We start from the raw sequence: 50432 nt of genomic DNA, 5'->3' as shown, positions 1-50432 counted from the left end.
CTTTTGTCTTCTCAAACGCCGGAACTCCCACCACTACTCGCGGATCTAGGTCAGAGTAGCGAAGTTTCAGCAGTGAATCATCGATTGGTGTATCGTTGTATGTGTCTATCCGCCACGAGAATCGTAGTCCTTCGGGGGTAGTCCGGGATAGCTCCGCACTTCTTCGGATTAACTGCTGGACGTCGATTACTCGGTTGCGTTTTCCTGGTTTGCCAGTTCGTAGACCGGATTCGAGTTCTTTGAAACTTATCGGTGTCATCGATCGATGTCGACGCTCAGTCGTGTACTGCGTTTGCATATCGGCAACCGCTACCTTGCCACGCCCCGAGCTCGGAGAGCGATTGGTGAATGTTAAGAGATATAAGGTTATCTGAGTGTTTGGTGCGAGGGCGGCTGGGAGCCGGGTCACAGATTCAAGTAGCCCCGCTTCCACGATTCGTTCCCGGATGGCGGCACCGTCGACGCTGCTAAGTGCCGCTGGAGCAACGAGAGCGGCTACACGGCCACCTCCCTGTTCCGCGGGTCGCAACTTTTCAAGTGCAAGGGAGATGAATAGCCAGGTTCCGTCCGAGACTCGCGGTAGCCCGAAGTGGAACGCACCAGACTCACGCCGAGTTTCTATTGCATCCGCTGAAGTCTCCCAACTCAGGCCAAACGGTGCATCCACGATGACAAGGTCCGCCTCGAAATCGGGGAACGTGTCGTGTGCCAGAGTGTCGCCGAGGTTCACCTTGGCGTCCGATACCTCTGCGAAACGGCGCTGACATGCCGACACCGCTTGTTCGTTGATGTCCTGGCCGCGGTACTTCACTTGGACTCCCACAGATTGAAGGGCGTCAGCGATCAGGAAGCCCGCGTAGCCGATACCTGCGGCAGGATCCCAGATATCAACCGAGGTTCGGTCGGGATCCAAGCGACTGAGACAGCCGATGGTGAGCAACCGAGCAAGCGAATCACTGGTAGTGGATTCGCGACCGGCGATCTCATAGTCCAGGTCAGAATAGGAGACCTCCGTCGTGTCATTGAGAATCGTCCGTAGCGCAGGATGTGGGCCCCTATCCTTCACGACTGCTGTGCCTCCTCATGTGTGACGACCTGGTAGAACCACTTGGCGATGTCGGAGATCAGGTGAGTACGTCCGGGTGCGTCGCTGAAGAAGTAGTTGCTCATCTTTTCGTGGGCGCCGTGGTTGTCGGCGACGGCGCCGGTGACGGCGAATTCGAAGTCGGGGGATTCGGTGAACTGTTTGGGGGTGTTGACCTTGGCCTGCTGGACGAGGTCGCGGTCGGCGAGCAGGGTTTGCAGCAGGGATTCGATGAACGAGGTCTTCTGGGAGGTGGAGAAGTCTTCGGAGCCGAACAGTTCGTTGAGGCGGTCGAGGACTTGCTGGAAGGCGACCATGGTGGGGTCGCGTTTCTCTCCGGATCCTGCGGCGGTGATCCCGGTCAGGCCGACCTTGGTGCCGAGGCTGATGTCGGTCTTGCCCTTGTCCTTGTGGGCGACTTCTTTGAGGATGATGTCGGACAGGTCGATCTCGGCGGTGTAGTTGTCGGGTCTGATGACGCGTTCGAGGTAGCGCAGGTAGATCTGCTTCTTCTCGAGGTCGGGGTCGCCGTAGTCGATGATCTGGGACATGAAGTCGTAGAGCCGCACAAAGGATCCGACGTCATGACGGAACATGTCGAGTTCGGCGAGTTCGGGTTTGTCGCCTTCGCCGCCGTTGGCGGTGAGGGCGGCGGTGTAGCGGTCGGCGAATCGCTTCTTGCCGTGGTCGACGGCCGCGGAGAGAGCGTTGTGTTTGCCCTGCACGTATGCCTGTGCGCACCGGTCGATTTCGTCGGGGGTGTAGATGGCGGCGGTGTCGAGTTTGGTGGACAGGTCGTGTACGAGGTTGGGGTCGGTTTCGGTTTCCAGGAATGCGTCGGTGAAGTACGGTTCGAACGCCTCACGGATGCCGGCGGGGTCGTTGACGAAGTCGACGACCTGCGTCATTGCTGCAGTTTTTGTTGTGCCCGAAGGGGTTCGGTAGGTGCGGTTGAGTCGGGACAGTGTTTGTACCGCGGTGACGCCGGAGAGTTTGCGGTCGACGTACATGGCGCACAGCAGGGGCTGGTCGAAGCCGGTCTGGAACTTGTTGGCCACGATCATCACTGTGAACTGCTCGCCGGTGAACGCGGTCCGCAGGTCACTGATACCCGGGTTCATGCTCGCCTCGGTCAACGAGTCGGGACCGGACTAGGGGTCGATGACGCTGCCGGAGAACGCGACCAGGGTGCGGTAGCCGTAGCCCTTCTTGGTGATGTGGTCGTCGATCGCGAGTTTGTAGCGGACGGCGGCCTTGCGGGAGTCAGCCACCACCATCGCTTTGGCGTGTCCGTCGAGCAGGTGGGCGACGTTCTCGCGGAAGTGTTCGACGATGATCGCCGACTTCTGGGAGATGGTTTGCGGGTTGATCTTGACCCACTTCATCACCGCCTTCGTGGCTTCGGCCTGGTCGACCTCGTGCTCTTCGTCGGCCACCTTCTGACCGATCTGGAAGGCCAGTGTGAAGCTGTGATAGCCGGTGAGGACATCGAGGATGTAGCCCTCTTCGATCGCCTGCTTCATCGTGTACACGTGAAACGGTGCCGGCGGCTCGTCTGGGCTGGGCCGGCGCCCGAACAGTTCGAGGGTCTTGCCTTTCGGTGTGGCAGTGAACGCGAAGTAGGAGATGTTCGACGAGTCGGCGCGGTCGGTAGCCTCGGCGGCCAGGATCGCCTCGACGTCGATCTCCCCGCCGTCCTCGATGTCTTGCAGTTCCTCGGCGGTTAGGACCGCTTTGAGTTTGCCGGCGATCTGTCCGGACTGGGAGGAGTGCGCCTCGTCAGCGATCACCGCGAACTTCTTACCCTTGAGACCCTTGTGCTGCCGGATCGCGGCCATCGCGAAGGGGAAGGTCTGGATGGTGACGACAATGATCAACTTGCCATCGGTCAACGCCTTCGCCAGCAGCGACGACTTGGAACCCCCGGCCTTGGTGGCCTCGGTCTGGTCGATCGCCACAACGATGCCCTGATCGTTGTCGATCTGTTTGATCGCATCCTGCAACTGCGCGTCGAGGACGTTGCGGTCGGTGACGACGATGACCGAGTCGAACACCTTGGTGTTGTCCACCTGTAGCCGCGCCATCCGGTGCGCGGTCCACGCAATCGAATCGGTTTTTCCCGACCCGGCCGAATGCTGAATCAGGTACCGCCGCCCGACACCTTCGGCGGTGACAGCTGCGGTGAGTTCGGTGACCGCTTCCCACTGGTGAAACCGCGGGAACCGCAGCGTCGCCGTCTTGGTCGTCTTGCCGCTGATCGGGTCGGTACTCGACTCGTGCTTGATGTACATGAGCCGGCCCAGAATGTTGAGCCACGCATCACGCTGCAACACCCGTTCCCACAGATACGAGGATCGGGAACCGTTCGGGTTCAATAGGTTTCCTGCGCCGCCGTCCTCGGTGCCCCGGTTGAACGGGAGGAAGTGGGTCTTCTCACCGACGAGGTGGGTGGTCATCCACACTTCATCGTTGGAGACGGCGAAATGCACCAGCGCGCGGGCACCGGATAGGAACAGAGGTTGCACCAGCCCGGTCTTCGGATCTTTGGGCAGGCGGGTGGCGCGGTACTGAGTGATCGCGTCCGCAACCGACTGGGTGAAGTCGGTTTTGAGTTCGGCTGTGGCCACAGGCAGTCCGTTGACGAAGAACACCAGATCCACCGACCGGTTGTCGGCGGTGGAAAAGTGCACCTGCCGCATCACTCGCAGCCGCACCGCCGCATGATCGGTGTTGCGTTTGGCGTTCAGTGTCGACTCGGGCCGGAATACGCACATCGCGAACTTGCCCGACAGATGTGAGAACCCGTTGCGCAGCACGTTCAGGGTGCCGCCGCCGTTGGCCAACGGCAGATCAAGCACCTTCACGAGCCGGTCCAGCAGCTGGAGTTCCTGCTTGGCGACGTCCTTGGACCCCGGTTTGATGACCTTGTCCACCTGTTCGGGCTGGGTATCGCGCAGCCAGCCGAGCACGTCGGCAGGGAACAGGGCGCGTTCCTTGTCGTAGCCGGTGTCGTTCATCGAATACAGCCAGCCGTGCGCCGCGAGGTACTCGGCGAACTCCCGCTCGAACTCGATCTCGTTATGCTGCGCCACGGGAGTGACGCTAGTGCACGGGGCTAGGGTCGGTGCCAGTCGCCGGTAACACCGACACTGAGGCCGTCCACGTCCACGTCATTGACCGCTCCCCACGTGCTAGTATTGTCGTGCAGGCCGCAGTGATGCCGCCCGCATGGCCCTCAGCCCCGCCCCGTGCGGGGCTGTTGTGCATCACGGCCATCCGCCTGGACTATGTAGTTTTCCGGAGTCCTGCAACTTCGACCACAGCCTGTCCATCACTCGCTGCGCACGATGATCTGTCTCGCGGACCGTCTGGTATCGGCGGTAGGTGAACGCCAACATGTCCGCTGCCTGCAGCATCCGTGAGTGATGGCTCGGTGCGAAATGAACAGTGTCGAGGAGCGAAGGAAGGGTGGTGTGCCGGTGGACGCCGGGAGTTCCATCGGTTTGATAGACCGCGAATCGTTCGCGGTGGCGTTCGCGATCACCCCGTTCGTCAGCGATTACGAGCGCGTACGTCCCCTGCCTTGACGCGACATTCTCTACACGTTGCAGAATGTGCTGGAAGCAGACCTGCTCTGGTGGGAACCGGTCCGGGTAGCCACGCCGATCCTGTCGATCCCGCAGACGCTGCTCGCTGACGTGCCGCAGCAGCAGAGTGACATCGGCCCCCACGATAGCGTCGATGACCTTCTCGTGCAGGTTCGCCCGGGCACGTTGACCAACACCCTCCCACGCCTCTTTGCCATGAAACATAGGGTGAGCATGGAACTCGGTGGTCGCGGGTATTCCATAATCCTTGCTCGCCTGGATCATCAGTGCGTTGAGCTGGTCGGTGAGCTGCTTCGTTGCATTCTCATCCGCCAGGATCGCCCCGAAACAACGGAAGTCGCCGTGATCGGACTCATCGACGAATGCCAACAGCATCAGGACGCCTCCCGGACGTCGATCTGGCCGGTTACCGCGGCGGTGATGAGTGCCGATCGACGTTCGCGGGCAAGCTCGATGAACTTCTCCGACTCGGCGATCAGAGCGTCGATCTTCGATGTGCGGTCATCGAGATATATGACGGTATTGGCCTGCTCATCGAGTGGTGGCAGAGCTACTGCGAAATCTGCGAGCACTGGGCGACGAAGCGACTCCATTGTGACTGTATTGCTGCCAGCGAGAGCGACAGGACGTAGAAAAGTCGACAAATAATAGTAGAAGTAACGGCCGAGCACGCCACGGAAATCACTGAATACATACACGCGCTGATGGGCCTCAAACTTCCCGTTGAAGTAGTGGAACACTTTTCCGGTTCCGCCCTGACCATCTCCCGGCGTCATCACAGCCTCACCGTCGAATGAGTAGTTGCCGATCCTGAGAATTTCCCGCCCGCGGACGTAGAATGGATAGTCTCCGTCCTCGGTCGCGTTGCCGGAGTCCTCACCGCCCGTGCCAATGCGGCAAAGATGTCGGGTCGGCACGAGCTTCCAGTGTGCGGGAATGTGCCCGAGTTGTGCATCGCCGGACAGACGTAGCTTTGTGCCCGCAGAGGTGCCCCGAAGGAGAGTGCGGGCGACTAAGGATGCACGACGTTCAGTCAGCAGGTCGATGAGCCGCTTTTGTTCCTCGATGAGCGTGTCGATCCGGGCCGTCTCCCGGTCCAGGAAGTCGGCGATAGCGCGCTGTTCGTCGAGGGGAGGTAACAGGACGGGCATCACGCGGTAGAGGTCGTTGTCGATCTCGGCCTGACCGATACGGACTCCCCTGGACAGTAGTGCGTATCCGTTCGCGTACACGGGACTTCGGAAGAGCCAGTTCAAGAACCGTGGGTCTTCTTTATGTCGCGGCGAGAAGCAGATGTAGTGACCAGAAACGATACCGCGTAGGGTTGATATCCCGACTGAGCCCTGCCACGCCTTCATGCGGTTGGTCACGAGCCATCCGGGGTGAACGAGTTGATAGATGTTGCGGTTCTCGGCGGTCTTGTTGAGGTTGTTCCGTGAGTCCTTGGTGACTACTCCGTAGTCCCGAAATACCGATAGCATCTGCTCGTCAGGATGGCCGACGTCCTTGATCCGATCGAACATTGACCACAGTGGCTTTGTCTTCCAGTAAGCGGGGACCGGGCCGAGCCAGTCGACACCTGAATCTACGAGGGTGTGCATCAGCTTCCCTCGACCTCCCGCAGCAGGCCCATGATCTTGGCTACCTGCTTGTCCAGGTCGGCGTCGATTTCGGTGAGGGGTCTGGGTGGGGTGTATTTGTAGAAGTGACGGGTGAAGGGGATTTCGTAGCCGATTTTGGTCTTCTTGTCGTCGACCCAGGCGTCGGGAACGTGGGGCAGGACCTCGGAGTCGAAGTACTTCTTGATGGTGGCGTCCCGGCCGAGGTCGCCGTCGGTGTTGCCGGCGTAGGTGAAGGGGATGTTCTCGGTGTCGCGCTTCTTGGCGTCGGGTTTGGGGTTGCCCTTGCGGTCTGTCGACACTTTGCCGGTGTCGGTGAGCAGTGGGCGTTCGACGGTGATGGTCCAGTAGCCGAAATCATTGGCGGTGAACACCTTCGAGAACTCGGGGTCGGCGTCGTCGAAGGCGTCGTAGAGGGCGAGGATACGGTCGCGGGCGGTCTCGTCGAGTTCGCGGTTCTTTGAGCCCAGGCTCTTGCGCATCCTCGTCCAGAACGACGTGGCGTCGATCAACTGGATCTTGCCCTGCCGCTCAGGGCGTTTGGTGTTGTCGAGCAGCCAGATGTAGGTGGCGATACCGGTGTTGAAGAACATATTGGTCGGCAACGCGACGATCGCCTCCACCAGATCCGATTCGAGCAGCCACCGCCGGATCTGCGACGGACCGGATTCGGCGGCACCATTGAACAGCGGTGAACCGTTGAGGACGATCCCGGCGCGGCCACCACCCTCATGTGTGGGCCGCATCTTGGACGCCAGGTGGCTCAGAAACAACATCTGACCGTCGCCGATCGCTGGCAGGCCGTGCGAGAAGCGTGAGTTCTGGCGAAGTGCTTCGGTTTTCACCGATTCCTGTGACACCTTCCAATCAACACCGTACGGCGGGTTCGACATACAGAAGTCGAAGGTGCGGTCGAAGAACAGATCGTCGGCGAGGGTGTCGCCGAGACGGATGTTGCCGACATCCTGACCCTTGGCGATCATGTCGGATTTGCAGATGGCGTACGACTGGTCGTTGAGTTCCTGCCCGTACAACCGCAACCGGGCATCGGGGTTACGTTCGAGCAGGCGTTCTTCGGCGACCGACAACATGCCGCCGGTACCGGCGGTCGGGTCGTAGATGGTGCGGATGGTGCCCGGTTCTAGCAGGGCGTCGTTGTCCTCGGCAAACAGCAGATCCACCATCAACCGGATCGCATCGCGTGGGGTGTAGTGCTCGCCGGCCTCCTCGTTGGAGGCCTCGGCGAACTTGTAGATCAGATACTCGAACAGATCACCCATCTCGGCGTTCGGTACCGCATCCGGATGCAGGTCGACCTCGGCGAACTGCGAGGCCACCAGGTACAGTCGCTTCTTCTCATCCAGGGTGGCCAGCTCGTTCTCGAACTTGAACCGCTCGAACACGTCGATGTTCGCCGAGAACCCGGTGATGTAGTCGATCAGGTTGGCCCGCAACCCCTCCGGATCGTCGAGCAGGAGGGAGAAGTCGAACGGGCTGGTGTTGTAGAACGCCAGCCCGGTCTTGCGTCTGACCTGCACGTCCAACGCCCCACCGGAATACTTCTGGGCCAGTTGGCGGACCTCGTCGCGGGCGGGTTCAAGGATGCAGTCCAGGCGCCGCAAGATCGTGAACGGCAAGATCACCCCGCCGTACTGGTGCGGCTTGTACACCCCGCGGAGCTGGTCGGCGATACCCCACACGAAGTTGCCCAGCTTGCTCACAGATCTCCCGCCGTCGTTGTTACCGCCGCCGTATAGGCCACCGGATCTGAGGGTATCGGGTGTGGTCTCTGTGGCTCTAGTGGCTTCAACTCGCCCTGGCACAGAGGGCCGTGGTACTGGCAGCGCGATTCTTGGTGACGGCGATACCCGATGTGTTTGTCTGGTCGGATGTGTCCAGCGGTTCGCACCCAGCGCCTGCCGACGGTAGTCGTGGCGCTTCTCATCATTGTGCTCAGTGTGTTTTCCGCCGGTCTGAGCGCAGCGGCTCCCGGCGGCCGGAGTGCCGCCCCCGGACCGCCGATCGGCGTCGGGCCGGTCGGGACCTCGCTGATACACGGCGACCTGGCGTCGACCGACTCGACTCCGCTGCGTGGGCCCGGGCGGACCGCGCGGGTCGCGGCGTCGTCGATTCCTGGCGGGGCTTGTGCGGCGACCTTCGTCGGGTCCGACGGCCTGGTTGTCTCGTTGTGCACCAAGTTCATCGGTCTCCGGCCACCTCAGTTCGCGGTCGCGACCGTCGTGCTGTTCGATCCGGTGACGGCTGCTCCGCTGGCAAGCAAGCAGCTGACGAAGGGTGGCCTGCTGGGCGGTGTGTACGGCTACCTCGACGACCGGGACCGGGTCGTCGTCGCCGATGGATCCAATTCGATTCTGCGCGTGGCCCATCGACGAACACCTCGGGGATGGCAGCTGTTCATCGATGATCGGGTCGATCTCGGCAGGCATATTCCGGCCGGCGACGCGGTGACCGGTCTCGCACCGGACTGGCAGGGTCGGGTCTGGTTCGCCACCACCAACGGCGTGATCGGAACGGTCGATGCGAAGCGGCGGGTGGCGTCGATGCGGCTGCCGCGGGGCGAGAAGCTCGGCAACGGGCTGTCGGTGCGGCCGTCGGGCGCTTCGGTGCTGTCGACCCATGCGCTCTATGAGATGCGGGCCGGCAAGAACGGCGTCCCGTACCCGGTGTGGCGGCGTGCCTATGACCGTGGGCCCGCCCGCAAACCCGGTCAGCTCACCTGGGGTTCGGGAACGACGCCCACCTATTTCGGTCCCGGCGGCGACGGCTGGGTGGCCATCGCCGACAATGCCATCCGGCCGAACCTCCTCGTCTATGAGAGCGACACCGGCATCACCGTGTGCTCGATGAAGGCATTCGGAACCTCCGGGCAGGGTACGGAGAACTCAATCCTCGCGTGGGGGAACTCGCTGGTCGTACCCAGTACCTACGGCTACCAGTACCCGCCGATGGCCGTCGACGGCCCGAGCTCGCCAGCGAATGCGGCGTTCACCGGCGGGTCGACGCGCATCGATGTGACCGCGGAGGGCTGCCGTCGGGTCTGGGAGAACGACGACCGGATCGCCACGCTCCCACGGCTGTCCCGGGCCGACGGACTGATCCACGCTTTCGGGTATGGGCCGGTGCGGCCCGGTATCCAGCAGCTCGGTCCGGTCTACTACCTCGCCACCGACTTCGAGACCGGACGGCGGGTGGCGACGCTGAAGGTGGGCGACGCCCCCTTCGATGAGCCGCTGGAGCTGACCGGCACCATCGGGCCGGGCAACTCGATGTGGCAGGCAAGCCTTGGGCGGATGATCAAGATCAGCGGGTGAGTCTTCGTTGCCGCAGGGATAGAGCAGATGGACGGCAATGTCGTACCGGCGTGCTGTAGTTCCCACTATGAACAATCAGAATCCTGAGGTTACCCGAGAAGGCATAACTGAACGTCTCGTGTGCAAAGCGGACGACCCGGCGACGGTCGAGGAGATCGTGCATGCCGGGTTCAATGCGGATAGTCACTCCGGTGGTTTGGCTTTCGTGAGTGATAGGCGTTTGTCCATTTTCGCCTACGGCGGTTCTCTTGACTATTCGGTTGATCCCGGCAACCGGGATGACCGGGTAGCCGCGATCGAAGGTTTCTGGCGCAGACAGCAGTACAAGAATCGGCCGTTGGCATTGGCGGATGTCAGCGACTATCACCGTGCCGCGATCGCCGCCCTCGAAGCCGATGCTGCTGGCATCGACGAACTTCCCGCGCAAGACCGGTACGGTGTCACTGACATTGCGCTGGGCAACTACGTCTACGTCCTCCTGCGGAGGCGTGCGGCGGAGCCGACCGCGGATTCGGCGCTACGAGCGCTCGCCGCAGACGATTCGCTCTTGAATCTCGGCGAGAATGATCGGCCACCCTACCCGTGTCATCCATGCCCGGTCTGTGGACGCCTAGCGATCGGTCGTGTCTGGCAATACCTTTCGGTGTGCGAAGACTGCTACGACAAGTCGATTTGTGAGAATGGCCGACCCGTGGCCGGGTACAACGAGAGCTGGCTCGGAACCGGCTTCAAGGCTGTGCATCTGGATGACCGGAGCACTTGTGAGCAAACGACTCGTGAGGGGAGGGTCTGGATCGACGGTATCGAATGTGCCATTGGGGAAGCAAAGTTCGGTGGAGTCTACATCGGTGTCGAAGACACTCCCGCCTCGTCACCGTATGGAGAGTGATCCGAACACAGTAGCCCCGATGTCGTGTCGCCCCGGTGGGGAGTTCAGCGCGGTAGGTAGCTGCCGGCGATGTGCTCGGGGGCCGACAGTGAGCGCGTGAGGATGAGTTCGGCGACCTGGTCGGGCTACAAGCCCATTTCGATGGTGCGGTCGAAGCGGGAGGTGCGGATTGCGTAACGTGCAGTTTGTACACGTAGGCAATCGCTATGCCCGCGACTCGATCTCCTTGGCGACGGCCAGCATCGATGACGGATACTCGGTGCCGAGCTGGTCTGCTTGTCGGCGGATTTGGGATGCGTAGTTCCGCTTCTGTTTCGGTGTTAGTCCGTGATGCCGATCCTTGGCCTTCTTGTATTCCCGATACAACCTTGCCATCGTTTTGCGGCGCTCGTCGCACAGGAAGGATGCGTTCAGCCGCAGAATATCGTTGATGACCTTCTCCGATCCGGCCGGCATTCCCGGGACGGGACGGATACGACCGTCGCGCTCCACGTCGACCAGCTGGACGAGGTGAGTGAGTTTCGGATTGTGGAACACCGCACAGATATCGGATTCGGCCTTGCTTGTGTCACAGGTTGTTTCGGTCTTCCCGTCGGGACGATGTGGAACAGTACCGGGACAGGCGAGGAGCAAGTTGGTCCATGCGGTCTTGGATGCAGAATGACTTCCGGCTGCTGACTCGGTGCAGCATGCGGATCGTGTCCATTGACGTGTGCTCTTACCTGCCCATGCGGCATCGGCGCGTGGATGGAAATGCTCGATCTTCGCGACCGGAACGTACTGGTGCTTCGCCAAAGGGATCGTGCGCTCGCAGTACACGCAGATCCCGGACTGGTCTGTGTGGAGGGCGTCGCGAATGGGGCCGGTGATCGCCGCACCCCAACTGTCGTGCCGGATACTGTTCCGGTTCGCGTCAGTGAGTGCGGTGGGTTCGCCGCCGGTCGCGATCCGCCTCATTCGTCGTCCAGATCATAGAAGGCCATCGTCGCGTCGGCATCGGCGAGTAGCGACACCATTGACGCGCCACCAAGCCTCTCATCGAGGATCTGCCGCATACGCCGGGCATCGTCGGAGAGTCCGCCGCCCTGGGCGACGAGGTCGGCGTAGCGGTACAGAGTTTGGGAGATCTCGATGTTGTCGGGCATCGGTGGTGTTCCCATGACCTTCTGGAGGACAACGTCGCTTTGCAGGCCTTCCGAATAGTTCACGCCGGTCACTCCCTCAGCGCCGAGTACTCGAATGTGCTTGGCCGGGACGGTCGACAGAACCTGGGGGCTGTGCGTTGTCGTGATGAACTGAACATGCGGAAAGGCCCTGCGCATTGAGGGCACAATTTGCTGTTGCCATGTCGGGTGCAGATGTAGATCGATCTCGTCGATCAACACGATCCCCGGAACGCTCTTGAGCAGGTCGTCGCCACCGAGGGCGGGGTTGGCGCGTGCCATACGACTTGCGACATCGATGGTCAGTCCTGTCGCAATCTTCAACCCGCTGGAGAGGAATCTCAGCGGAAGCTCACCGTGATCATCGTGAATCATCGTGAGCTCTTCGACGTTCTGGCGCCAGTATGGACCCCGCCATCCTAGGTGGCCAAATACCCGATCACAGGCTGCACGAATCGCCGCCAGCTGCCGAGCCTCGGGTGTATCGGTGGCACCTCGCTCGGTCGCGGCGAAGTCGTCCAGGGTCAAACCCTGTATGTACGACGATAGGCGCGTGAGATCCGATTTACTGTCGAGGGCAGCCGAATATGCATCCCGCCGAGATCGTCCGAGAGTGCCTTGGGCACGACGGACGCCAACGAGGCGGTCGACTCCATACGATGCGACAACGGGTAGCACAGTCGTTGGTGGCTCCGCGTTCGCGGCGTCCCATATATTGCCTACATGGGCGTCGATGAGGTGCTTGTCACCCCACCCGGTGCGTCCTTTGAGGCTCGTTTTCTGCCGCCACCAGTGGTAGTCCTCGCCGGCGAGAACCGCATGGATTTGCCCACCGATCGGCATGATCGCTTCCATTGACGGAACCGACTGCCCACTCGTGCCCTGAGGGCGCAAGCGGATATCTGATATGTCGAATCCGCGCCGACTGTCGCCAAGCGCGGAGAGGGCTGTTGACAGCATGACAGCGAGCCCGTCGAGGACTGCGGTCTTGCCCGCGCCGTTCTCGCCGATGAGAACGGTCAATTCGGAGTCGAAATCAATCGACAGTTCATCGAAGCACCTGAAGTTCGTCAACTCGAGTCGTCTGACGAACCAGCGCGGCGGTGTGGACATACTGACCACCGTAGAGTACGCCAGGTGCGAATACCGCGACCATGATCGGCGATCCATATCGCGCTCCTGGTCAACTCAGCATGCGCGCAAGCCTGTCCTATCACCGAGTTTCTTGCCACTCACGGAATCCATTGAGTACGAACGAAACCCGTGAGCAGGTAGAGGGGTGATCATCGCCGGGCCGCGGCCCTGAGTCTGGTGTCGGTGGAGAGGATCGCGTAGACGAGGGTGGATGTCCATTCGTCGTTGAACCACCACTCGTCGCGCAGCAAAGCCTCACGTGTCATCCCGACTCGCCGGGCGAGGTGCTCGGAGGCCTCGTTGCGGGCGTCCATCTGGGCTGTCACCCGGTGGATTCCGTAGTGGCCGAACGCGAGGTCGAGGACCGCGTTGACGGCTTCGGTCGCAAAGCCGCGCCGTCCGTATGCGGGATCGATGGTCCAGCTGATCTCGGCGACACGTGGCTGTCTGCTCCCTGACCAGAGCTGTATCTGGCCGATGTTGGTGCCGGCGTGTTCGATGACGACCGTCAGGCCGGTGCATCCGTCACCGATCCCGGTCTTCACCATCTGCTCGCTCACGTTGCGGGCGGCGTCGGTCTCCGACCAGGGTTCACCGAACGAGTACCGGATGACGTCGGGATGATTGGTAAGCCGCAGGCAATCGGCGGTGTCTTCGTGCTCGAAGAGACGCAGGCGAAGACGTTGGGTGTCCTTGGGCAACAGGGTGATCGGTGCGACCTCACGCACATACTGCGTCGCCGCGCCGCCGTCGTCGGGCTCCGAGAGCACGAAACCGGTGTCGTGGAGGATGGACCGAGCCGTCTCGTTTTCAGCGTCGGCCTGAGCCGTCAGGCGGCGCACTTCGCTACGTCGTGCGAGTTCGACGGTGAGCGCGAGTGCTGCCTGAGCGAATCCACGACCGCGATGCTCGGTATCGATCCAAAGATGTACCTGCGCAGCATCGTTCATCGTCTCGCACAGCGTGACGCTGCCGACACGAGCATCGGTTGGTGGCAGCGCGATCGCCAGCATCAAAGGATGCCCGCATTCGTGGCCGGCGGGTCTACCGTCTATCCCGATGGCCGCGTCATCGCCCGGCCGTGAGGCTTCGACGTCGATGGGTTCGGCGACAAGCAATTGAACCATGTCACCCTGAACCGGGAGAAGCTCGCCGCGGAGGATACTCACCCGATCACTGTAGGTCTCGCGAAGTGTGGTCGGGGCCAGATGATGCGGGAGTCGGTGAGTTCTGGTGGCTACCGTTCAGCACGGCGTTGGTGCTGTCTCTACCCGATCTGGGCGAGGGCGGTGTCGATTTCATAGCGGTCGCGTTCGTTGCACTGCACCCAGCGGCGTTCGACGGCATCAAGGTCGGCCAGGTAGGCGTAACGGGTCCGGACGGTGGCGATCCACTCGTCGATGCGGACGGGTTTGGTGAGGTATCCGATGTCCTCGGGGTGGAAGTCGGCCGATGTGCGGTCGGCGAGGACGTCGTCGGGATCGATCGGTTTGGTGCCGCGGCCGTCGACGACGATGTCACGGTAGACCTTGAGCACCCAGAGTCGTCGGACGAGCGGCTGGTTCATGGCACCGGCGGTGGCGTACCACTGGAGGTCGTACAGATCACGAGCGAGGGAGACCCTGCGGTAGCGGGCGAGCTTCTCGGCGACGGACTCTTCGACACGGATCACGGGCGTAGCCGGCACGGTGAAGTCGTATCTGTCATGAATGGGGAGGTGGACAGGTTCCAGGATTTCCGGGGTCAGGCTGAGCGGATGTCGTGCGAGTTCGATCTTCGCACCGAGGCGTGGACTGCCGAACGGTGTGTCGATCCGCAGGTCGCCGCGTCGACCGTCGTCGCCCAGATTCTCGATCGCGAAGGTGAAGTCGTTCAGGTTCACTTCATCGAGGGCATCCAGCGCGGCAAGTGGGAGATCATCGCCGGGTGCGGCGAAGTCGAGGTCGGTGGAGAACCGTCCGGCGTTGCCAGCCCGGAACTTGCGCAGTGCCGTGCCGCCCTTGAACACGAGACCGTCATCGAAGAGTCCGGCTTGGTGGAGCAGGCACAGCGCGTGGTCTTGGGCGATGTCCAACAGTGCGGCATCGCGTCCGCCTTTGGCGCCCTGGTAGTGGCGGACCAGGTGGCCTTCGGTGATGCGGTTCATGCCCCTCCGCCGACACTCAGATAGGGGTGAAGGAGGGTGTCGCTGACCTTGGTCACGGGGTCGTAGTGGCCGCCTTGCCGGCGTGGCCCGAGCCACGCGGTGTCCGTCGGCGGATAGATGTCGATGATCTGTTGGGCACCTGCACGGTTTCCGGATGCATTCAGCAGGTAGGAGGTGCGCTGCCTGGCCGCGGAACTCGCCGGCGCCAGAAGTTCGACGATTTTGGGGAGGTCAACCTGGTAGGGGGCCACCGACAACCATTGCCCCAAACCGGCGATGTCCTTGTAACCGGATGGCCGGATTCCGATGCCGACAATGAGGCACTCCCGATCCCAGGATGGCAACCCATCGATCTGCGTGAGGCACTCGGGCGGCATGACGATGCGAACACAACGCCACTGGCCACTCATCGCCTTCGGGAAGACCACATCGTCGCCGAGCGCGACGACTTCCCGCTCGGGGATCCGTTGCGCGAGACCGAGCAGTGCGGCTGAGGACTCCATCGCCAAAGTGCCCGGCCAATCGGGGCGTAGGGCCTGCTGGGCGCGGAACTCCAGGAATCGGTCACCCGACGAGTACGCACCCGCCCGGGCTGCGGGAAGGAACTCCCAGGCGTTTCGTGAGCGTAGGGTTCCGAGCCATCCGCCACGCTGCAGGTCGTACGCGAGTTTACGTGGATCGCCTTCCATGCCGACGTCGTGCATCACCGCAGCAAGCCGGTCGACGGTCACTATGACGTCGCCGTCCAACTCGAACTGCTCGACGACGTCGGCGTTGGGTCGGGTGATCACTCGCGCCACTGTCATCAATCTCCTTTCTTAGAGACAGAATAACGAACTAGATGTATAGATGACAGTGACTAAAGGCTATGTGCTTGCCGGCAGCCTGAGCATTGACGACATCACAGGTAGGCGCCGGTGGGGAGTTCGGCGCGGTAGCTGCCGGCGGAGATGACGCCGATGAGGTCGGCGGTGCCGATCCGGACACCGTCGTCGACGGTGAGGATGGCACGGCGGACGGCTTCGCAGATGTCGGCGCCGCTGCGTTCGGGCGGGAACGCCCGGACCACCTGGTGGACGTCGACACTGTGGTCGAGGGCCGACAGTGAGCGCGTGAGGATGCGTTCGGCGGCCTGGTCGGACGGCAGGCCCATTTCGATGATGCTGTCGAAGCGGGAGGCGCGGATCGCGGCGGCGTCCATGGCCTTGGGGTCGTTGGTGGTCGCCACGCTCAGGACGTCATTGTGGCGGCGGGCGCCGTCGAGTGCGCTGAGGAACGCACCCAGGCCGTCGTCGGTGTGGCCGCCGCGCCGGCCCGTGTAGAGATCGACGTCGTCGAGCACCACCACCGACGGGGACAGTTCGGCCGCATGCGCGTAAAGCGAGGAGAGGCATCGGGACCCGACGTCGGGATCGACGAGCATCACGGTGAATCCCTGAGCGACGAGTTCGTGGGCGATGACGCGCGCCACCGCAGTTTTGCCGACGCCGGGCGGTCCGGCGAGCATCAGGCCGCGGCTGGTGCTGAACCCGGCGGCCAGCAGGATGTCGCGGCGGTCGGTGACCGAGCGGATCGACAGGTCGATCTCGTGCCACACACGCGAATCGACGATCACGTCGCCACGGCCGGCCGGCTGCGGGTCGACGATGTCGAACACCACCGATCCCGACGAACTGATCGCCGAAAGCATCTTGCCGCGCAAGGGGTTCCGCAGACGGATCCGATCACGGATCAGTGCGGCTGTCTCCGTTGCCAATTCGCGGGAGCCGGGGCCGGCGAGAATGGTGAGACCGTCGTCGGATCCCAGGTAGCCCCTGTCCTCCGCCGAGATCTGCACGGCGACAGGATCATTGCCCACCAGCAGGCCGTCGGGAAAGAATGCGGTCAGGCAACTGGGCACGGAGATGTCGTCGGATCCGAGTCGGTGACTGGTCCACGACGGCGCCGAATCGTAGCTGCCGGGTCCGACGATCACCTCGTGCTCGGCCATCAGATCGGCCATCACCAGACCACCGGCAACGAACGTCGCCGAAGACAGTTCGATCCGCTGACCGACCAAAGAGCTACGGCGAGCACCCAAATGGGTGAGGAGGAAGCTGTCCGTCGACTCCTCGTCGGCGGCGCTGACCGCACCGCCGAGAAGCCGGGCGATCAACTCGATGGACCGGCGAACGGGGAACTGCTCTCCGCTGATATCGATGTCGGTCATAGGCTTGTGAAGGTTCTCCGATCAAAGTTGGTTCGGTGTGGCAAGGCTACGACCGTAACAACCGATATCGTGATCGGCGAGTGATTTATCCACAGGCCGGACTGTTGTCGGAGGGTGCCTGATGATCGACGGCGGTGATGGCCGCTTCGACACCGTCAATGATCCGCACCCTGGCCGATGAGCGCAGCGCCTCGGCCAGGGGAGTCATGGATGCGCAGCCGAGGCAGACGGCGTCGGCGCCGTCGGACACGCAGTCGTCGATGACTTGTTCCAGGCGTGAGGCGGTGTCCTCCAGTGCTGCCGCGATATCGAGGACCGAGATGCCCAGGGGCCGTACGCTCACCAGCATGTCGGCCCAGCCATAGTGTGCGGCAAGCTGTTCCATGATCGGCACCGCCGACGGCAGGGCGCACACGATTGAGAATCGTTGCCCCCGTTCCACCGCGCTCCGCATGGCCTCGTAGGCGATGCCGTGAACCTGCCAGCCGGTGGCGTGCCGCAGCTCGGATACCCCCGGATCGCCGAAGCAGGCCACCACGGCCGCGGCGACGTCGAATCGGTCGCGCCATTCGAGAACGGAGGCCAGAAGTCCTTGCACCGCAAGGATTTCATCGTCGACGGTCTCGATGGCCGGGGGATTGGACGCCACCTTCACGGTCACATAGCGCGTTCCGTTTCCGCGATGCCTACCCGCGACGTCGTCGATGATCCGGGTGACCTCATCCGAGGAGTTCGGATTGATCAGTAGGACAACGGGTTCGGTCATAGCCGAGTGATGTCTCCGGCGGGGAAGGGGCCGGTGCTGCGGCGCACGAACCGGCCGCGACCGGGGGCGCTGCGCACGTCCCCGCCGCCGTAGACGAGGTCACCGCGGCTGTACACCATCGCCGGCGCGCCGTGACAGGTCCAGCTCTCGAACGGTGTGTAGTCCACGGCCATATGGTGATTCGCCGCGGATATCTCCAGCGTCGACGACGGATCGAACACGACGAGGTCGGCGTCGTATCCGGGTGCCACCCGGCCCTTGCGGTCGAGACCGAACATCTTGGCCGGCGCCGTCGACGTGAGGTTCACCAGCTCCGCCATCGTCATCCGGCCGGTGCGCACGCCGTGTTCATGCAGCAGCGGCAGCCGGTGCTCGATCGTCGGCAGGCCATTGGGTATTTTCGAGAAGTCTTCCCGCCCAAGCTCTTTCTGACCACAGAAGTTGAACGGGCAGTGGTCGGTGGTGACGATCTGCAGATCGTGCTGGCGCAACGCGGACCACAGCACATCCTGGTCATGCTCGTGCCGCAGCGGCGGCGAGCATACATACTTGGCGCCGTCGAAACCGGGGCGGTGCAACTCCTCCTCGGTCAGCGTCAGGTAGTGAACACAGGTCTCACCGAAGACGGGCAGCCCGTTCATGCGGGCTTCCTGGATCTCCCGCACCGCCGATGCCGCGGACACATGCACCACGAACACTGGCCGCTTCGCCCACGTCGCCAGATGAATCGCCCGCCCGGTGGCCTCCTGCTCGGTGGATTCGGGCCGGGTGGTGGCGTGCATACCCGGAGCCGTTTGGCCGCGGGACAGCGCGTCGCTGACGTTGAGGTCGATCGCGTCGCCGTTCTCGGCGTGCACCTGCACCAGGCCACCGGTTTCGCCCGTACGCCTCAGCACTCGCAGAAGCTGCTGGTCGTCGGCCATGAACGACCCCTTGAACGCCATGAACACCTTGAACGAGGTGACACCCTCGTCGACCATGTCCGCCATCTCCTTGATGGCCGACGCGGAGGCGTCGGTGACGGCCATGTGGAAGCCGTAGTCGATGTGCGCCTTGTCGCGGGCGTTCGCCTTCCACGTCTCCAGACCGGTCAGCAACGACCCGTCGGTCTGCATCGCGAAGTCGATGACCGTCGTGGTGCCGCCGACCGCGGCCGCGATGGTCCCGGAGGCGAAGTCGTCGGCGGTGACGGTACCCATCGTCGGCATCTCGAGGTGGGTGTGGCTGTCGACGAGTCCGGGCAGGATCTGGCAGCCGGTGACGTCCACGACCTGACCGTCGGCGTCGATGTCGGTGCCGAGCGCGACGATGGTGTCGTCCTCGATCACCACATCGGCGCGGGACTGTCCGTCGGCGGTGACCACCACACCACCTCTGAGAATCGTTCTGGTGCTCATGACAGACTCTCCTTGTCGACGGTACCCCGCTCGACTTCGTCCAACTCGACGCCGACGGTGCCGCTGGGCTCGAATGCCGCGCCGACGGAACTCTTTCGGGCCAGTGGGACGACGGCGAGGTAGCCGAAGAAGCCGAGCACCACACCCAGTACCGCAGCATACTCGTATGCCCAGTGGATTGCGGAGATCCATTGTCCGAGAATGCAGAACAACGACATGACGATCAGCACCGACAGGCTCCACCAGTTGTATCCGCGGTAGCCCTCGTACTGGGTTCCCCGGCGGTACAGTGCCTCGACGTCGAGCCTGCCTCTACGCACGAGATAGAAGTCGGCGATGAGGATTCCGGTGGCGGGGGCGATCACCGCGCCCACGTTGTTCAGCACCGAGAACAGGGTGTCCGGTGATTCCATCAGCCTCCACGGCATGTAGACGAAGCCCAGGATGATGCTGATCAGCGCCGCGCGTTTGAACGTGAGCCATCTGGGGAACAGGTTGGTGAAATCGAATGCCGGTGAAATGATGTTGGCGGCCAGGTTCACCGACATGGTGGCGACGGCGATCGAGATGGCGCCGATGACGGATACGATCGGGTTGTCAATGGCCACAAGGACATCGGCCGGGTTCCAGATGATCTCGCCGGTCGCGGCCTGGGTTCCGGACACGACGATGGCGGCCATGCCGTAGAACACGACGGTCGCGATGGGCAGGCCGTAGAACAGGCCGGTCATCTGCGCCTTGTTGGACTTGGCGTAGCGGGTGATGTCGGGCATGTTCAATACCATCGTCGCCCAGCTGGCGGAGATGAACAGGGCGATACCGGGCAGCAGTCCGCTGCTGATGAAGCTGCCGGTGGACGAGTAGTGCGATTCCTGATCGAAGATCGGCCCGAGTCCGTCCATCTGCATCAGCGCCCAGATCACCAGGGGCACCATCACGACGAAGATCAAGGGACCGGCCCAGCCCTCGAATCGGCGGATGGTTTCCATGCCGTGCCGGATGAGCAGCAGGTTCAGCGCCCAGTAGATGATCATCGACACCCATAGATTCGCCGCGACACCGCCGACTTCGGTGTTCCAGTCGCGCCAGCCGGAGAAACTGGTCTCCAGCAGGACGTTGATCGCGGTGGAGCCGAGGTAGGACTGCACTCCGAACCAGCCGATGGCGACGATCCCGCGCAGGGCGGCCGGAATGTTGGCGCCGAGCACACCGAAGGTGGAGCGTGCCCACACGGCGAACGGGACTCCGTAGCGTGCGCCCACTCGGCCGGTGAATCCCATCAGCGTCATTTGGACCAGGTTGGCCAGGAGCACGACGAGTAGCGCCTGCAGGACCGTCATGCCGGTGTCCATCATGCCGCCGATGACGGCGAAGCCGAACGCGCTGTGCACCATGCCCATCCACAGGGCGGCGAAGTTCCAGGCGCCCCAGGTGCGTTTGCGCAGTGGCACCGGCAGTAGGTCGTCGTTGGTCAGTTGCGCGTCGCCGGAGATGGCGATGTCTGTGGTGGCTGTCATGGACTCGGGCGTCTTGGGTACGTTCTGCGGTTGCGTGAGATCTGCGGGCATGTCGTCCTCCTCGGCTGGGCTGAAGGCTATTCGGTTGCGGATTTGTGGATCGGCCCCGGCACCTTCAGGGGCGGTCGTGTGAACCACGCGACTCATCCGACCTTCGCAACTTGTAGGACAACTGTCAATAGCTGTCTTCCAAACTTCCCATAACGACACATGTGCGAAACAATTCGCACCTCTAAACCTCCATCTACCGGCGGGTATGTGGTAGACAGAGGGCAGTTGTCCTACAAGTAGGCAGGTGAGTTCATGGATGCTTCTCTGGCAATCCTCAACGCCGATGTCGTAACCGTCGACGGGGTGCGGCGCTCCGATGTCCTGGTGAACGACGGATTGATCACCGCGGTCGGCCCGGACCTCAGCGTTGGATCGGCCGCCCGGACCGTCGATGCCGCAGGCCGGTTGCTGTGTCCGGGCTTCATCGATCTTCACGCGCACTCGGCGCTGCGGCCGTTCGACGACCCACTGCTCGGAGCCAAGATCGGTCAGGGATTCACCACCGAACTGATCTGCCCCGACGGCCTCGGGCCCGCGCCGCTCACCGACGCGACGGTCGACACGAGGAGGCGCTACCTGCGGGGTTTGGAGCCGAGCACGGGCGCCGGCTGGGACTGGCGCTCGATGCAGTCCTACCTCGACGCCTTGCAGGTCACGCGGCCCTCGGCCAACATGATCAGCTGCGTCCCGCACAGCGCTGTCCGTGAGTCCGTGATGGGCAACGCCAACCGCCCGCCGGATCGGCGCGAGATGTCGGCCATGAAAGATCTTGTGGCCGAATCCCTGAGCGCCGGCGCGCGGGCGGTGTCGTTCGGCATGATCTACGCGCCGGGACTCTACGCCGACACGAACGAGATTCTCCAGATCGCGGACACCGCGGCCCAGTACGGTGTGCCGCTCGTTCCGCACGTGCGCAACGAGGCCGCCGGCGTCATCGACTCGATCTCGGAGTTCGTGCATGTCTGCGAGCGGACGGGGGCCCCCCTGCATGCCTCCCACGTCAACCTCGTCGGCGTACCGCCCCTGCTGTCCGATCTGCTGCACACGCTGTCGTCCGCTCAGGACCGGATCCGCCTCACCTGTGATCAGTATCCGTACGGGGCGGGCAGCACCCTGCTGTCGGCGCTGCTGCCCGGCTATGCCTTCGACGGCGGTCCCCAGGCCACCCTCGAGCGCGTCCGCGACCACGCCGAGCGCGAACGCATGGCACGCGACATGGAGGCCGGACTTCCCAACTGGGAGAACCTGTTCGGGGCATGCGGTCCGGAAAATATCGTCATTACCCAGGCCGGTGGTGACCGCTCGGACGCGGTGTCCAAGACGGTCGCCGAGGTTGCCGAGGCAACCGGGACCGACCCGGCGTTCGCGATCCTCGACCTGCTCGACCACACCGAGCTCGACGCCTGCATGATCGACCACTACTCGACCGAAAAGGTTGTCCGCGAGATCTTCTCGTCGTCGGGTGCGCTCGTCGGATCGGACGGTGTGTTCAATCCACACCCGCATCCCCGGCTGTACGGCACGGCACCCCGCGTGCTCGGACGATATGCCCTGCGCGAGAAGCTGATCACCGTGTCCGAGGCGATCCGTCGGCTCAGCACCGGCCCCGCCGGGGTACTCGGTCTCGACGACCGCGGCGAGATCGCCGTGGGCAAACGGGCCGATCTGGTGCTCATCGATCCGGCGCGCTATGTCGACACCGCCACCTACGACGAGCCCCATCAGGTGCCGCCCGGCGTCGAACTCGTCACCGTGAACGGAATAACCGTGTGGGACAATGGTAGCCATACCGGCGCCCGACCGGGTCTCGTCTCGGGTGCGCAGACGTTCGCGGGCCCCGCAGCGGAGCGGCGATGACCAGCGGTCCGCGTCCGGCAACCACTACCGACGTGGTGACGACAGCCCTCGAACTGGTCGGTGCGGCGAGCGTGTCGCCGGACGCCGGCCCGGCAGCCAAGATCCTGGCGGCCGTCCTCGAGTCCCACGGTTTCGCCGTCTCCGTCGATGACTGGGGAAACACGCTGGGCCACATCGATTTCGGACCGGGACCGACGGTCCTGTTCGACGCGCACATCGATACGGTCGAGGTCGGCGACCGCTCACGCTGGACCCACGACCCGGCAGGCGAACTGGTCGGCGACCGGATCGTCGGCCGCGGCATCGTCGACACCAAAGGCCCACTGGCTGCGGCGATCACCGCCGCACACCGGATGGTCGGACAGCCCGGTCTGGGTGGCAGGCTCGTCATCTCGGGATCGGTCGACGAGGAACTGGCCGAAGGGCCGTCGCTGGGCCGCATCCTCGACGACGTGAACCCTGACGTCGTGGTGATCGGGGAGCCGTCGGCGAACACGCTGCGCATCGGGCAACGCGGCCGTGCGGAGGTGGAAGTCGAGATCATCGGTGCGTCATCGCATTCGGCGTTCCCGGAGTCGGGTATCAACGCCGTCGAGGTGATGGCGGAGGTGATCATCGCGCTGCGGGATCTGCCTCTGCGGACCGATCCGCATGTCGGTACGGGCCTGCTCACGCTGGTCAGCATCCGATCCGAACCGTATCCGAGTCAATCGACGGTGCCGTCCCGATGCGTCGCGGTGTTCGATCGCCGCACCGTCGTCGGCGAATCCGATACAACGATCCTCGACGACATCGGTGCCGTCGTCGAATCCGTGGCGCACGAGTACGGGGCGGGATCGGTTACTCGGCTGGCGCGGGCGCGCTGGCAGACCTGGCGCGGCCGCAACGTCGACGTTCCCATATACGCGCCCGCCTGGTATGAGGAACCGCAGGAGTGGCCCGTCACCGACGTCATGGCGGCGTTGCGGCGCAACGATTTCGACGCGACAATCGGTACCTGGAAGTTCTGCACCCACGGTTCCGAGAGCGCGGGACGGCGATCCATCCCCACCGTCGGCTTCGGCCCCGGCGATCCCGGTCAGGCGCATACCCCGGACGAGTCGATGTCACTGGCCGAACTGCGGGCGGGCGTGGAGGGTTATCGTGCGATCTTCAGCGCGCTCCTCGTTGCGCGGTGACATGTCAGTTATCGCGCCGTCGCCGCAGCTGGAAGGTGAACGCGTCGGGGGTCAGCCACGCCTCGCTGCGGTTGACAATGCGTCCCGAATCGGCGCGTGTCAGCTCGCTGAGTTGCAGCAATGCGGTTTGAGCGCCGCCGAAGCGGTCGGCCATCGCGCGGTCGGGGATCACCGGGGTGAGAGTGCAGTCGGAGTAGGCGGCGCTGTGGTGGGCGAGCAGCACGTCGAGCACCGATCCTTTGAACGAGCGGCGGATCTCGTCGGTGCCGAGGACGTCGTCGGGAACGTAGTCGACTATCCACGCGATCACGCGGCCGTCGATCAGCTTCGTGCGGCTCACTCGGGTAAAGCCGTCCGCCCCGTCGAACACCTCGCAGCTCTCGTCGTCACCACGGGCGAGATGGACGATCTCGACGTCGCCGGTATCGATCGGATGACCCGAGTTGGACGCGAACGTGTCGAAGGAGACCAGTCGGTCCAGGCCGGAGCTGATGGCTTCGGGGCGCGGCAGCACCCAGGAACCCGATCCGCGCACGATGCGGATGTAGCCGGCATCTTTGAGCCCCTGCATCGCGGTCCGGATGGTGACCCGCGACGCACCGAAGATCTCGCAGAGTTCGTTCTCGGACGGCATCTTGTCGCCCGGGTGCAGCCTCCCGGAAAGAATGAATTCGCGAAGGATGGTGTCCCGGATCTCCGACTGCAGCGGGCGCCGCGACTTTATCCGCGAAATATCTTTACTCGCAGACGATCTCGTTCCAGCTGGCATCCCGGTCCTCCCTGCGCGCGAAGAACTGGACCCGGTGGGGAGTTCGCGCTCCTGGCACCGAAGACTAGCAGAACCGCCCGCAATTGGTATCTTGACAGTTGTCATACAAGTTAATAGCCTGGTCCCGTCGAAATGTGAAGGAGTCCGTCGTGCCCGAACCCCGTGTTCTTGCCAATGCGCTGCATGCGCCGTCCCGCGTGGGGGAGCTGAGCGCCGAGCCCGCGCGATTTCACCGGACCCTGCCCGGCTATGCGCCCACACCGCTGATCGACGCGCCTGCGGCCGCCCGCGAGCTGGGTGCCGCGTCGGTGCGGGTCAAGGACGAATCCGCGCGGCTGGGCATGCCGTCGTTCAAGGTGCTCGGGGCGTCCTGGGCCACCTACCGGGTGCTACTGGCGCACCTCGGTGCCACGCCGGAGGAAATCCCGACGCTCGACGCTCTGGCCGAGCGCGTCAAGGGCTCGGGCCTGCGGCTGTGCGCCGCCACCGACGGCAACCACGGCCGTGCCGTCGCGCGGATGGCCAAGTTGCTCGGCCTCGACGCGACCATCCTGGTGCCCGGTGACATGGTGGCCGAACGCATCGCCGCGATCCGGAGCGAGGGCGCCGATGTCGAGGTGATCGACGGCGGGTACGACGACGCCATCGCTGCCAGTGCCGCCCTCGCCTCCGACACCACCCTCGTCATCTCCGACACCTCGTGGGAGGGCTACACCGAGCCGCCGGGCTGGGTCATCGACGGCTATTCGACGATGATGGGCGAGGTGCTCGACCAGTACCGGGCCGAGGGTCTGACCCCGCCGACCGTGGTCGCCGCGCAGATCGGCGTCGGGGCATTCGCCGCCGCGGTGGCGCGGGCATTCGCCGGTTCGGAGGGGACCCGGCTCGTGGGCGTCGAGCCCACCGACGCCGACTGCGTGGCCGCCAGCATCGAACACGGTGAAGTCACCACCATTCCGGGCCCGCAGCTGTCGATGATGGCCGGACTCAATTGCGGCACACCGTCTCTCATCGCCTGGCCCGACGTGTCCGCCGGCTACGACACCTTCGTCACCATCACCGACGACCAGGTTGCCGACGCCATGCGGTTGCTCGCCGTGGACGGCATCGTGTCCGGTGAAAGCGGTGCGGCCGGTCTGGGCGGTCTGCTGGCGCACCGGGATGTGCTGGGCATCAACGACTCCGATTCGGTCCTGGTGATCTCCACCGAGGGCGCCACCGACCTGGCCAACTACCGCAGCATCGTCGGCGCCGAAGCGAGCCCGGCATGACTGGCGCGACGGACACCGCGGTGCTGCGCATCGACTCGGAGCGGCTCTGGGAATCGCTGAGCGAGCTCGGAGCGGTTGGTGCCTACCATGATTCGGACACCGACCTCGACGGTGTGCGCCGCCTAGCACTCACCGACGACGACATCGCCGGCCGCGAGCTGGTGCTCGGTTGGATGCGGGACGCGGGCCTGACCATCCGAATGGACGCCATCGGCAACGTGTACGCGCGCCGCGCCGGGCTCGACGATTCGCTCGCCCCGGTTCTCGTCGGCAGCCACATCGACTCGGTGGCCACCGCCGGCCGATTCGACGGATGCCTCGGCGTCCTCGGCGGCCTGGAGGTCGTGCGTACCCTCAACGATCACGGGGTGGGCACCAGACGCCCGTTCGAGGTGGCGATCTTCACCGAGGAGGAGGGCGCCCGGTTCGGCACCGACATGCTCGGCAGTGCCACCGCCGCCGGTCGTATCCCATTGCAGCAGGCCCGTTCCCGCACCGATCGCGACGGCGTGAGCGTGGGCGAAGAGCTCGACCGGCACGGCCTCGTCGGCGACCAGCCGGTCCCGATGCCGGCGCAACCCCACGCCTACCTGGAATGCCATATCGAGCAGGGGCCGATCCTCGCCGAGCACAACACCGAGATCGGTGTGGTGCGCGGCGTACAGGCGATCACCTGGCTGGAATTGGAGATCTCCGGCCGCGCCGCCCACGCCGGTGCCACCCCCAACTCGCTGCGCCGTGACGCAGAACTGGCCGCCGCGCTCATCCGGGTGCGTCTCGACGAGATGGTGACCTCCGGCGACTACGGCGTCATGCTGGCCACGGTCGGACGGCATGAGACGACACCCAACCTCATCAACATCGTGCCGTCCCATGTGCTGATGACCGTCGACCTGCGAAACCACGACGGTGACGAGATGGATCGCGCCACGGACGATCTGCACGAGTACCTGCGCGCCGTCGAGGAACGCACCGGCACCACCATCTCGGTCAGTGTCACCGCGCGGACCCCACCCGTGCACTTCCCTCCGCAGATGCAGGACCGGGTGGCCAAGGCCGCCGTCGATCTGGGTCTGAGCAGCGAGGAGATCACCTCCGGCGCCGGTCACGACGCCGGCGAGATCGCCGCGCTCTGTCCCGCGGGAATGGTCTTCGTCCCCGGGCTCTACGACGGCATCAGCCACAACCCGCGTGAGTACTCGACGCCCGAGGCCTGCGCCGACGGCATCAACGTGCTGCTGCACGCGGTGCTCGACCTGCTGGAGGACTGACAGCGCGAGCATGACGACGCCCCTTGACGTGGTCGTCGGCGTGGGTCAATAATTCATCGCATGATGAATTCATCGAGTGGTGAGTTATCACCGGGGCAGGTGGCGATCCGCTGTGCGGGTGTGTCGGTCCGTCGGGGCGGTCACCAGGTGCTCAGCGGCATAGACATCGCGATCCCACGTGGCGCGATCACCGGACTGCTCGGTCCGTCGGGCTGTGGGAAGACGACGTTGATGCGGGCGATCGTCGGGACGCAGCGGAACGTGTCCGGGTCGGTGGAGGTTCTCGGGCAGCCGGCCGGCGCTGCGGGACTTCGGGGATCGGTCGGGTATGTCACCCAGGCGGCGTCGGTGTACACCGACCTCACGGTTGCCCAGAACGTGCGCTACTTCGCCACCATTCTCGGATCTGAAGGTGCTGTGGCCGAGACGATTTCGGTGGTCGGTCTCGACGATCAGGCGGACCGGAAAGCAGGGGCCCTCTCGGGTGGGCAACGCAGCCGCGTGTCGCTGGCGTGTGCGCTGGTGTCGCGGCCACAGGTGCTGATCCTCGACGAACCGACCGTCGGGCTCGACCCGGTGCTGCGCGCCGACCTGTGGCGACGGTTCCGGCGCCTCGCCGACAGCGGCGTCACGCTGCTGGTGTCGAGCCACGTCATGGACGAGGCAGAGCAGTGCGACAACCTGATCCTGATGCGCGAGGGCGCGCTGGTCGCCGAACTCACCCCCGACGAATTACGCACTCGGACAGGGCAGACCAATCTTGAGCGGGCGTTCCTGGCTTTGATCGAGGAGAGTGAACGATGAACAATAGTGCAACGCAGTCGGTTTCATCCGCGCCGATCCACCCGGGGCTTCTCGGTGCCACCGCGGTCCGCGTCCTGAGACAACTGCGTGCCGACCCGCGCACCCTCGTGATGATGCTGATGATTCCCACCGTCATGATGACGTTGCTGTACTTCATGTTCGACGACCTGCCCGGCGGCAGCGGCCGTTTCGATCAGTTCGCCACCCCCGTGCTGGGCATCATGCCGTTCGTGACGATGTTCCTGGTGACCTCGATTGCGATGCTGCGCGAACGCAGTTCGGGAACCCTCGAACGTCTGCTCACCACCCCGATCAGCCGATTGGATCTGCTGGGCGGATACGGTCTGGCGTTCTCCCTCATGGCCGCGGCGCAGGCGATCGTCGCGTGTGCGGTCACCGTCGGCCTGCTCGGGCTGACCGTCGAAGGCTCGATCTGGCTCGTCGGTGTGGTGGCCGTGCTGTCGGGGACGCTGGGAGTCGGGTTGGGCCTGCTGTGCAGTGCGTTCGCCAACAGTGAGTTCCAGGCCGTCCAGTTCATGCCGGCGGTCGTCTTCCCGCAGTTGTTCGTGTGCGGACTGTTCGTGCCCCGCGCCGACCTGCCCGGTTGGATGGAGGCCATCTCCGCTGTTCTGCCCCTCACCTATGCGGTTGATGCCCTCAAAGAGGTTGCTGCCCATACGAACCCGACCGGAGCACTGTGGCGGGACGTGGCCGTCATCATCGGTTGGGTGATCGTGGCTCTGACGCTGGCGTCGGCAACGCTGCGCCGGAGAACCGAATGAGCGGACGCCGCGGTGGGCGTCGCCCCGGATCCCCTGACACCCGCGGCCTGGTGCTCGCGAATGCGCGAAACTTGTTCGCCGAACGTGGATTTGCAGGAACATCGGTGCGTGCCGTTGCTGACGCTGCGGGTGTCGACGCCGCCCTCGTCCATCACTACTTCGGCACCAAACGCGAACTGTTCCTGGCCGCTGTCGCCATCCCGCTCGACCCCGAAACCCTGCTGACGGCACTGACATCGGTACCCCGCGACCGACTCGGCGAAACAATGGTCCGGGCGGTCATCGGCTTCTGGGACGGCGACCACCAACAGGCCGGTATCGCCCTGCTCAAAGCACAGGTCACCGACCCCGACTCGACGATTCTACGGACCTTCCTCGGCGACATCGTCACCAATGCACTGGCGGCCAACGCCGAACTCGACCCCACCACCGCGGCCACCCGCACAGCCCTCGCAGTAAGCCAGATCGCCGGAGTCCTGTTGCTGCGCTACATAGTCCGCCTGGAACCGATCACGTCGATGAGCCTCGACGACCTCGCCGCCCACATTGGCCCGACCGTCCAGCACTACCTGACGGACCCGCTGCCCGAATGAACGCCAAGGCGATGCTGACCGTGCGGTTGATCCCGGAAACCGGGTTCGGGAGCACACTGACCGACTGTGCCCGAATCCGAGCGGTGCGCGAAACATCGCAGTACGTTGGTGGGACGATTCCAGGCGAACTTCCTCGCCGAAGAGAAAGGGAGTCCCCCATGCCGACACCTGTTCATGCCGCGGTCTTGAGTGGCGTCGACGAGCCCTTCGTCTTCGCCGACCTGGTCATCGGCGACATCGAGCCCGACGAGGTCATCGTGAAGATCACCGCGGTGGGTCTATGTCACACCGATCTCGCCGTGCAGCACGGTCATATTCCCGCGGCGTTCCCGATCGTCCTCGGCCACGAAGGGTCCGGTGTCATCGAGCAGATCGGCACCGCGGTCAGCGGTTTCGCGGTCGGCGACGCGGTCGCGCTGTCGTTCGCGGCGTGCGGCACGTGCCGTAACTGCCTGGCCGGACGCGAGGCCTACTGTGTCAACTTCATGGCACTCAACTTCGGTGGCGCCCGTGAGAACGGCACCACCACGCTCGCCGACGCGGACGGCAACCGGGTGTCGAGCAACTTCTTCGGTCAGTCGTCGTTCGCCACCCACGCTGTCGCGCAGGAAAAGAACCTCGTGAAGCTCCCCGCCGGCGTTCCCGTCGAACTCGTCGGTCCGCTTGGCTGCGGGATACAAACCGGTGCGGGCACGGTGCTCAACTCGCTGGCGGTGCCCGCGGGCGGCACGATCGCCGTCGCGGGCACCGGGGCGGTCGGCCTGTCCGGGATCATGGGTGCCAAGGTCGCGGGGGCAACCACCATCATCGCCATAGACATTCTCGACGAACGTCTGGAGGTCGCGGCAAGCCTGGGCGCCACCCACACCATCAACTCCAAGGACGCTGATCCGATCGAGAAGATCATGGAGATCACCGGCGGCGGAGTGGATTTCGTGCTCGACACCACCGGTGTCGCTCCGGTGATCGCGTCGCTGATCCAGGCCGCGGCCTTCGGCGCCAAAATCGCCCTCGTCGGCGTTCCCCGGCCCGGTTCGTCCATCGACCTCGGCCTGGTGTCGGCGACGGGCAAGACGATCATCGGGGCGATCGAGGGCGACGCGATCCCGCAGACCTTCATCCCGCAGATGCTGAGTCTGTACGAGGCCGGTCTATTTCCGTTCGACAAACTCATCACCACCTACCCGTTCGATCAGATCGAACAGGCCATCGCCGACACCGCCTCCGGAAAGGCAGTGAAAGCAGTCCTGGTGATGCCGTAGGGGAGCGGGAGCCGCTACAGGCCGAGTCGGCGTAACTGACGGTTGGTGGACGGCCGGTCGAACGCCGCCGCGTCGAGCGGCTTGGCGTCGTCCATGCCCGCCCATTCCCGGAGTTCCTGGCAGCGGGGATCGTCCGGATCATTCACCGCGGCAACGAAATCCAGCCAGCCACCCGGTCCGCCCACATCTTCGAGCGGTGCCATCCCGGCGCCATCGGTGATGTAGGCGGGCTCGTCGGTGCCGGGTGATGACGTCTTTTCGAGGGTGATGACGTGCCGCCACCCGTCGCCGAAGTCATACTCGTAGATCATCCGGTTGCCCGGTGCGGTCAGGAAGTCGCCGATCTCCGATTCGTCCTCGGCATGAGCACATCCGACGCTGTCGGCGAGTTGGTGGTCGGGCACGAAAGTGCATCCGTCCGCGGTGAATTGATGCAGGTGGCTGTCATCCCAGTCGAAGGTGACCTGAAGGATCTCGTGGAACTCGTCAAGTGTTGTCTCCGAATCGAGTTCGATGCGCCGCCACACCTGTGGCTCGGTGCCGTCGAGGGCGACACGCACGGTGAGCAGTGCCGGTTCGGCGTCGTCGATGCCGTCGGCGCCGTCCGGTGCGGGAATGGCCATGACCACCGCCGGCCGAAGCGCTTCGGGGACCACGAACTCGTCGTCGACGACGCTCACCCAGCCGTCGTCGACGGCATCATCGAGGAGTCGGAGGGTGTCGCGGACGACTGTGCGGTCGACGCCGTGCAGTTCTGGCCACATGTTGATGTGGTGCTTGCCCGCCGGCAGGCCGGTCATTCCGCCGACTATGACGCTGGAGAACGTGGACACCAGTTCCGGGTCGTCGGCGATCTCGTCGAAACGCATCCCGATCCAGGAGGCCAGGCCCAGCCGCAGGACCTCGATCGGCGCGTCCGGGTGCCACAGCGCAGCCGCTTTGCCGGGCACCGCGCGCACGCCGTTGACTTCGATCACCGCGATGGCCCGGGCCTGCTCCCAGACATCACGCAGCGGCGTACATGAACTCATGCTCCTCGTGCTCGGCGACAGTTCGACCGAGAGTGCCTCGGCGAGTTGCGGGAGCAACGCCGGCTTGAGCCACAGATGTGGGGTGGTGGGGCGTTCGTCGCCGATCCACGCTGCCAACTCGATGAGCCACGATACCGGCCTGGTCGCGAGCAGAGCCGCCCGCTCGTCGTCCTCGTCAACATCACCGATCATCGCCGCCGACTGTTCGAGGCCGACGGCCGACATTAGTTCCGTCCGCGCGTAGTCGGCGACGTCATCATCGCCGGCCCACAGGTCTTGTTCATCGAGGTAGCTTAGATAGGCTTGTGCGGACAGTGCGATCGCGCGCGCCTGGTCCAGCGACACGTTGTCCTCGGACTGCATGTACTCGAGGAAGCTGACCATCGCGTCGATGTCGGCGATGGTCCAGGCAGTGGGGTCGAAACGGGGGTGTGCCTGTCGTATCGCGGCGACGATGATCTGGAGTTGCGCCAGCAGACTGTTGGTGGTCGTCATGTCGCCGTCGAAGATCGTGTCGGCGACCCAGTCGGTGAACTCGTCGACGTAGGGGATCGGCGGCGGACCGAACAGCGGGACCACATTGGAGTCCCGCTCGCCGCCGGCACTCTTTGCCTTACGTCGGGCCCTGCGCTTGGCCTTGTCCTGCGATTTGCTGCTCATCGGTGCCACAGTCTACCGGCAGGATCGTGCCGGGTGATGGTTGTTACAGTCGGCCGAGCAGCTCCGCCTTCTTGGTGGCGAACTCCTCGTCGGTGAGTATTCCCCGTTGGTGAAGTCCCGCAAGGGATTCGATGGCGGCGAAGATGTCGTCGGAACCACCCGGACCGCCCGGGGCGGAGGGAACCGGTTCGGCGATCGGCTCCACGTACGGTTCAGGTGCGGGCGCGGCGACCGGGGTGGCGGCGACCTGCCCACCGGTCAGCTCGATCAGCGAGGTGGTGTCGAAGGTGCCGAACTGGCTGGTGAACGAGACCGTGCCGGCGAGCCCGCCGTGCTGTTGCTGGACCCCGCCGATCTGATGCTGACCGGTGTCGTAGACCCTTGTCACACCGCCGGATTCGACTGCCAGACGAGCGGTGGCCGGGAAGACCGCGTATCGCGCCCCGTTCTGCGCGCCCGTCGAACTGGGTACGCCGAGGTCGGCGGGCCACCAGTTGCCGGCGGTGAACCCGCCTATCTGCGACCCACCCACCCCGGCCGGGGCGGGCGGAAACACGATGGTGGTGGCCAGCAACTGCGACAGCTCGTTGCACAGATTGTCCACCCGCGCCTTGAGGTTGTTGTCGAACATGTTGCCCACCATGGTCATTCCGCCGCGCATCCACTGGCCGGAGCCGCCGAGCTCGGGAATGGAGAACTGCGCCATGGTGCCGCCGCCGGAGTTGACGGCGTACAGCATGGCCACCACCGCATCGGTGGACAACCCGTACCGTGCGGCGATGTTGCTGACCGACTGCTCGGCTTCCGGGGTGAGTGCGGCGGTCATGGGTCACATCTTCTTTCGCTGACGACAGGAACCCGTCCAGTCTAGGCGCGCCTGCCCGGATGCCGCCGGGTCAGCGGGCGATGTTCACCCCGCCGTCGACGGTGATGGTCGACCCGACGACGTAGTCGCCGGCGCGGGAGGCCAGGTAGATCGCGGCAGCGGCCATGTCCTCGGGCTCGCCGACGCGCCGGGACGGGATGTGGCCGGCGATCAGGTCTCCGTGGTCGCGGGCCTCCTTGTTCATGTTCGACGCGAAGGCGCCCGGCGCGATAGCGCTGACGATGATGCCCTCGGGGGCGAGCTTCACGGCCATCCGCTTGGTGAGGTGAATCAGGCCGGCCTTGCTGGCGTGATAGGAGTAGGTCTCCATCGGGTTGAGCGACTGTCCGTCGATGGAGGCGATGTTGATGACCTTGGCCAGGTGCCCGCCTCCGGCCCCGGCCAGCAGCAGTGGCTTGAGCTTCTGGGTGAGGAAGAACGGTGCCTTCACGTTCACGTCCATCACCTTGTCCCAGCCGGCTTCGGGAAACTCGTCGAATCCGGCGCCCCACGCGGCCCCGGCGTTGTTGACGAGGATGTCGAGGGACTGCTCATGTGCGGAGTACGCGGCGACGAGCTGTTCGATGCCCTCGGTGGTGGACACGTCGACGGGCAGCGAGACGCACTGTCCGAACCCGAGCGCCGACAACTCTTTGGCGGTCTCGTCGCAGGCCGCGGCCTTGCGGGCGGTGATATAGACGCGGGCACCCTGCCGCAGCAGCCCCTCGGCGATCATCTTGCCGATGCCGCGCGAGCCGCCGGTGACCAGCGCGCTGCGGCCTTCGAGGGAGAACAGCGTCGTCGTATCCATGGGGTTTCCTTCCGGGGCGAGCGAAGCGACGGGAATCGGTCCGCTGACTTGAACCTCAATTCAAGTTAGCCGAAAGGCGGGCCCGAGCGAAAGCCGCAGCCCCACGTCGCCTGAGCGAGGTGGGGCTGCGGGGTACTGCGGTAGTGCTTTCGTGCCTACTTGGCGGGAACGACCTTGTCCTTGACGGTCACCTCGGTGGTGTCGGTCTTGGGATCCCAGGTGATCTTGCCGTTCTCGAAGGTCGACTGCTTGAGGCCGCCCTCGTCGGTCTCGTCGCTGGTCGGCGCGCCGAGCGGTCCGGTGGAGCCGCTCTTGCCCGACTCCGACGGGTTGCCGGTGTCGTCACGCTTGACGTTCCAGGCGTCGCGGATCTTGCCCCAGGTGATGAAGGCGTTGTCGCCCTTGGACGAGATCACGCCGCCGTCGAACTGCTGGAAGGTCATTCCGCTGTCGCTGGTGCCGGAGGTATCGGCGCCGGTCAGCGGCTTGCCGAGGTCGGCCCGCTGCTTGTCGGTGGCGGCGTTGAACTTGGCCGCGATGGCGCCGGTGAGCGTCACCTCGGTGCCGTCGGCGGCGGTCAGTTTGACGTCCTTACCTGCGGAGGCGTCGGCGGAAGTGGAGGCGTCGGCACCCGCTGAGGCACCGGCAGAGGCGTCCGCGCTCGCTTCTGCGGACACCTGCACCGACGAGGCCGCCGAGGACGAGGCGTTGTCGTCGTTGTCGTCGCCGCAACCGGCGACAATGAGTGCGGTGGCGGCTACCGCGGCTGCGGCAGCGGCGGAGCGTCGAAAGACCTGATGCATGAAATCCCCTACGTGTGTTCCGGTCGATCGGATGATCGTGTCCGCGCGGCTGCGCAAACCCTCGGCCATGTTACGTCAGTGAACCTAGAAATTGTAGATAGCAAATCCCGGGGATTTATGCTAAGGCTTACTAACGATTTACCCAACGGGGCGCCGGAGACTACAGCGTCCAGGGCGGCACGATCCGGTCGCCGGACGGGGTGGTCGCGGTCAGTCCGACGACCGTCGTGACCCACAGCTGCGCTTCGGTTTCCGAGTCGTTGTCGAGCTTGACGTTGCTGCCTGCGGGCGCGAAGATCACCGATCCCGATGCCACGCGTGTCGGCGTTCCGTCGAGGGTGATGGTGGGGGTTCCGGCGAGTACCAGGAACACCTCCTCGTGGTCGACGGTGTGTGGTTGCCCGGCGGTTCCGGGGGTGACGGTGGTGCGCCAGGCGCACAGTTCGGTGCTGCCGGCCGACGGCGCGACCACCGACTCGAATCGAGCACCGTGCATCTCGTGCGGCCGGGCGTCGGTCATGGTGAATACGGGCATGTCGGGAACCTCCGAATAAAATAGACAGCCTAACTGTCCATAATTAAGTCAGTTAAGCTGTCTATATGTCAAGGCGTGCTGTTCGGGCGGAGGAATTGTCGCTACTACTGATGCGGGCGAGTTCTGCTGTGGCCGAACGGATCAACGATGCCGTGATCGCTTCCGGTCACCCCGGACTGCGGCCCGTGCATGGCCTGGTGTTCGCCCGCATCTCCGGTGCCGGCGCGTCGATCAATCAGATCGCCGAACACCTCGGCGTCACCAAACAGTCGGCATCGGCCATCGTCGATGCCCTCGTCCGCGATGGATACGTCGCGCGCCGGCCCGATCCAGCCGACCGTCGGGCCTCGATCATCGAACTCACCGCCCGTGGGCGGCAGGTCACCCGCGCCGCGTCGCGCACAGCCGCGGCCGAGGTCGAGCGGCTGGAAACCCGGTGGGGCCCGGTCGCACTGAAATCGTTCACCGGCATGCTCGATGACCTCGCGGGCGACGGCACTCCCCGTCCGGTGTGGTGACGCCGTGTGGTGATGGGACGCGACACGACGAAGTGGCAGGGAACGACCTGGCCGGTTGGACAAAATTCCTGGTCCAACCGGACCAAACCTTGCCCGCAGCAGCGCGTCGTGTGGTGTCCTACACGGACGGAGTCGGCGCCTGCCTGGCAGGCCACACTCGATGACGCGGCCGCCGGCCACACGAGACACGGCCACCGGCTACCCGAGTTTATAAGTACAGCTAACCAGTCACACAACCTTCGTGAGGGGATTTCACATCATGACCAGCGCCTCCCCGGCCCTAGACCAGGCCGCGTTCACGTCCGCGGCAGATGCCGTGCTCGCCTCGGCCGTCGAGGGCGACGCCCGCGTCCCCGGCGTCGTCGCGATGGTGACCGACCGCGACGGCAACATCTACGAGGGTGCCGCGGGGGTACGTCGTCTCGGCACCGATAATGCGATCACCACCGACGACGTGTTCGCCATCTTCTCCACCACCAAGGCGTTCACCGCGACCGCCGCGCTGCAGCTCGTCGAGGCCGGTCAACTCGACCTCGACGCACCCGCCTCCGACTACGCACCGAAGATCGGCGAACTGCAGGTCCTCGAAGGATTCGACGACGCCGGCAACCCGGTGCAGCGTGCGCCCAAGTCGGTGCCCACCACCCGCCAACTGCTCACGCACACAGGCGGTTTCGGCTACGATTTCTTCGACGTCAACTACTGCAAGTTGGCTGAGGAACACGGCCAGCCCAGCGTCATCACCGCCACGATGGCCGCGCTCACCACGCCGCTGCTGTTCGATCCGGGCGAGCGCTGGCAGTACGGCACCAACATCGACTGGGTCGGGCAGGTCGTCGAAGGCATCACCGGTAAGCGTCTCGGAGCTGTGTTCGCAGAGAAGATCTTTGCCCCGCTCGGCATCGAGAACGTGAGTTTCGAACTGCGCGACGACTTCCGGCCGCGCCTGGCCGAGATCCACGCCCGCGGCGACGATGGCTCGCTCACCCCGATGGACCTGGAACTGCCGTCGCCGCCCGAAGTCGACATGGGTGGTCACGGGCTGTACGGCACCGTCGGCGACTACATGAAGTTCATCCGGATGTGGCTCAACGACGGTGCGGGCGCGAACGGCCGGGTGCTGGCCGAGTCGACCGTCGAGATGGCCGTGCAGAACCACCTCGGTGACCTGCCGGTGACCGAACTGCCCGGCGTGATCCCGTCGCTGTCGAACACCGCGGAATTCTTCCCCGGACAGTCCAAGTCGTGGTCGCTGCCGTTCATGATCAACAACGAGAAGGCCCCCACCGGACGTCCGGCGGGCGCGCAGGGCTGGGCGGGTCTGGCCAACCTGTTCTACTGGATCGACCGCGAGAATGGTTTCGGCGGCTACTGGGCCACCCAGATCCTGCCGTTCGGCGATCCGACCTCGTTCACCAAGTACATGGAGCTCGAAACAGCCTTCTACGACGCCCTCGGCTGACGGCCTTTCGCCGGTTGAGTCACCAAGGCAATGCCCCCCCGGTGACTCAACCGGCGAAAGGGGCTACACGTATTTCTGGACGTGCGGCAGAGCGTCTTTCGGGGTCTTGCCCTGGAATCCGTCACCGAGGGCGGTGAGTTTCCAGTCGCCGACCTCCCGTTTGATGACGGCCATCGTCACACCCGTGTACGGCATTCCGCCACGCAGGGTGTAGCGGGCCAGTTCGGCGCCGGTGGTCAGATCGACGAGCCTGCAGTAGGCGTTGTCGACCTCCTCGAACGTCTGACCGCGGTACGAGGTGACGATGAAGACGAGCGCGTCGATGCTGGGTGCGACGTTGTGCAGCGCGACGGTCACCGACTCGTCGTCGCCGTCACCGTCGCCGGTGAGGTTGTCGCCCGAATGCTGGATCGAGAAGTCTTTGCTCTTGAGTTGCCCGAAGTAGACGACGTCGACGCAGCGGCCCTGCGAGTACATCAGCACCGAGGCGTCCAGGTCGATCGAGCTGGCCCGGCTGCGCCCGAACATCGACTTGGCCTGCGCCGGGTCCCAGCCCAGTCCCATCTGCACGTCGGTGAGTTTGACGCCACCCTCCTTGCGCAGGGTCACCTTCTGACCCTTGACCAGGCTGACGGGCCGGCTCTTGCTGAGACTGATCTCGGGCGGCGGACCGTACCCGGCGGGCGCCCCCGTGGGAGGCGGGAACGACTGCGGAGGCTGGTATGCGGGGGCGGGCTGTTGGTAAGCCGGTGCCGGCGCGGGCTGCTGGTACGACGGCGCGGGTGCGGGCTGCTGGTAGGCCGGTGCCGGCGCGGGAGGTGGTGCCGGTGCGTCGTCGACGCTCACCCCGTGATCGCGGACCAGGTCGGCGAACCCACCCGAGTAGCCCTGCCCGACGGCCCGTACCTTCCAGTCGGCATTGCGGCGGTAGATCTCCAGGGCGATGACCACCGACTCCGACGACAACTCGCCGATCGTGTACGAATACAGCTCGCGTCCAGAGGTATCGCTGACGCGGGCGGTGGGCGCGGCGAACCTCCCGAACGACGACGACGCGTCGTCGAGGGTGATCACGGCGCGGATCGCGTCGATCTCGGCCGGGACCTGGCCGGTGCTGACGTGCAGTTGCGCCAGGCCTGCAGCGGGGACCAGCCGCACGCCGGGGCCGGTGGGCTGGTTGAAGAACACGAAGTCGTTGTCGGTACGCACCTTGCCGGAAGGGGTGACCAGCAGGGCGGACACGTCGGCAGCGGTGCCGACCTCGACGGACAGGACGACGTCGGGTGTCGGCAGCGGGGCGTTCTGCCCCTTCGACAATGCGGTCACGATGGCGGCTCCCTCAGGTTTGGTGTCGCAGGTGTTGCCGACCACCCTAGGGCATGTCTCCCAAGTCACGATTCGGGCAAGTGCGGCATGGCGGGTCGGGCGGGTCGATCAGGCGGCGCTTTCGCCGGGTATCGCGGCGTGGAACCAGGCGAGGATCTCTTCACCGGCCAGCGCGCCGACCGTCTCGGTTACGCGCACGTGGTCGCGCTGGAAGTCCAGTTCGTGCAGTTCGCCGTGCGCGGGCCGGATCCCTCGGTCCGCGGCCTCGAGCAGGTCGGCGTCGAGCAGTCCGTCACCGGCGGCGAGCACGGGCGCCGCCGCGGCCAGGGTGCCGTCGTCGATGAGTCTGCGCCGCACCTCGGCCAGCGCCGCGCTCTTGGTGACGGTGGCTGGCTGGGCGTAGATCTTGCGGCCCTGCTGCGATACGGTCCAGCCACGCTCGGCGCACCAGCCCGTCCAGTCGGCCAGGAACCCGGCCGGTTGCCGTTCGGTACGGACGACGATGTAGCAGAACAGCTCGTCGGCGATGCGGAACTTCTTGACCCACGATTGATCGATCCGCGATTCGAGTTCGGCGACGACGGTGCCGAGATCTGCTCCCGCACCGGATAATTGGCTGTCGATGTGGGCGCGCCAGGACTTGTCGTCGGCGCCGTCGGTGATGATCCTGCCGCCACTGGACACCACGGCATACCGGAATGGTCTGCCGGGCAGTGCGATCCGCCGGTACTGCTTGGGAGTTCGGGTGGTCACCGGCACTACCGGTGCCGCCGCGGCCAGCGTGTCGAGCAGGTCGACGGCGTCGGCCGTCATGAACGACAGTGGCGCGTCCTCGTGGATCTCGACGCATCGCAGGTCGAGTCTGCCGAACTGCTCGGGCCCCATCGCGGCCTTCGAGAAAATCATGGTGCGGTCGAGGTCGGTTGCTATGAGCGGCACGGTCATTCGGTGTTCTCCTTGATCAGTCCGACACACGAGTACGCCAGTCCGTGCACTACTTCGACGGGGACGTCGCGCTGGGCGGCCAGCAGCCGGATGTGGTCGTGTTCGGGACGGTCGGGTGCGTCGACGAGGATCTTCCACGGCACCCGCCGCAGCAGGACCCGGGTGGTTTCTCCCACACCGGGTTTGACGAAGTTGATGGACCCGAGGCCGTACTCGTGTTGAATCTTCTCGATGGAATGCCAGCCGGCCCAGGTGGGTTCCCGGTCGGAGGCCAGCACGTCGGCGCACTGCCGCGCGGCCGCGTCACGGACCGCGGTGAATCGGTCGGCGACCGTGTCCAGCAACAGATTCGACACGTCGTAGGGGGTCAGGTCGCGGTAGAACTTGGCGCCGTGGAATTCTCCGGGCCCGATGTAGTCGCTGTTGAGCACCGTACGTGATACCAGCCCGGACACCGTCGAATTGAGGCAGGCCGAGGCGATGAGGAAATCGTCGCGGGTACCGAAGGTGCGCACGCAGTATCCGGGGTCGGCGAGGACGGCCAGGTCGTCGGACAGTGCCGGACCGCCGGCCGCCGCGTACTCGGCGAGTGCGGCGGTGAGTTCCTTTGCGATGGCGCCCTTTCCGGTCCAGCCGTCGACGAACACCACCGACTCCGGACGGTGCCGGGAAACGATGTAGTCGAGCGCCACCGAGTCGATACCGCGGTCCCGGACGATCGAGATGGTGTAGTGCGGCAGGTCGAGCCCATGGATGCGGGCCGCCCAGCGGCGCATGAGGATTCCCACCGGGGTGCCGGCCCGGGCCAGCGACACCAGCGTCAGATCAGTAGCCCCGGACTTGGCAACTCTGTCGGTGATCAGCAGGTCGGTGACGGCGCCGATGGCGGTGGCGAGCCGGTCGGCGCTCTCGGACAGCGCTGTGCGGAACAGCTTCTGGTACTCCTCGTCCGGCTGGAACTCCACCGGCAGCGATTCGGCGTAGTGTGCCCGGCCCGACTGGATGGCCCGTTCCCGGTCGGCGATATCACCTTCGAGCGCGACGTGGGACAGATCCTTGAGCAGCCATGTCACCTCCCCCGCGGCGTAAGAGCCGAAGTCAGGGCCGGTCAGCGGTGGCGTGGTCATAGTGCCTCCCTGGCTGCGCGCAGTGTCTGTTGGGACGGTGTATCCACCACGGCCACAATCACATTGTGTCCGGCACGGGCCAGCACATCGGCCAGGCCGCCGGAGCCGTACAACTCGTCGGTGTCGGCGGGCCGGTCACACACGAACACCACCTGAGAACCCCGTGGATCGGCGGCGTCGACCACCGCGTTGTAGAGATAGCGTTTCGCGCTGTGGTCCCCCTCGGGAGCGGGGAACTCGAAGCCACGCCGCAGCGGGTACCCCGGCTCGTCGAGGACATATGCGGGTGAGCGCGTCGATGTCTGATAGCGCACCGTAAATCCCTCCTGCGCAAGATATTCGGCCACGCATAGCGGTAGGTACATGAACTCCTCATGCCCGACCACCACAACCGGCGCCGACGTGTCGAGTACACCAGCGATGGCGGCACTCACCGCGGCGGTGGCCTCGCCGAATGCCGGACCATCGGTACGGAGGAACCCGTGCCGACCGCCGTCCGGAACCTCTGCGGGCCAGGGAATCCGGACCGTCTCCAGGCCTCCCGTGGCAGGTCCGACGGGATTGAGTGCGGGTGCAGCCAGCGCACACACCTCGTCGGTGAATCCCTTTGGAAGATCGATACTTCCGTGCGCGAGAGCGACGAACTCGACGCTTACACCCAACTCTGCCGCATCAACCTCGCACTGCCGCTGCTGGTCGGCATCTCGCATGTCCACCAGCGAGGCCACGACGTACGACGGCCGTGGATACTGCTGGTGCAGTGCGGCTATCGCCTCCAAAGCGGTGGCGCCGGTGGATATCTCGTCGTCGACGAGTACCAGCGGCACCTCGGTGCCCGGCGCATCGGGGGTGAACAGTGCGGCGTCGGTGGGTTCGATGAAGTGGGTGGTGGCGTGCGAATGCCCCTCCTCGAATGTCGCGGTGACGCTCACCCCGTCGGCGCGCCGCCGTGTCGAATGCAGGTAACAGGCCGCACTCATCCGGTCGGCAACGCAGTGACCCAGCCCGGTGGCCGTCTCGGCGAATCCCAGAACTGTTGCAGCAGATGACTTTTCCATGCCAATATGTTCGATGACCAGATCGGCGAGCCGATCCGCGGCACCACGCACGAGAGCCGGGTCGGTGGGAATATGCTTGCCCAGCACCGTCGACACCAGCAGGTGTGCCCGCTTGGGGTTGCGGCGCAGGCCCAGCCGTACCAGGTCGCCGATACCGTCACCGCCCAGCAGGACACCGAAAGTATCGCTCACCCAGCTGCTTTCGAGAGATGTGCTCACGCCGGAACCAGCGCCGTCAGCAGATCGACGAAGGTGATGTTCGGATTGGTCACCCCGAAAACGTGCGCCCGGTCGAGCACACCCTGGGCCCAACGACGGTGCGGTTTCAGCTCATTCATCTTGTTGCGATAGGTCGAGGTGCGCACTCCGCCGGCGTCACCGCCCGCGATGTCGACGGCGTCGTGATACTCCTCGTGAGTGACCGCCGACAGTGCGTGCACGGCCGCCACGTGGGTGGGATGGATGACGGTCTTACCGTGCATGCCGTTGGCCCGGTCGAGTGCGATCTCGCGGAGCAGGCCGTCGATGTCGCGGCTCACCAGGTGCTGCCGGAACAGCACCGCGTCGTGGTCGGCGAACGGGGTCTGCCGCAGCGTGGGCCGGAACAGCCGCTCGTGTTCGGCGAAGTACTCCCACACCGGCCCGGTGATGATGTGGCCGGTGTCGCCGGCGCGCCCGAGGTAGTTGATGATGCTCGCGATGGCGTCGGCGGCCACGCGCACGTCGTAGATCGTCAGGTCGCGGTCGCGGCGGATGCCGAACATCCCACACATATCGGTGGCGCCGATCCGGGCGGCCAGGACGTGAGATCGATACTCGCCCAGGATCTCCGCGATAGACCCGAGCTCGATGTCGCGGGTCTCCCGGTACACGATCTCCGGCGATTCCAGGACCGGCATCGCGTACAGGTGTTTGTCGAGCACCTCCGAGGCCCGCACTACCGCGTCGAGCCCGTCGCGGGCGATGGCCGAGGTGAACTTGGGCAGCACGAAACCCGACAGGGCGGTGCGTCCGGGGCCCAGTTCGGCGGCGATCTTCGGGATCCGTTCGGGGGTGCGGGTGCGCACGAACAGCAGCATCGCCGCCGCCGGCCCATCGGCGAGTTCGTCGAGGGCGGCCACGGCACAGGCGGCGGCGTGGTCCTCCTCGTCGTCGGCGACGGCGTCCTCGAGGTCGATGACCATCGACGTCACCCCGTTGGCGAAGCGCCGCTCGATGGTGCGCGCCAGATCGGCCCGGTTGCCGGGCACGTACAGCGTGGCGCCCAGTGCCAGGGCCAGCACCCGCGTCGGATCGTCGTGCCCGACCGGCTGGGGGCTATGGAGAAACAGGCGTTCGACGACGGCGTCGTCGAGGTGATGGAAGTGCCGGAATCGGGGCGTGCTCATTTCGCGGCGAGTTGTCCTCTCATGCGGTCGATGATCTCGGTGATCCTGGCATCGACCGCGCGAAGTTCGGTCCAGTACGCCCAGTAGTCGGGGTGTATGCGGCCGAGCGTCGTTCTTGCCCGGTCGATGCGGTCGCCTTGAGCGTCGAGCACAGAACCCCAATCGTCAACCAGAGAATTGTTGACGGCGAATTGTTGCGCATCCCGCAATCGGAACCTCACTTTGCGTTCATGCCCGGCCGGATCGGCGCGCACATCGCGCAACGTGCGCAGCCGATCGAGTACCTGGTCGACCGCCCGCTGCGCCTCGTCGAGATGATCGCGGGCCCGCTCGGCGTCGGTGATGGCCACGTCAGGGTCGGTGCGCACATGCCGGCGGGCCTGTTCGATGTCGTCGCGGGCTTCGGTGAGATGGCCGTCCACCGCACGCTGATTGTCGCGCAGATCCTTCGAACAGTCGGTGCTGAACTCGCGCAGCAGTGCCGACAGCGCGTCGGGCATCTGTGTCGCCCGGTGGCCGACGGCCGACATCCGGGTTTCCACCGACCGAATGACGCGGTCGGCCTGCTCGGGCAACGATGCGGCCTCGGTCAGCACGCCGTGCAGCCGCTGGGCCGCCGCGGTGACCGCCGCCGCCTCCCGACGACGCTGGGGGATCGTCGTGGCGGCATCGAGCCGGGGCAGTCCCTCGCGCACAGCGCGGGCGGCGCCGTCGACGGTCCGGAGCCTGCGCGCGGCGCCCGGCGCCTGATCGAGTTGGGAGAGTGCTTGGTGGGCAGCGACTTTCGCCTGGTGGGTTTCGTGGCTCGCGAGGCTGGCGGCACCGGCGGCCGAGGTCAGTTCGTTGTGGTGGACCTGGCCGAAGCGGGCCATGTCGCCCGAGAGAGCACCGATGGCGTCGATGCAGGCGGTGATCTCCGCCGGCGACGGCGGCCGGGTGTGGTCACGGGCGCCGGGATCGGGTGTCGCGGTCAGCCGCAGGTACTCACCGACGATCTGAAGTTGCCGGTCGCGTAGCGGCGGCCAGTCGCGAGCGGCCGGCGAGTTCGGGTTGATCTCGCGGGCCGGCGCGACGGCGGCGTCGATCTGCGTGAGCTGTCGTTCGAGGTCGAGAAAGGCCGTGGTCAGCGCGCCCAGCTGTTCCTGCACCTGCGCGCCCTGCACACGCGAGCGCCCCCCGAACACGCGTCTGACGAAGTTCCCGGCCACGGCACCGATGCTAATCGGCGCATGTCGTGTCGGTCGGACGGCGGACAACGCGATCTGATGCTCCGCCGGGCATTCCGCAGCGCCCGTCGGTGTGTCACTATCTGACTCGTGCAACTGGTACAACGATCCAAGCGGGTGCTCGAAGCGCACCTCGCGGGCACCTCGGTGCGTGCGCTGAGCGGTTCGATGGTGGCCTATGAAGGCCAGGTCACGTTCAAGTCGGCCGGATTCGGCGGCGGTGCGGGCGTGGTGGCCGGCCTCAAACAGAAGGCGACCGGCGAATCCCTGTCGCTGATGGAGTGCACGGGGCACGGGGTGGTGTACTTCGCCCACGATGCCGCCGAGGTGACCATCATCGACCTCAACGGTGACACGCTGCAGGTGGAGTCCGAGCAGTTGCTGCTGCTGGCCGGAAACCTGACCACCAACGTCACTTTCGCCGGTGTGCGAGGCATGGCCGGTGGTCAGGGGCTGTTCACCACCACGGTCGCCGGACAAGGGCAGGTGGCGCTGCTCTCGCGCGGCGGGCCGCTGATCCACCTCGAGGTCAGCCCCCAGTACCCGCTGGTCGTCGACCCCGACGCGTTCGTGTGCGCCCGCGGCCAGCTCACCCAGTCCTTCGACACCGATGTGTCGTGGCGCACCGCCGTCGGCCAGGGCAGTGGCGAGGCGTTCTCGCTGCGCTGGGCCGGCACCGGCGTCGTCTCCATCCAGCCGGCTGAACGATAGGAGGCCCAGCGGTGTTCACAGCGGTCAACAGCAAGGTCGTTTCGGTCAATCTCGCACAGTCCGGGCCCATCGTCGCCCGGCGCGGCGCGATGCTCTTCTACACCGGGCAGGTGTACTTCGAACCCCATCAGGTCCCCGGCGGGGGTGGGGGCATGGGCGGCGGGATGATGGGCGGGATGGCCGGTCGCATGCTCTCCGGCGAACATGAGGCCACGATGCTCGCGCAGGGAAACGGCGTGGTGCACTACGGTTTCCGCGGCATCGAGGCGACGGTGGTGAACCTGGGATCGGTCGGCGGGCAGATGCGCGTCGAGGCGTCCCGGCTGCTCGCCCGCACCGCCGACATCCAGGCGTCGATCGTGTCGGTGGCCTCCTCTGGCGGCCAGGGCGGTGGCGGGGGCGGTGGCCTGTTCGGGTCGCTGCGTAACGCGGCCGCGGGCGCGATGACCGGGCAGGGCATGTTCACCACCCAGCTGATGGGTGCGGGCAGCGTCGTGGTGCTCGGCCACGGCGGCATCTTCGAGCTTCCGGTGAACCCCGGCGGCGCGGTGCTCGTCGACCCGCAGGCGTTCGTCGCCTCGGCCGGACAGGTCAATTCGACGCTCAAGTCGGCGATGAGCTGGCGCAACGTCGGCCGCGGCGGCGGGGAGTCCATGCAGCTCGAATGCACCGGTCAGGGCGTGGTGTACGTGCAGGCATCCGAACAGAAGATGTGAGTGGAGAAACAACTGTGAGCGTGTACAACACGGTGTGGAATCCGCACACCCTGCCCAGTGACGACAACATCGAGGGCAACAAATATGCCTACTGCATCGACCTGACCCAGCCGTGGTTCATGTCCAAGGGCGCGATGATCGCCTACTACGGGCAGATGCGGTTCACCGCGCTGACGCACGGCCTGCAGGGCGGTCTGTTGCAGATGGTGGCGCAGCAATTCTCGGCGCCCCTGTATCTGGCCGACTTCGTCGTCGCCGAGGGCCAGGGCAAGCTGGTCATCGGTGACCGCGGCTACGACATCAACTCCTACGATCTCGACGACGGCAACCTCACCATCCGGTCGGCGAATCTGCTGGGCTTCCAGCCGACCCTGTCGATGAATCAGTCGATCGTGCCGGGCTTCGTCACCCTGATCGGCAGCGGCAAGTTCCTCGCCTCCTCCAGCGGGCCGGTGATGTTCATCGAACCGCCGGTGCGGGTCGACCCGGAAGCGCTGGTGGGCTGGGCCGATTGCCCGTCGCCGAGCCATCACTACGACGAAGCGTGGGTGAACGGTTTCATTGCCGCCGCCGGCCGCCGGATGGGCATCAACTCCGGCGAGGAACGGCAGTTCGATTTCACCGGCGCCGGAACGGTACTGGTGCAGTCGAGCGAGAAGGTCATCAACGACAGCTCGATCGTCCGGTCGATCCAGGGGCAGCTGGCCGGACTGTCGGCTCCCGGGCTGCAACAGATCAACCAGCAGATCAACATGCAGCTCGGCCAGCATCAATAGCGTCGGATAAAGGATCGAATCCGGCGTCGGCAGCGCCCAACCGCCGGTGCGATGTGGAACGATGCGAGGGTGTCTTCCGGTAACCCCTTTGGGCCTGGCCCCGGCAGTGGCGGCCCCGTGAACAACGGCGGTCCGGGCCGCTCGCCGTTCGGGCCGCCCGGTGGTGGGCGCCCGCAGGGACCACCCCCCGCAGGTCCGTTCGGGCAGGGACCATTCGCCCCGGCAGGAGCCCCGCAGGCCCGTACTGTCCCCGGATACTCGGCGCCACCGGCCCCGGCACAGGCGGACCTGACACCGGTCGGACCGCCCACCGCACTGCTGGTGGCCTCCGGTGTGCTAGCCGCCGCAGGTATCGCGATCGGTGCGCTGTTCTGGGCGCAGTGGCAGAGCCTGATCGGCTGGCTGCTGGCCGGACCGATCGCGATCGGTGTCGTGGCGCTGTTCTCCTCGAAGGACACGATGCGCCGCACGTCGGCGGTGTACCTGCGGCCCGGCTGGATCATGGGCGCCTACGTGGCGGTGATGGTGCTGGTGGCCGCGGGCGTGTTGGTCGGCGCCTTCGGTTTCGCGATCTGGGTGGGACGCCGATGAGGTGGCATGCGCTGGCCGCGACGATCCTGCTGACCTTCCTGGCCACGCTCACCGGGACGCCGGCAGCCGGCGCCGCACCCGACGACCAGTCCGGCATCGACCGGTTCGGTGCGTGCATGGCCGGCGCCAAGGAAGGCCGGGTGCTGCTGCTGGTCGACGAATCACGCAGCCTCGCCGTCACCGACCCCGACGCCGCGCGCGTAGCCGCGGCCAAGTTCCTCACCGAACAGCTCAGTACCTATGCCACCGACACCGGCGTGTCCCTCGACGTGGCGATCGCCGGATTCTCCGACACCTACAGCGAACGCAAGGGCTGGACCACTCTGTCGGAGAAGTCCCTCGATTCGATTACCGCCACCCTCGACGGGTTCGCCGACCGCGCGGGCGGCACCGACACCGACTACTGGCTCGCCCTCGACGGGGCCCGCAAGACGATGCAGTCCGGTGACGCGCCGACGTGCCGGATGATCGCCTGGTTCACCGACGGCAAGCTCGACTTCACCATCCGGTCGAGCGCGGACAAGCCGTACGCGCCGGGCGTCTCCCTCGACACCGAGCAGGACCGCAAGAAGATGGTCGAGGCGGCCAAGACCAGTCTGTGCCGTCCCGGCGGCCTCGTCGACCAGGTGCGCTCGTCCGACATCATCACCGTCGCCATCGGCCTGGCCGGCAAGGACGTCAAGGCGGCCGATTTCGATCTGCTCAAGTCCATCGCCACCGGTGAGCAGACGTCCACCGGCACCTGCGGTGACGTGCGCAGCCCGGTGCCCGGCGACTTCTACCTCGCCGACGACATCGACGAACTGCTGTTCACCTTCGACAAACTCAGCACCCCGGGACAGCCGCCGCTGACCAACGAGACCGGAGCCTGCGCTGTCAAGGTGTGCGACTCGGGCAAGCATCGTTTCGTGCTCGATTCGTCTGTCGGCAGTGTCAATATCCTGGCCAGTGCCGACCGCACCGGCCTGACCCCGGTGCTGGTGTCCCCGGACGGCACCGAAACGCGCATGGCCGGTGACAAGCAGGGCAGCGCCGAGGTGGGCGGGGTGACGATCGCTTACGACTTCCCCGGTGACAAGGCCGTCGCTGTCCGGATGACCAACTCACAGGCGGCGCAGTGGCGTGGCGCGTGGGCGCTGGTGTTCATCGCCCCCGACTCCGATTCCGCGGCAAAGACCAAGTCGCAGATACACATTCGTGGTGATCTGACGGCCACCTGGCTCGGCGGGAAGAACACCGCCCTGCATTCCGGCAACACCGTGGACATGAAGTTCGGCCTGCGCAACGGTGCGGGCAAACAGGTCGACCCCGCCGGCATCCCCGGGACGGCGTCGCTGACCACCGAACTCGTTCCCGCGTCGGGTAAGGCGATCTCCATCGGGCGCGACATCCCCAAGGGCCGTATCGCCGCGGCCCGATCGCTGGATCTGGGTTCGGTGGCACCCGGCCGGGCCACGCTCCGGATGACGCTGTCGGTGACCACCGCATCGGCCCGCGACAGCGACGGCACGCTCGTACAGGGCACCGCGCTGTCGCCGTCGACGGTGGAGCTACCGGTCACCGTCGACCCACCTGTCGGCTACCCCAAGGTCGACGCCAAGCTCGACTTCGGCACATTCGAGGGGGAGGGCACCACGACGGCCACCCTGAAGGTGACCGGCCCGGGCTGCGTCTGGCTCGACAAGACCACCGTCGTCGCCGCACCCGACGGCGCGGACGGCCTCGCGATCAGCTCCGACGCCGCGGCCAAGGACTCCTGCGTCAAGGTCGTCGACGGCGCGTCGGGTGAACTCACCGTCCGCATGGCCGTACCGACCGCGGTCAACGGCGACGTCAACGGCACCCTGCGGGTAATGCTCGGACCCGAGCAGGCCGGCGAGCAACCGATCGCCACCGAGGTCCCGTTCACCGCCGCACTGCAGAAGCCGCTGAACACCACGAACTTCCTCATCGCACTGATCGTCGGGCTCGTCCTCGGGCCGCTCATCCCGCTGCTGGTGCTGTACGCGGCCAAGTGGCTGACCGCCCGGATTCCGGGCCGCGCGTTGCGGGCCGAACAGATCCAGGTCCGCGTCGACGGCTCGTCCGTCATGCGCGACGGCGCGCCGTCCCTGACCCGCGACGGCGGGCCGTCCCTGACCCACCGTGGCCGGCCGCTGGCCGTTCGCGACGACGAGTTCGTCCAGCTCGTGCCCGGCACCGGGTCTGCGACGCGCCGGCTCGACCTGGGCGGGATCTTGCTGCGCACCAGGATCGGCCGGTCGCCGTTCGGCACCGGGTACGTGGTGGCCGCCGCGCCCGGTCTGGCGGGTGCGGCCGGCCGCTCCGGTGACCGGACCGGCGCCACGCCCGACGCCCGTCTGCCGCTGGCCGTACACAACACCTGGTTCGTGCTGCACGATCCGCGTGGACCGGAGAACACGGCCACGGTGGTCATGCTCGTCGGCGACGTCGGCCGCGACGTGATCGACCGGCTCGCCACCGAGGTCACCGAGCATCTGCCGCGAGTACTGCCGCAACTGCGCGCCGACGCGCTGCGCAACATCCCCGAGGACCAGCGTCCGGTGGCGCCGTCGGGTCCGGGCAATCCCTTCGGCGGCGGTGGCGGCACAGGTGGTGCGGGCAGTGCTCCGGCCAACCCGTTCGGCCCGCCACCCGGACAGCAGGGGCCGCCGCAACAGTTCCGGCCCCAACAGGGTCCACCCCGACAGGTTCCGCCGCAGCAGGGAGGAAACCCATTCGGCGGCAACCCATTCGGCGGCAACCCATTCGGTCCTCCACCCGGCGGTCCGGGTAATCAGGGTGGTCCGGGAACCGGAGACAGACCGAATCCGTTCGGGTGATGAATCTTTCACGCACGCATAACCAAGTGATCCGACCGGATCACGGCGAGGGGTTGAGGGACATATGAGGCGACTACTGATCGTCGGCTGTGGCGGATCGGGCGGCGCGACGCTGGCCTACATGATGGATCAGCTGCGGTCGGACCTGGCGGCACACGGTATCGGTCGCATCCCGGCCGGCTGGCAGTTCGTCCACCTGGACGTGCCGACCTCGCCGTCGCGGGTCGAGGGTGTCGGCTCGGTCCGCGATCAGGACGGTGTGTACGTGGGCACCGGACCCGAAAGCGACAGCTACAAGGTTCTCGACAACGCGCTTTCGCAGCGCCTGGCCGCCGGTC

Annotated in this window: 43 protein-coding genes and 1 pseudogene; 18 read left to right on the top strand and 26 right to left on the bottom strand. The window is 65.3% G+C overall.

The window, feature by feature from the left end:
- The 5 genes and pseudogenes from Q0627_RS04410 to Q0627_RS04390 form a co-directional block, all read right to left on the bottom strand.
- Window positions 1-1066 (bottom strand): class I SAM-dependent DNA methyltransferase (locus tag Q0627_RS04410; RefSeq protein ID WP_298807928.1); only part of this gene is annotated, 1066 nt, incomplete at its 3' end.
- A pseudogene (locus tag Q0627_RS04405) lies at window positions 1063-4176 on the bottom strand (type I restriction endonuclease subunit R). The pseudogene Q0627_RS04405 and the gene Q0627_RS04410, both read right to left, overlap by 4 nt.
- A gap of 174 nt (window positions 4177-4350) precedes the next feature.
- Window positions 4351-5067, bottom strand: coding sequence for a DUF3800 domain-containing protein (locus Q0627_RS04400; RefSeq protein WP_291020741.1), 717 nt, complete (start codon window positions 5065-5067; stop codon window positions 4351-4353).
- Window positions 5067-6293 (bottom strand): restriction endonuclease subunit S, encoded by a 1227-nt coding sequence (locus Q0627_RS04395; RefSeq protein ID WP_291019358.1) that lies wholly within the window; start codon window positions 6291-6293, stop codon window positions 5067-5069. The genes Q0627_RS04400 and Q0627_RS04395 overlap by 1 nt, the downstream gene beginning before the upstream one ends.
- Window positions 6293-8032, bottom strand: a complete 1740-nt coding sequence (locus tag Q0627_RS04390) for a class I SAM-dependent DNA methyltransferase (RefSeq protein WP_291019356.1) — start codon at window positions 8030-8032, stop codon at window positions 6293-6295. Before Q0627_RS04390 ends, Q0627_RS04395 begins: the two co-directional genes overlap by 1 nt.
- Before the next feature lie 168 nt (window positions 8033-8200).
- Here Q0627_RS04390 and Q0627_RS04385 point away from each other — a divergent pair, with 168 nt between their 5' ends.
- Both Q0627_RS04385 and Q0627_RS04380 read left to right on the top strand, forming a co-directional pair.
- Window positions 8201-9643 carry a hypothetical protein gene (locus Q0627_RS04385; protein WP_291019354.1) on the top strand — a complete coding sequence of 481 codons (1443 nt, stop codon included), beginning with the start codon at window positions 8201-8203 and terminating at the stop codon, window positions 9641-9643.
- Between the two features lie 67 nt (window positions 9644-9710).
- Complete coding sequence (locus tag Q0627_RS04380; protein ID WP_291019350.1) at window positions 9711-10532, top strand: hypothetical protein; 822 nt, start codon at window positions 9711-9713, stop codon at window positions 10530-10532.
- A 204-nt stretch (window positions 10533-10736) separates the two neighbouring features.
- Here the strand turns inward: Q0627_RS04380 and Q0627_RS04375 are convergent, their stop codons facing one another.
- The 9 genes from Q0627_RS04375 to Q0627_RS04335 form a co-directional block, all read right to left on the bottom strand.
- Window positions 10737-11489 (bottom strand): hypothetical protein, encoded by a 753-nt coding sequence (locus tag Q0627_RS04375; protein ID WP_298807921.1) that lies wholly within the window; start codon window positions 11487-11489, stop codon window positions 10737-10739.
- Window positions 11486-12808: an AAA family ATPase gene (locus Q0627_RS04370; protein WP_291019344.1), complete on the bottom strand. Its 1323-nt coding sequence runs from the start codon at window positions 12806-12808 to the stop codon at window positions 11486-11488. The genes Q0627_RS04375 and Q0627_RS04370 overlap by 4 nt, the downstream gene beginning before the upstream one ends.
- 170 nt (window positions 12809-12978) lie before the next feature.
- The gene (locus Q0627_RS04365; protein WP_291019341.1) at window positions 12979-13998 is read right to left on the bottom strand and encodes a GNAT family N-acetyltransferase; all 1020 of its coding nucleotides are present in this window, start codon (window positions 13996-13998) and stop codon (window positions 12979-12981) included.
- Between the two features lie 98 nt (window positions 13999-14096).
- Window positions 14097-14975, bottom strand: a complete 879-nt coding sequence (locus Q0627_RS04360; RefSeq protein WP_291019338.1) for a nucleotidyl transferase AbiEii/AbiGii toxin family protein — start codon at window positions 14973-14975, stop codon at window positions 14097-14099.
- Window positions 14972-15781 (bottom strand): hypothetical protein, encoded by an 810-nt coding sequence (locus Q0627_RS04355; protein WP_291019335.1) that lies wholly within the window; start codon window positions 15779-15781, stop codon window positions 14972-14974. Before Q0627_RS04355 ends, Q0627_RS04360 begins: the two co-directional genes overlap by 4 nt.
- A gap of 95 nt (window positions 15782-15876) precedes the next feature.
- Window positions 15877-17184, bottom strand: coding sequence for an AAA family ATPase (locus tag Q0627_RS04350; protein ID WP_291019332.1), 1308 nt, complete (start codon window positions 17182-17184; stop codon window positions 15877-15879).
- 85 nt (window positions 17185-17269) lie between these two features.
- Window positions 17270-17950: an aspartate/glutamate racemase family protein gene (locus Q0627_RS04345; RefSeq protein ID WP_291019329.1), complete on the bottom strand. Its 681-nt coding sequence runs from the start codon at window positions 17948-17950 to the stop codon at window positions 17270-17272.
- A complete protein-coding gene (hydA, locus tag Q0627_RS04340) occupies window positions 17947-19347 on the bottom strand; it encodes a dihydropyrimidinase (protein ID WP_291019327.1) in 1401 nt (466 codons plus the stop codon). Before hydA ends, Q0627_RS04345 begins: the two co-directional genes overlap by 4 nt.
- On the bottom strand, window positions 19344-20915 hold the full coding sequence (locus tag Q0627_RS04335; RefSeq protein WP_291019319.1) for an NCS1 family nucleobase:cation symporter-1: 1572 nt from the start codon (window positions 20913-20915) through the stop codon (window positions 19344-19346). The genes hydA and Q0627_RS04335 overlap by 4 nt, the downstream gene beginning before the upstream one ends.
- A 252-nt stretch (window positions 20916-21167) precedes the next feature.
- Between Q0627_RS04335 and Q0627_RS04330 the strand changes: the two genes are divergently transcribed.
- A complete protein-coding gene (locus Q0627_RS04330; protein ID WP_298807912.1) occupies window positions 21168-22772 on the top strand; it encodes an amidohydrolase family protein in 1605 nt (534 codons plus the stop codon).
- The gene (locus Q0627_RS04325; protein ID WP_291019311.1) at window positions 22769-23950 is read left to right on the top strand and encodes a M20/M25/M40 family metallo-hydrolase; all 1182 of its coding nucleotides are present in this window, start codon (window positions 22769-22771) and stop codon (window positions 23948-23950) included. The genes Q0627_RS04330 and Q0627_RS04325 overlap by 4 nt, the downstream gene beginning before the upstream one ends.
- A 4-nt stretch (window positions 23951-23954) precedes the next feature.
- Here Q0627_RS04325 and Q0627_RS04320 read toward each other — a convergent pair whose 3' ends face one another.
- Window positions 23955-24719 carry a GntR family transcriptional regulator gene (locus tag Q0627_RS04320; RefSeq protein ID WP_298807907.1) on the bottom strand — a complete coding sequence of 255 codons (765 nt, stop codon included), beginning with the start codon at window positions 24717-24719 and terminating at the stop codon, window positions 23955-23957.
- Between the two features lie 149 nt (window positions 24720-24868).
- Between Q0627_RS04320 and Q0627_RS04315 the strand changes: the two genes are divergently transcribed.
- From Q0627_RS04315 to Q0627_RS04290, 6 genes are all read left to right on the top strand, one after another.
- Window positions 24869-25990, top strand: a complete 1122-nt coding sequence (locus Q0627_RS04315) for a diaminopropionate ammonia-lyase (RefSeq protein ID WP_298807904.1) — start codon at window positions 24869-24871, stop codon at window positions 25988-25990.
- Window positions 25987-27261 carry a M20 family metallo-hydrolase gene (locus Q0627_RS04310; RefSeq protein ID WP_298807901.1) on the top strand — a complete coding sequence of 425 codons (1275 nt, stop codon included), beginning with the start codon at window positions 25987-25989 and terminating at the stop codon, window positions 27259-27261. Before Q0627_RS04315 ends, Q0627_RS04310 begins: the two co-directional genes overlap by 4 nt.
- 60 nt (window positions 27262-27321) lie before the next feature.
- Window positions 27322-28065 carry an ABC transporter ATP-binding protein gene (locus tag Q0627_RS04305; RefSeq protein WP_298807899.1) on the top strand — a complete coding sequence of 248 codons (744 nt, stop codon included), beginning with the start codon at window positions 27322-27324 and terminating at the stop codon, window positions 28063-28065.
- Window positions 28062-28847, top strand: coding sequence for an ABC transporter permease (locus tag Q0627_RS04300; RefSeq protein ID WP_298807896.1), 786 nt, complete (start codon window positions 28062-28064; stop codon window positions 28845-28847). Before Q0627_RS04305 ends, Q0627_RS04300 begins: the two co-directional genes overlap by 4 nt.
- On the top strand, window positions 28844-29440 hold the full coding sequence (locus Q0627_RS04295) for a TetR family transcriptional regulator (RefSeq protein WP_298807893.1): 597 nt from the start codon (window positions 28844-28846) through the stop codon (window positions 29438-29440). The genes Q0627_RS04300 and Q0627_RS04295 overlap by 4 nt, the downstream gene beginning before the upstream one ends.
- Window positions 29441-29598: 158 nt before the next feature.
- A complete protein-coding gene (locus Q0627_RS04290; protein WP_298807890.1) occupies window positions 29599-30702 on the top strand; it encodes an NAD(P)-dependent alcohol dehydrogenase in 1104 nt (367 codons plus the stop codon).
- A 14-nt stretch (window positions 30703-30716) separates the two neighbouring features.
- Here Q0627_RS04290 and Q0627_RS04285 read toward each other — a convergent pair whose 3' ends face one another.
- The 5 genes from Q0627_RS04285 to Q0627_RS04265 form a co-directional block, all read right to left on the bottom strand.
- Window positions 30717-32393: a plasmid pRiA4b ORF-3 family protein gene (locus Q0627_RS04285; protein WP_298807888.1), complete on the bottom strand. Its 1677-nt coding sequence runs from the start codon at window positions 32391-32393 to the stop codon at window positions 30717-30719.
- 43 nt (window positions 32394-32436) lie between these two features.
- Entirely contained in the window at window positions 32437-33219 is a 783-nt protein-coding gene (locus tag Q0627_RS04280) for an SHOCT domain-containing protein (protein ID WP_298807885.1), read from the bottom strand.
- Window positions 33220-33289: 70 nt separating this feature from the next.
- Window positions 33290-34069 carry an SDR family oxidoreductase gene (locus Q0627_RS04275; protein ID WP_298807882.1) on the bottom strand — a complete coding sequence of 260 codons (780 nt, stop codon included), beginning with the start codon at window positions 34067-34069 and terminating at the stop codon, window positions 33290-33292.
- A 155-nt stretch (window positions 34070-34224) separates the two neighbouring features.
- Complete coding sequence (locus tag Q0627_RS04270; RefSeq protein WP_298807879.1) at window positions 34225-34872, bottom strand: LGFP repeat-containing protein; 648 nt, start codon at window positions 34870-34872, stop codon at window positions 34225-34227.
- Between the two features lie 160 nt (window positions 34873-35032).
- A complete protein-coding gene (locus Q0627_RS04265) occupies window positions 35033-35407 on the bottom strand; it encodes a cupin domain-containing protein (RefSeq protein ID WP_298807877.1) in 375 nt (124 codons plus the stop codon).
- A gap of 65 nt (window positions 35408-35472) precedes the next feature.
- Between Q0627_RS04265 and Q0627_RS04260 the strand changes: the two genes are divergently transcribed.
- The gene (locus Q0627_RS04260) at window positions 35473-35925 is read left to right on the top strand and encodes a MarR family winged helix-turn-helix transcriptional regulator (RefSeq protein ID WP_298807874.1); all 453 of its coding nucleotides are present in this window, start codon (window positions 35473-35475) and stop codon (window positions 35923-35925) included.
- A 259-nt stretch (window positions 35926-36184) separates the two neighbouring features.
- Window positions 36185-37387 (top strand): serine hydrolase, encoded by a 1203-nt coding sequence (locus Q0627_RS04255; protein ID WP_291019272.1) that lies wholly within the window; start codon window positions 36185-36187, stop codon window positions 37385-37387.
- A gap of 63 nt (window positions 37388-37450) precedes the next feature.
- Here Q0627_RS04255 and Q0627_RS04250 read toward each other — a convergent pair whose 3' ends face one another.
- The 6 genes from Q0627_RS04250 to Q0627_RS04225 form a co-directional block, all read right to left on the bottom strand.
- Window positions 37451-38713 carry a TerD family protein gene (locus tag Q0627_RS04250; RefSeq protein WP_298807869.1) on the bottom strand — a complete coding sequence of 421 codons (1263 nt, stop codon included), beginning with the start codon at window positions 38711-38713 and terminating at the stop codon, window positions 37451-37453.
- Between the two features lie 108 nt (window positions 38714-38821).
- Window positions 38822-39658: an HAD family hydrolase gene (locus Q0627_RS04245; RefSeq protein ID WP_298807866.1), complete on the bottom strand. Its 837-nt coding sequence runs from the start codon at window positions 39656-39658 to the stop codon at window positions 38822-38824.
- Entirely contained in the window at window positions 39655-40785 is a 1131-nt protein-coding gene (locus Q0627_RS04240; protein WP_298807863.1) for a cysteine protease StiP family protein, read from the bottom strand. The genes Q0627_RS04245 and Q0627_RS04240 overlap by 4 nt, the downstream gene beginning before the upstream one ends.
- Window positions 40782-42035, bottom strand: a complete 1254-nt coding sequence (locus Q0627_RS04235; RefSeq protein ID WP_298807859.1) for a phosphoribosyltransferase family protein — start codon at window positions 42033-42035, stop codon at window positions 40782-40784. Before Q0627_RS04235 ends, Q0627_RS04240 begins: the two co-directional genes overlap by 4 nt.
- Before the next feature lie 23 nt (window positions 42036-42058).
- A complete protein-coding gene (locus Q0627_RS04230; protein WP_298807857.1) occupies window positions 42059-43231 on the bottom strand; it encodes an HpcH/HpaI aldolase/citrate lyase family protein in 1173 nt (390 codons plus the stop codon).
- Window positions 43228-44439 carry a hypothetical protein gene (locus Q0627_RS04225; protein WP_298807854.1) on the bottom strand — a complete coding sequence of 404 codons (1212 nt, stop codon included), beginning with the start codon at window positions 44437-44439 and terminating at the stop codon, window positions 43228-43230. The genes Q0627_RS04230 and Q0627_RS04225 overlap by 4 nt, the downstream gene beginning before the upstream one ends.
- A gap of 108 nt (window positions 44440-44547) precedes the next feature.
- Between Q0627_RS04225 and Q0627_RS04220 the strand changes: the two genes are divergently transcribed.
- The 6 genes from Q0627_RS04220 to Q0627_RS04195 all read left to right on the top strand — a co-directional run.
- Window positions 44548-45168, top strand: coding sequence for an AIM24 family protein (locus Q0627_RS04220; protein WP_291019249.1), 621 nt, complete (start codon window positions 44548-44550; stop codon window positions 45166-45168).
- Between the two features lie 11 nt (window positions 45169-45179).
- Window positions 45180-45884 (top strand): AIM24 family protein, encoded by a 705-nt coding sequence (locus Q0627_RS04215; RefSeq protein ID WP_291019245.1) that lies wholly within the window; start codon window positions 45180-45182, stop codon window positions 45882-45884.
- 14 nt (window positions 45885-45898) lie between these two features.
- On the top strand, window positions 45899-46660 hold the full coding sequence (locus tag Q0627_RS04210) for an AIM24 family protein (protein ID WP_291019243.1): 762 nt from the start codon (window positions 45899-45901) through the stop codon (window positions 46658-46660).
- Between the two features lie 117 nt (window positions 46661-46777).
- Complete coding sequence (locus tag Q0627_RS04205; protein WP_298807844.1) at window positions 46778-47251, top strand: hypothetical protein; 474 nt, start codon at window positions 46778-46780, stop codon at window positions 47249-47251.
- Window positions 47248-50094 carry a VWA domain-containing protein gene (locus Q0627_RS04200; RefSeq protein WP_298807841.1) on the top strand — a complete coding sequence of 949 codons (2847 nt, stop codon included), beginning with the start codon at window positions 47248-47250 and terminating at the stop codon, window positions 50092-50094. Before Q0627_RS04205 ends, Q0627_RS04200 begins: the two co-directional genes overlap by 4 nt.
- Window positions 50095-50158: 64 nt before the next feature.
- A partial coding sequence (locus Q0627_RS04195; protein WP_298807839.1) for a tubulin-like doman-containing protein occupies window positions 50159-50432 on the top strand: 274 nt, incomplete at its 3' end.

Source organism: uncultured Gordonia sp. (assembly GCF_937858515.1).
Lineage (GTDB): Bacteria > Actinomycetota > Actinomycetes > Mycobacteriales > Mycobacteriaceae > Gordonia.
This window is presented reverse-complemented; position numbering and strand designations above follow the sequence as displayed.

Bases quoted from the DNA above. Each gene is read 5' to 3' on its own strand.
- Q0627_RS04310 (WP_298807901.1), top strand. From the start codon at position 25,987: ATGACTGGCGCGACGGACACCGCGGTGCTGCGCATCGACTCGGAGCGG.
- Q0627_RS04335 (WP_291019319.1), bottom strand. From the start codon at position 20,915: ATGCCCGCAGATCTCACGCAACCGCAGAACGTACCCAAGACGCCCGAG.
- Q0627_RS04320 (WP_298807907.1), bottom strand. From the start codon at position 24,719: ATGCCAGCTGGAACGAGATCGTCTGCGAGTAAAGATATTTCGCGGATA.
- Q0627_RS04270 (WP_298807879.1), bottom strand. From the start codon at position 34,872: ATGCATCAGGTCTTTCGACGCTCCGCCGCTGCCGCAGCCGCGGTAGCC.
- Q0627_RS04280 (WP_298807885.1), bottom strand. From the start codon at position 33,219: ATGACCGCCGCACTCACCCCGGAAGCCGAGCAGTCGGTCAGCAACATC.
- Q0627_RS04265 (WP_298807877.1), bottom strand. From the start codon at position 35,407: ATGCCCGTATTCACCATGACCGACGCCCGGCCGCACGAGATGCACGGT.
- Q0627_RS04285 (WP_298807888.1), bottom strand. From the start codon at position 32,393: ATGAGCAGCAAATCGCAGGACAAGGCCAAGCGCAGGGCCCGACGTAAG.
- Q0627_RS04395 (WP_291019358.1), bottom strand. From the start codon at position 6,293: ATGCACACCCTCGTAGATTCAGGTGTCGACTGGCTCGGCCCGGTCCCC.
- Q0627_RS04330 (WP_298807912.1), top strand. From the start codon at position 21,168: ATGGATGCTTCTCTGGCAATCCTCAACGCCGATGTCGTAACCGTCGAC.
- Q0627_RS04355 (WP_291019335.1), bottom strand. From the start codon at position 15,781: ATGACAGTGGCGCGAGTGATCACCCGACCCAACGCCGACGTCGTCGAG.
- Q0627_RS04380 (WP_291019350.1), top strand. From the start codon at position 9,711: ATGAACAATCAGAATCCTGAGGTTACCCGAGAAGGCATAACTGAACGT.
- Q0627_RS04245 (WP_298807866.1), bottom strand. From the start codon at position 39,658: ATGACCGTGCCGCTCATAGCAACCGACCTCGACCGCACCATGATTTTC.
- Q0627_RS04345 (WP_291019329.1), bottom strand. From the start codon at position 17,950: ATGACCGAACCCGTTGTCCTACTGATCAATCCGAACTCCTCGGATGAG.
- Q0627_RS04370 (WP_291019344.1), bottom strand. From the start codon at position 12,808: ATGTCCACACCGCCGCGCTGGTTCGTCAGACGACTCGAGTTGACGAAC.
- Q0627_RS04240 (WP_298807863.1), bottom strand. From the start codon at position 40,785: ATGACCACGCCACCGCTGACCGGCCCTGACTTCGGCTCTTACGCCGCG.
- Q0627_RS04360 (WP_291019338.1), bottom strand. From the start codon at position 14,975: ATGAACCGCATCACCGAAGGCCACCTGGTCCGCCACTACCAGGGCGCC.
- Q0627_RS04295 (WP_298807893.1), top strand. From the start codon at position 28,844: ATGAGCGGACGCCGCGGTGGGCGTCGCCCCGGATCCCCTGACACCCGC.
- Q0627_RS04230 (WP_298807857.1), bottom strand. From the start codon at position 43,231: ATGAGCACGCCCCGATTCCGGCACTTCCATCACCTCGACGACGCCGTC.
- Q0627_RS04305 (WP_298807899.1), top strand. From the start codon at position 27,322: ATGATGAATTCATCGAGTGGTGAGTTATCACCGGGGCAGGTGGCGATC.
- Q0627_RS04300 (WP_298807896.1), top strand. From the start codon at position 28,062: ATGAACAATAGTGCAACGCAGTCGGTTTCATCCGCGCCGATCCACCCG.
- Q0627_RS04200 (WP_298807841.1), top strand. From the start codon at position 47,248: ATGAGGTGGCATGCGCTGGCCGCGACGATCCTGCTGACCTTCCTGGCC.
- hydA (WP_291019327.1), bottom strand. From the start codon at position 19,347: ATGAGCACCAGAACGATTCTCAGAGGTGGTGTGGTGGTCACCGCCGAC.
- Q0627_RS04290 (WP_298807890.1), top strand. From the start codon at position 29,599: ATGCCGACACCTGTTCATGCCGCGGTCTTGAGTGGCGTCGACGAGCCC.
- Q0627_RS04325 (WP_291019311.1), top strand. From the start codon at position 22,769: ATGACCAGCGGTCCGCGTCCGGCAACCACTACCGACGTGGTGACGACA.
- Q0627_RS04275 (WP_298807882.1), bottom strand. From the start codon at position 34,069: ATGGATACGACGACGCTGTTCTCCCTCGAAGGCCGCAGCGCGCTGGTC.
- Q0627_RS04350 (WP_291019332.1), bottom strand. From the start codon at position 17,184: ATGACCGACATCGATATCAGCGGAGAGCAGTTCCCCGTTCGCCGGTCC.
- Q0627_RS04385 (WP_291019354.1), top strand. From the start codon at position 8,201: ATGTGTCCAGCGGTTCGCACCCAGCGCCTGCCGACGGTAGTCGTGGCG.
- Q0627_RS04255 (WP_291019272.1), top strand. From the start codon at position 36,185: ATGACCAGCGCCTCCCCGGCCCTAGACCAGGCCGCGTTCACGTCCGCG.
- Q0627_RS04400 (WP_291020741.1), bottom strand. From the start codon at position 5,067: ATGCTGTTGGCATTCGTCGATGAGTCCGATCACGGCGACTTCCGTTGT.
- Q0627_RS04375 (WP_298807921.1), bottom strand. From the start codon at position 11,489: ATGAGGCGGATCGCGACCGGCGGCGAACCCACCGCACTCACTGACGCG.
- Q0627_RS04260 (WP_298807874.1), top strand. From the start codon at position 35,473: ATGTCAAGGCGTGCTGTTCGGGCGGAGGAATTGTCGCTACTACTGATG.